This is a genomic window from Dendronalium phyllosphericum CENA369 (genome assembly GCF_016056275.1).
Lineage (GTDB): Bacteria > Cyanobacteriota > Cyanobacteriia > Cyanobacteriales > Nostocaceae > Dendronalium > Dendronalium phyllosphericum.
This window is the reverse complement of the sequence record NZ_JAECZA010000015.1, coordinates 1-57671: the sequence shown is the minus strand read 5'-3', so window position 1 is coordinate 57671 and position 57671 is coordinate 1. Positions and strand designations below refer to the sequence as shown.

At 39.1% G+C, this 57671-nt stretch carries 56 protein-coding genes and 1 tRNA gene; 22 read left to right on the top strand and 35 right to left on the bottom strand.

Annotation, left to right across the window (positions count from 1 at the left end; genetic code table 11):
* Positions 1-158: 158 nt before the first annotated feature.
* Positions 159-560, bottom strand: a complete 402-nt coding sequence (locus I8752_RS06375) for a transposase (protein WP_225895476.1) — start codon at positions 558-560, stop codon at positions 159-161.
* Between the two features lie 38 nt (positions 561-598).
* Here I8752_RS06375 and I8752_RS06370 point away from each other — a divergent pair, with 38 nt between their 5' ends.
* On the top strand, positions 599-1222 hold the full coding sequence (locus I8752_RS06370; RefSeq protein ID WP_214431466.1) for a DUF2817 domain-containing protein: 624 nt from the start codon (positions 599-601) through the stop codon (positions 1220-1222).
* Between the two features lie 275 nt (positions 1223-1497).
* Entirely contained in the window at positions 1498-2346 is an 849-nt protein-coding gene (gene modD, locus I8752_RS06365) for a ModD protein (protein WP_214431465.1), read from the top strand.
* Between the two features lie 108 nt (positions 2347-2454).
* On the opposite strand, the gene I8752_RS06360 is transcribed toward modD, so the two are convergent.
* The 6 genes from I8752_RS06360 to nifN all read right to left on the bottom strand — a co-directional run bounded on the left by I8752_RS06360 (position 2455) and on the right by nifN (position 9418).
* A complete protein-coding gene (locus I8752_RS06360) occupies positions 2455-3132 on the bottom strand; it encodes a hypothetical protein (RefSeq protein WP_214431464.1) in 678 nt (225 codons plus the stop codon).
* Between the two features lie 284 nt (positions 3133-3416).
* A complete protein-coding gene (locus I8752_RS06355; RefSeq protein ID WP_214431463.1) occupies positions 3417-4079 on the bottom strand; it encodes a DUF642 domain-containing protein in 663 nt (220 codons plus the stop codon).
* Positions 4080-4346: 267 nt separating this feature from the next.
* Positions 4347-4973 (bottom strand): DUF642 domain-containing protein, encoded by a 627-nt coding sequence (locus tag I8752_RS06350; protein WP_214431462.1) that lies wholly within the window; start codon positions 4971-4973, stop codon positions 4347-4349.
* A 47-nt stretch (positions 4974-5020) separates the two neighbouring features.
* On the bottom strand, positions 5021-5860 hold the full coding sequence (modA, locus tag I8752_RS06345; protein WP_214431461.1) for a molybdate ABC transporter substrate-binding protein: 840 nt from the start codon (positions 5858-5860) through the stop codon (positions 5021-5023).
* Between the two features lie 954 nt (positions 5861-6814).
* Entirely contained in the window at positions 6815-7723 is a 909-nt protein-coding gene (locus I8752_RS06340) for a type I restriction endonuclease (RefSeq protein ID WP_214431460.1), read from the bottom strand.
* A gap of 384 nt (positions 7724-8107) precedes the next feature.
* Positions 8108-9418, bottom strand: coding sequence for a nitrogenase iron-molybdenum cofactor biosynthesis protein NifN (gene nifN / locus I8752_RS06335; protein ID WP_214431459.1), 1311 nt, complete (start codon positions 9416-9418; stop codon positions 8108-8110).
* 430 nt (positions 9419-9848) lie between these two features.
* Here nifN and I8752_RS06330 point away from each other — a divergent pair, with 430 nt between their 5' ends.
* Positions 9849-11891, top strand: a complete 2043-nt coding sequence (locus tag I8752_RS06330; RefSeq protein ID WP_214431458.1) for an elongation factor G — start codon at positions 9849-9851, stop codon at positions 11889-11891.
* A gap of 56 nt (positions 11892-11947) precedes the next feature.
* Here I8752_RS06330 and I8752_RS06325 read toward each other — a convergent pair whose 3' ends face one another.
* From I8752_RS06325 to I8752_RS06315, 3 genes are all read right to left on the bottom strand, one after another.
* The gene (locus I8752_RS06325) at positions 11948-12424 is read right to left on the bottom strand and encodes a hypothetical protein (protein WP_214431457.1); all 477 of its coding nucleotides are present in this window, start codon (positions 12422-12424) and stop codon (positions 11948-11950) included.
* A gap of 142 nt (positions 12425-12566) precedes the next feature.
* Positions 12567-13238 (bottom strand): rhomboid family intramembrane serine protease, encoded by a 672-nt coding sequence (locus I8752_RS06320; RefSeq protein ID WP_214431456.1) that lies wholly within the window; start codon positions 13236-13238, stop codon positions 12567-12569.
* Between the two features lie 127 nt (positions 13239-13365).
* A complete protein-coding gene (locus I8752_RS06315) occupies positions 13366-14085 on the bottom strand; it encodes a rhomboid family intramembrane serine protease (protein WP_214431455.1) in 720 nt (239 codons plus the stop codon).
* Between the two features lie 207 nt (positions 14086-14292).
* Here I8752_RS06315 and I8752_RS06310 point away from each other — a divergent pair, with 207 nt between their 5' ends.
* The gene (locus tag I8752_RS06310; protein WP_225895474.1) at positions 14293-14928 is read left to right on the top strand and encodes an acyl carrier protein phosphodiesterase; all 636 of its coding nucleotides are present in this window, start codon (positions 14293-14295) and stop codon (positions 14926-14928) included.
* 158 nt (positions 14929-15086) lie between these two features.
* On the opposite strand, the gene I8752_RS06305 is transcribed toward I8752_RS06310, so the two are convergent.
* The 3 genes from I8752_RS06305 to I8752_RS06295 form a co-directional block, all read right to left on the bottom strand.
* Complete coding sequence (locus I8752_RS06305) at positions 15087-15878, bottom strand: glucose 1-dehydrogenase (RefSeq protein WP_214431453.1); 792 nt, start codon at positions 15876-15878, stop codon at positions 15087-15089.
* A 146-nt stretch (positions 15879-16024) separates the two neighbouring features.
* Positions 16025-16360, bottom strand: a complete 336-nt coding sequence (locus tag I8752_RS06300; RefSeq protein WP_225895473.1) for a group I intron-associated PD-(D/E)XK endonuclease — start codon at positions 16358-16360, stop codon at positions 16025-16027.
* 38 nt (positions 16361-16398) lie between these two features.
* A tRNA-Arg gene (locus I8752_RS06295) sits at positions 16399-16471 on the bottom strand.
* A 345-nt stretch (positions 16472-16816) separates the two neighbouring features.
* Here I8752_RS06295 and I8752_RS06290 point away from each other — a divergent pair.
* Genes I8752_RS06290 through I8752_RS06275 form a run of 4 tightly spaced genes read left to right on the top strand, consistent with a single transcriptional unit; the run spans position 16817 to position 19496 of the window.
* Complete coding sequence (locus I8752_RS06290; protein ID WP_214431451.1) at positions 16817-17479, top strand: Npun_F0813 family protein; 663 nt, start codon at positions 16817-16819, stop codon at positions 17477-17479.
* The gene (locus I8752_RS06285; protein WP_214431450.1) at positions 17470-17622 is read left to right on the top strand and encodes a hypothetical protein; all 153 of its coding nucleotides are present in this window, start codon (positions 17470-17472) and stop codon (positions 17620-17622) included. Before I8752_RS06290 ends, I8752_RS06285 begins: the two co-directional genes overlap by 10 nt.
* A complete protein-coding gene (locus I8752_RS06280) occupies positions 17619-18470 on the top strand; it encodes a hypothetical protein (RefSeq protein WP_214431449.1) in 852 nt (283 codons plus the stop codon). The genes I8752_RS06285 and I8752_RS06280 overlap by 4 nt, the downstream gene beginning before the upstream one ends.
* A gap of 21 nt (positions 18471-18491) precedes the next feature.
* Positions 18492-19496, top strand: coding sequence for a transposase (locus tag I8752_RS06275; RefSeq protein WP_214431448.1), 1005 nt, complete (start codon positions 18492-18494; stop codon positions 19494-19496).
* Positions 19497-19586: 90 nt separating this feature from the next.
* Here the strand turns inward: I8752_RS06275 and I8752_RS06270 are convergent, their stop codons facing one another.
* The gene (locus tag I8752_RS06270; RefSeq protein WP_214431447.1) at positions 19587-20528 is read right to left on the bottom strand and encodes an ADP-ribosylglycohydrolase family protein; all 942 of its coding nucleotides are present in this window, start codon (positions 20526-20528) and stop codon (positions 19587-19589) included.
* A 72-nt stretch (positions 20529-20600) separates the two neighbouring features.
* On the bottom strand, positions 20601-21542 hold the full coding sequence (locus I8752_RS06265) for an ADP-ribosylglycohydrolase family protein (protein WP_214431446.1): 942 nt from the start codon (positions 21540-21542) through the stop codon (positions 20601-20603).
* 431 nt (positions 21543-21973) lie between these two features.
* Between I8752_RS06265 and I8752_RS06260 the strand changes: the two genes are divergently transcribed.
* From I8752_RS06260 to I8752_RS06245, 4 genes are all read left to right on the top strand, one after another.
* Positions 21974-22510: a porin family protein gene (locus tag I8752_RS06260; protein ID WP_214431445.1), complete on the top strand. Its 537-nt coding sequence runs from the start codon at positions 21974-21976 to the stop codon at positions 22508-22510.
* 264 nt (positions 22511-22774) lie between these two features.
* On the top strand, positions 22775-24745 hold the full coding sequence (gene sir / locus I8752_RS06255; protein WP_214431444.1) for a sulfite reductase, ferredoxin dependent: 1971 nt from the start codon (positions 22775-22777) through the stop codon (positions 24743-24745).
* Positions 24746-24836: 91 nt separating this feature from the next.
* Positions 24837-25544, top strand: coding sequence for a 16S rRNA (uracil(1498)-N(3))-methyltransferase (locus tag I8752_RS06250; RefSeq protein ID WP_214431443.1), 708 nt, complete (start codon positions 24837-24839; stop codon positions 25542-25544).
* A gap of 64 nt (positions 25545-25608) precedes the next feature.
* Entirely contained in the window at positions 25609-26691 is a 1083-nt protein-coding gene (locus I8752_RS06245; protein ID WP_214431442.1) for a tetratricopeptide repeat protein, read from the top strand.
* A gap of 85 nt (positions 26692-26776) precedes the next feature.
* Here I8752_RS06245 and crtR read toward each other — a convergent pair whose 3' ends face one another.
* Positions 26777-27667: a beta-carotene hydroxylase gene (crtR, locus tag I8752_RS06240; protein ID WP_214431441.1), complete on the bottom strand. Its 891-nt coding sequence runs from the start codon at positions 27665-27667 to the stop codon at positions 26777-26779.
* A 505-nt stretch (positions 27668-28172) separates the two neighbouring features.
* Between crtR and pyk the strand changes: the two genes are divergently transcribed.
* Complete coding sequence (gene pyk / locus I8752_RS06235; RefSeq protein ID WP_214431440.1) at positions 28173-29939, top strand: pyruvate kinase; 1767 nt, start codon at positions 28173-28175, stop codon at positions 29937-29939.
* Positions 29940-30220: 281 nt separating this feature from the next.
* Here pyk and I8752_RS06230 read toward each other — a convergent pair whose 3' ends face one another.
* From I8752_RS06230 to I8752_RS06170, 13 genes are all read right to left on the bottom strand, one after another.
* Positions 30221-30808, bottom strand: coding sequence for a Uma2 family endonuclease (locus I8752_RS06230; protein WP_214431439.1), 588 nt, complete (start codon positions 30806-30808; stop codon positions 30221-30223).
* Positions 30809-30853: 45 nt separating this feature from the next.
* Positions 30854-31930 (bottom strand): glycosyltransferase family 4 protein, encoded by a 1077-nt coding sequence (locus I8752_RS06225; protein WP_214431438.1) that lies wholly within the window; start codon positions 31928-31930, stop codon positions 30854-30856.
* Between the two features lie 15 nt (positions 31931-31945).
* Complete coding sequence (locus I8752_RS06220) at positions 31946-33094, bottom strand: glycosyltransferase family 4 protein (RefSeq protein WP_318780819.1); 1149 nt, start codon at positions 33092-33094, stop codon at positions 31946-31948.
* Between the two features lie 20 nt (positions 33095-33114).
* On the bottom strand, positions 33115-34086 hold the full coding sequence (locus I8752_RS06215; RefSeq protein WP_214431436.1) for a GDP-mannose 4,6-dehydratase: 972 nt from the start codon (positions 34084-34086) through the stop codon (positions 33115-33117).
* A gap of 294 nt (positions 34087-34380) precedes the next feature.
* Positions 34381-35844 (bottom strand): glycosyltransferase family 4 protein, encoded by a 1464-nt coding sequence (locus I8752_RS06210; protein ID WP_214431435.1) that lies wholly within the window; start codon positions 35842-35844, stop codon positions 34381-34383.
* Positions 35841-36986, bottom strand: a complete 1146-nt coding sequence (locus I8752_RS06205) for a glycosyltransferase family 4 protein (protein WP_214431434.1) — start codon at positions 36984-36986, stop codon at positions 35841-35843. Before I8752_RS06205 ends, I8752_RS06210 begins: the two co-directional genes overlap by 4 nt.
* Positions 36987-37056: 70 nt before the next feature.
* The gene (locus I8752_RS06200) at positions 37057-38535 is read right to left on the bottom strand and encodes a class I SAM-dependent methyltransferase (protein ID WP_214431433.1); all 1479 of its coding nucleotides are present in this window, start codon (positions 38533-38535) and stop codon (positions 37057-37059) included.
* A gap of 161 nt (positions 38536-38696) precedes the next feature.
* Entirely contained in the window at positions 38697-39446 is a 750-nt protein-coding gene (locus I8752_RS06195; protein ID WP_214431432.1) for an ABC transporter ATP-binding protein, read from the bottom strand.
* Positions 39447-40253 carry an ABC transporter permease gene (locus I8752_RS06190; protein ID WP_214431431.1) on the bottom strand — a complete coding sequence of 269 codons (807 nt, stop codon included), beginning with the start codon at positions 40251-40253 and terminating at the stop codon, positions 39447-39449.
* Between the two features lie 363 nt (positions 40254-40616).
* On the bottom strand, positions 40617-42332 hold the full coding sequence (locus I8752_RS06185; RefSeq protein ID WP_214431430.1) for a hypothetical protein: 1716 nt from the start codon (positions 42330-42332) through the stop codon (positions 40617-40619).
* Positions 42333-42381: 49 nt separating this feature from the next.
* The gene (locus I8752_RS06180) at positions 42382-42750 is read right to left on the bottom strand and encodes an EamA family transporter (RefSeq protein ID WP_214431429.1); all 369 of its coding nucleotides are present in this window, start codon (positions 42748-42750) and stop codon (positions 42382-42384) included.
* Positions 42751-42878: 128 nt separating this feature from the next.
* The gene (locus tag I8752_RS06175; protein WP_214431428.1) at positions 42879-43622 is read right to left on the bottom strand and encodes a glycosyltransferase family 2 protein; all 744 of its coding nucleotides are present in this window, start codon (positions 43620-43622) and stop codon (positions 42879-42881) included.
* A 773-nt stretch (positions 43623-44395) separates the two neighbouring features.
* Entirely contained in the window at positions 44396-45193 is a 798-nt protein-coding gene (locus I8752_RS06170; protein WP_214431427.1) for a Uma2 family endonuclease, read from the bottom strand.
* On the opposite strand from I8752_RS06170, the gene I8752_RS06165 reads away from it, so the two are divergent.
* From I8752_RS06165 to I8752_RS06145, 5 genes are all read left to right on the top strand, one after another.
* Positions 45192-45374: a hypothetical protein gene (locus tag I8752_RS06165; protein ID WP_214431426.1), complete on the top strand. Its 183-nt coding sequence runs from the start codon at positions 45192-45194 to the stop codon at positions 45372-45374. The genes I8752_RS06170 and I8752_RS06165 overlap by 2 nt on opposite strands.
* A 207-nt stretch (positions 45375-45581) precedes the next feature.
* On the top strand, positions 45582-45776 hold the full coding sequence (gene petP, locus I8752_RS06160) for a cytochrome b6f subunit PetP (RefSeq protein ID WP_214431425.1): 195 nt from the start codon (positions 45582-45584) through the stop codon (positions 45774-45776).
* 83 nt (positions 45777-45859) lie between these two features.
* Positions 45860-46960 (top strand): Get3/ArsA fold putative tail anchor-mediating ATPase NosAFP, encoded by a 1101-nt coding sequence (locus tag I8752_RS06155; RefSeq protein WP_214431424.1) that lies wholly within the window; start codon positions 45860-45862, stop codon positions 46958-46960.
* A gap of 123 nt (positions 46961-47083) precedes the next feature.
* Positions 47084-48130: a chlorophyll synthase ChlG gene (gene chlG, locus I8752_RS06150; protein WP_214431467.1), complete on the top strand. Its 1047-nt coding sequence runs from the start codon at positions 47084-47086 to the stop codon at positions 48128-48130.
* 178 nt (positions 48131-48308) lie between these two features.
* Positions 48309-48596: a hypothetical protein gene (locus tag I8752_RS06145; protein ID WP_214431423.1), complete on the top strand. Its 288-nt coding sequence runs from the start codon at positions 48309-48311 to the stop codon at positions 48594-48596.
* A 46-nt stretch (positions 48597-48642) separates the two neighbouring features.
* Here the strand turns inward: I8752_RS06145 and I8752_RS06140 are convergent, their stop codons facing one another.
* The 6 genes from I8752_RS06140 to I8752_RS06115 form a co-directional block, all read right to left on the bottom strand.
* Positions 48643-49596, bottom strand: coding sequence for an MDR/zinc-dependent alcohol dehydrogenase-like family protein (locus tag I8752_RS06140; protein ID WP_214431422.1), 954 nt, complete (start codon positions 49594-49596; stop codon positions 48643-48645).
* A 74-nt stretch (positions 49597-49670) separates the two neighbouring features.
* Positions 49671-50222 (bottom strand): hypothetical protein, encoded by a 552-nt coding sequence (locus tag I8752_RS06135; RefSeq protein WP_214431421.1) that lies wholly within the window; start codon positions 50220-50222, stop codon positions 49671-49673.
* A gap of 284 nt (positions 50223-50506) precedes the next feature.
* The gene (locus I8752_RS06130; protein WP_214431420.1) at positions 50507-51313 is read right to left on the bottom strand and encodes an inositol monophosphatase family protein; all 807 of its coding nucleotides are present in this window, start codon (positions 51311-51313) and stop codon (positions 50507-50509) included.
* Between the two features lie 73 nt (positions 51314-51386).
* On the bottom strand, positions 51387-52817 hold the full coding sequence (locus I8752_RS06125; RefSeq protein ID WP_214431419.1) for a BCD family MFS transporter: 1431 nt from the start codon (positions 52815-52817) through the stop codon (positions 51387-51389).
* Positions 52818-52945: 128 nt separating this feature from the next.
* Positions 52946-53170, bottom strand: a complete 225-nt coding sequence (locus I8752_RS37195; RefSeq protein WP_225895471.1) for a pepsin/retropepsin-like aspartic protease family protein — start codon at positions 53168-53170, stop codon at positions 52946-52948.
* A 141-nt stretch (positions 53171-53311) separates the two neighbouring features.
* On the bottom strand, positions 53312-53584 hold the full coding sequence (locus tag I8752_RS06115) for a hypothetical protein (protein WP_214431418.1): 273 nt from the start codon (positions 53582-53584) through the stop codon (positions 53312-53314).
* Between the two features lie 331 nt (positions 53585-53915).
* Between I8752_RS06115 and I8752_RS06110 the strand changes: the two genes are divergently transcribed.
* The 4 genes from I8752_RS06110 to I8752_RS06095 all read left to right on the top strand — a co-directional run.
* Positions 53916-55205 (top strand): HEAT repeat domain-containing protein, encoded by a 1290-nt coding sequence (locus I8752_RS06110; protein ID WP_214431417.1) that lies wholly within the window; start codon positions 53916-53918, stop codon positions 55203-55205.
* Between the two features lie 292 nt (positions 55206-55497).
* The gene (locus I8752_RS06105) at positions 55498-56058 is read left to right on the top strand and encodes a hypothetical protein (protein ID WP_214431416.1); all 561 of its coding nucleotides are present in this window, start codon (positions 55498-55500) and stop codon (positions 56056-56058) included.
* A gap of 343 nt (positions 56059-56401) precedes the next feature.
* Positions 56402-57349, top strand: coding sequence for an aldo/keto reductase (locus I8752_RS06100; protein ID WP_214431415.1), 948 nt, complete (start codon positions 56402-56404; stop codon positions 57347-57349).
* A 139-nt stretch (positions 57350-57488) separates the two neighbouring features.
* A partial coding sequence (locus I8752_RS06095; RefSeq protein WP_214431414.1) for a hypothetical protein occupies positions 57489-57671 on the top strand: 183 nt, incomplete at its 3' end.

Sequence of the window (57671 nt, the reverse complement as noted above, 5' to 3'; positions counted from 1 at the left end):
ATGCTTTTGATTTCCTGGTTATTAGACATTTAACGCTGTAATTTGATTACATTATGATTGTCTAACTATTTAGAAAATTGTTTAATTTATTTTTACATGATGCCTTAGCTAAAAATGTCAAATTATTCTGACACTATGAATAACCAACTTCGGTTTTTTTACGCCGTTCTACTTAAATCGAGTTCAACTTGCCACCTTCGATAGTAAAGTCGGACGATTTTTAATGTGGGATAAGTTGCTTGATCTAATAGAGTAGTAATTAAACTGACTCTTTGAGTACGAAAACCAGGAATAACAATGTAGTAGTAAATTTCTCTAACAGTTATAGAAGGAGGTAAAGTGAAAAATTCATCCTGGCTCAATCCTTTGGGGCATCCTTTAGGTTTATGCCATGTAACAAGCTTGTCACAATCTCCTACAATTTTACCTTTTCGTATGGTTGTTTTTCGAGATTGATGTTTGCGAAATACAGCATCACAGTCAAGTTTTCTAATAGCAACCATATCGGCGTAAACACCAAAAGCTCTATCCCCTAAAAGTACATCATATTGCGATCGCATTTTTAGAATTAGTGCTGGTTACTAAACTGCGCTTCGTGATGGTTTCAATCGACAGTTCGTATATTCTCGGTATATTATTTGCCCTACTCGCGGCTATCTTTTACGCTCTAACTACACTCCTTGTCAAGTGTCTTGAGGGCGTGCGTCCTCACCTCATTGCCCTAATTCATTCTGCTTCTGGTCGAGGTGTCACGGGTATTGAAGAACTCAAAAGTGGTTCTTTACAAATTATCAAAACTCCATCAGAACCACTAGAAGCAAAGCGTTTTCCTGTAGCTTTGGCTTTCAATCTCATTCCCAGTATTGATGTGCTTCTTGATAACCACTTCACACTGGAGGAGCAAAAAATGCTTCAGGAGTTGCGGAAGATACTCAACCGTCCTGACCTGGATGTTTCTGCAACTTGTGTGAGAGTACCAGTTATTAATTGCCATTCAGAAGCTGGGATTACTTGCGAGTTTGGCACTTATAATATGCTTCGTGTTTTGGCTGCGTTACGCAACGAGAATCGACAGTATCACTATGCACAGAGAAACTTGTTTGCTCCCTCCAAGCAGCAGTTGCTAGGGGTGTTTTCACCCTCCTATTCAACATGGCGTAAGAAAGTTTTATTAAATGCAACAACAGTTGATAAACAAGCTTGTGTAATGTTAAATAATTAGAATGAACGATAAATACACCGCTGTTAGACTATAGCGAAAGGCACAAATTTAAAATTTCAGATAACCTCGGTTAAAATGGCAGCGAACAACATTTTGCATCGCTGTCAACAATTATGTATTATCAGATTTAGAGTAGCTTTATTTAATGTAGGTTTCCTTGATTTTGACCAATAGTAGTGTCTATTACAATCTCTGTAATTGAATAGTATTAATTTAAGTGTAAATCTCAGTTAAATTTTAAGTTTATATATTCATGCATTTGTTGCAAAATAAATATGAGTGTTTTCTTTTCAGATGAAGCGATCGCTAAGTTAATTCAGGAAGATGTTCCTTACCTAGATTTGACAACTTACGGACTTGGTATTGGCAAGCAACTTGGTAAAATCGAGTTTTCGACCCGTCATCCGATGACCATCTGCGCGACTGAAGAAGCAGCCAGAGTATTAAAATATTGTGGTGCCGAAGTTGATTATCAACTAGAAAGTGGTACAGTCTGCGAGGAAAAGCAATTAATTTTGCAAGCTAGTGGCACTGCAACTGCTTTGCACAGTGGCTGGAGAGTTGCATTAAATTTGATGGAATATGCCTCTGGCATTGCTTCGCGTACCAGAATATTAGTAGATACTGCTTCATCAGTGAATCAGTCTATTTCAATTGTGACTACTCGCAAGTGTTTTCCAGGTACTAGAGCGCTTTCCATCAAAGCAGTTCTAGCTGGCGGGGGCTTTTTTCATCGTTTAGGATTATCTGAAACAGTTCTGATATTTAACCAACACCTGATATTTTTAGGAGGTATAGTTGGACTAGTTGAGCGGATGAATGAACTGCGAAGACAGTTTCCAGAACAATCGATTTGCGTTGAAGTAGATTCACCAACAGATGCTTGGGTGGTTGCTGGTGCAGGTGTAGATTTAATTCAGTTTGATAAAATTCCGCTCTCAGAAATTAAGCCTTTGGTTTTGAAGTTGAAGCAGCAATATCCGAACTTAAAACTAGCAGCGGCTGGTGGTATTACTTCTGAAAATGTAAAAGATTACGCAAGCACTGGTATAGATATTTTAGTGACAAGTTCACCGTACTTTGGTAAACCGTGCGATATTGGAGTCAAAATGAAAATAGTATAGTAATGTATTTTTAATTGAGAATGTTTGTTGAAAATAAGACGTTACACTTATAACGAACAGAACCTCCTGTTTGTGCAACGTCTTTAATCAAAAAAGTAAGAAATGTTTTCAAAAATATCTTCGTTTTAAAGGAGAAGGGGGAGCAGATAATATGAGGATATTTGTTACATTACTAACGTAACGGCCTCCAGCTTTGTCACCTGGAACTACTAAACGAGCAAATCCCTCATCTGTTAAGGGCACAACTTGATTGCCACTACCCTTTTTTGCAAATGCAACTAGCACTGTTTTTCCTTCAAAATTAGGTTGAATTTCACCAATAGCCACGACTGCACCATAACAATCTGTAGCGTCAACTAGAACATATTGCCTCAGAAAAGAGTTTTTAGTATTCACCCCAGAATTTCCAGGTTTTAGACCACCTCCGGCTTTCGGATTATTAATCAATTCCCATAAAGAGATTCCATAGTATGTTTCTGTTCGTTCGCCTGAGCCGGTTTTAAACGTGACAGTAACTTCAGTAATTAATGCTGGATTTTCTTTTTTTAAAGTATCTCGTAAATTTTGTAGCTTTTGCAAGTTATAAGTAGTTGGATTATTGACTTCTCCATCTAAGTGAAAACTTTGCGAAGAACCTCCATTACACTTATTTTTATTCCAAATAGATGGTGTTTCTTCTCGATGCCAGGGAGGAACATTATTGCTTGAGTCAGCTAAAGTAGGCTGCCATAAAATCAGTATCGGTAGTATTAAAGATGCAATGGTTAACTTGCGGTTAAAACGCATAAAAAATTTCTCCGTTTACTATTGAATATTGAGAAAATTAAAAAGTTCGCTCAAAGCGGTTTTTTCATTTTTCGCTCAAGCCTCACCTGACCAGAGCAAACGCATTTAAAGTACAATAATCCTTTAATAGCAAGAATTGGAGCGTTTCATTAATTAGGTTATTTTTTGCTCGATATCCTGATATGGCAAGGATTTCAAGTTTTAACTGCGTTTGCCCCGGGCGCAATATTTAGAGAACAATATATAGTTCAAAGCTAAAAATATTTTTGAACCAAATTGTCGCCCTATTTATTTGCTTCAACACTACTAGTGAACCGCTTTTTCTTCATCCATAATCCCAGTAACCCAGCAATTACTGTTCCACTAGTAGTTAATGGTTCAGGTACAGCTTTGACACTAACATTATCTAAGTATAAGAATCCCTTTTTATCCCAATTCCCAAACTTTAACTCTGTGGACGATGCATCAGCCTTGAAATTGAACTTATATTGCGTGTATGGTTGAAAAAAAATGCCTTTTTGATCGAAAAGCTTTTTTCCACCTACAAATGTCTGAAATTGATTATCAAGGGGGAGTTCGTCGTCTATAGATGCTAAATAGTAACTAAGTTCGTATTCTACACCAGGTTTTGTAGAAAGCGTCTGTGATATATAGCTAAGGCCGATAAATCCACTAAGTGATAAGCCTTGATTACCACTTTGAGGAAAATTACTCATTCTTATGCCTGATATATCCATCGGATCGCCAGACTTAGTCCATCCTGTAACATTAGGATTTGTGGCGTTGGGATTGTTAGGATCTACGAGAGGGTCAAGTTCAAAGCTTCCGTTCTTAACTAGTTCTGCTGCTTGTGCTGTTGCATTATAAGTATTGGTAATTACAGCAGTGCTAATTAAGGTAGTAGTAACACTAAAAACAAAAATTGAGATTTTTTTATTTGATTTCATGAAAATTGACTCCAAATAATTCCAATTTACGACAATTAAAACAAGTTGATAGCTATATGCCTGCTCTAAGTAATGTCAGTAAAACTCAAATTTGACTCTAGTTTATAAGAGTTAGCTATTGATCTAGATAATGATTTATATACTCAAGATAATCTCTCTATAAACTCTGGAGTTTTTTTAGTCAGATGAATTTCAGTGACATCTTCGACACTATAGAGCTAGGCAGGTCTATGACTTAATAAGCCTGCCATAGTTTTATCCGTGATGTTAGTCTGTAGATTTGACACTTACATCATCTAAAAATAAAAACGCCTTACTGGTTTTGTAAGCAAACTCTATCTTTGTAGATGCTCCTTTCGCTTTGAAAGATACGGTGTATTTCGTATAGGGTTGAAAAGGAATATTCTTACTTGAAAAAAACTTCTTTCCATCCTTATCGTCATCCTCCTTTCGGTCGATAAGAACCTGAACTTTATTATTTACGTCAGGTGGCTCCTCTATGGATGCTAAATAGAAAGTAAGTATGTAGTTTTGGCCACGGACTGTAGGGATACTCTGTGATATTGAGCTAATACCTGAAAATCCACTCAGCGATAAACCCTGATTACCAGTGTTAGCAGAGTTACTGATTCTAATACCTGATGTGTTAACACCTGGTGTGTCCGTAGGATTATTAGGCTCAGATTTAGTCCATCCTGTAACATTAGGATTTGGAGTTGTTTGGCTGGGATCGTTAGGATCTGCGAGAGGGTCAACTTCAAAGCTTCCGTTCGTAATCAGTTCTGGCCCTTCTGCTTGTGCTACTGATTTATAAGCATTGGTAATCACAGCAGTACTAACTAAGGCTGTGGTTAAACTACAAACAATAATTGAGAGTTTTTTAGTGAGCTTCACGAGACATGACTCCAAATAGTTCAAAATTCACGACAACCTTTTGGTAATTAAGGCAAAATAAACCCATAAGTGTTTTTGAAGATATTTTGGGCAGTGCTACCACTTAAGTAGCTAGAAAAACTCTGTGCTGCTGTGCGAGTTGTACCTGTACTTCTGGTGAGTATACCCAGTGGATAGACAATAGCCTCGCTGTCTGTTGTCAGGGCAGTGTCTGCAATTCTTACCTTATTAGAAATAAGAGCATCAGTTCTGTAAACAAAACCTGCGTCAATAGTCTTATTGTTAAGAGTTTTGTTTTCAACAGCAGTTAAAACGGTACGCACATTGCTTCCAAGAACCAATTTGGAACTGACAGTGTTGAAAATACCTCGTGTTGTAAGAACTTGTTTGGCATAATCCCCTGCTGGTACAACTGGCGGAGTACCTGTATAGTCACCTATAGCAATGCCTCTAATATTGGCGTTGGTTAAACCATTGATGCTATTGAGAGCAGCACTACCGGGACTAGGAGATGTCGTAGGAGCGATTAAAACTAGACGATTTCTGACAACGTTTTTACGGCTACCTGAAACCAATTTACCCTCATTCTGCAAAACATCTATTTGGTCGTTGGCAGCAGAAATGAAAATATCTGCTGGAGCTCCACTTTCTATTTGGCTCAATAAAGTACCAGAAGCACCGAATGTATAACTAATGGTGATACCTGGGTTAGCATTTTGAAACTGAGTTTTAATGCTGTTTAGCGCATTCGTCAAGCTGACAGCCGCATACACGTTAACATTAGTTGCAGATGTGGCTGGTGATAAATTGACAAACTGCAAGCTTATTACCAGCATCATGCTGGTAACTGCCGTAGCAATCCAACCAAGAAGTCTTCTTCTGTTCATAATCAAAAAAAAGTGTTATTTGTGATGCGAACGTTCGCTCCCATCAAAATCTGTAAATAAATAGGCAATCAGAATTGCTCAAAGCTTTTATTCCCAATCAAAATTTATTCATTTTCAGATTTGATTATCTAGGAGATTCAAAAAATCCAAATAAGAGTCCCTTTGAGGTGCTTTTCAAGCGCTCTTTGCGCTTCCTTGGCGAGGCAGTCACTCATCTGGAACCACTGCTCGACTAGAGTCCAGATAGTATCTAACTACAAATAGACCATGTAGACAAAAGGTAGATATTTTCTTCTGATTCACTGCTTAACCTCACACGTCTAATGCAACATATCGAGAAAAACTTGGATTATCAGAGAACTAATAACCCTTGATTTTTAGCTACACTCATGTCCGACAAACACTTGTCTATAAGAACGATTTTGCTCGGAAATTTGTGGTGTAACGATATGATGCAAAAATATTACCAACCATCGGTGTTACTTACCAATAAGATTGGTAATAAAACCCTGACATTACAGAATAAATTAAGAGAAAAGCTAGAAAATTGCCTACTCAGGGTAAACTACAGAGAGTGCTTTCCTTGGTACGAGCTTGGATAAGCATCATCCTCTATTTGCTACACGGACAGATTTAGGGAATTGGAACGATCAAGCAAATAAACCACCTAACTGACGTAAACATCCGTCAGGTGGTAGATATCAATCATTGTTGATCTTAAAAAAACACCTTATGTATTATTACCAGATTTTCTGGCTATTACCAAATTTATTGGTAATAAAATTCTGACAAAGTTGGGTCAGTGTTCAGCATAGTTCTTGATAGCAGTCAATAATAGTAAATATCTAGTGCGATCGCCAGCAACAAGCAACCGCTTATTAGAATTTGGTACTGTACAAAAACCTTAGCGAAGCAATTTTTTACTGATGTTGGTTCCGTTTGATTCAAATACTATCAAGTGCGATCTTGCTCCAGGAAACGCCGTTTATCAAAAATGCCTTGAATTAGTACCTCTAGTTCAGTTGCACCCTTGGCAGTAAAATCTTCTCCCTCTGGGTGACGCTCGTTCCTTGCTAGCGCTGACGCTAACGGCAGTTTGCTTATACCGGGGAACCCTTTCGGCAGTTCCTCAACTGCCTCACCATCAATTGTGTGCCAAGGTAAAAATTCCTGCCAGTCTGAGGTTAATGTACCGACTCGTGCCCGATTTCCACAAGTAATAACCAGCAATGTATTGTAGTAAAACAGCTTCGGTATCTGTTGAAAGTAAGTCTGGATTCGCTCTTTACCTGCTTTGAACGTGGCTTGTCCATCATTTGGATTAATCGAGACAATAACTGCTAAAGGTAAACCGTTGATAAAAACAACTACATCAACACAGTGAGCATAATTTCCCTCAACTACAGTTAGGGGATGAATAACCAGCCAATCATTGTTTAGTAGATTAGACGTATCAGTGAGCCACACTTTGTCGCGAACTATTTCTTTGTTGTAAAGGTATTCAACTTCAATACCATCGCTCAAGAATTTGTGAAAGCGATAGTTATTTTCTAGCAAGTCGGAATTTTCTGGACAAGTAGCCAGATGGATAGCTTTTGCGATCGCTTGTTGCGGTTTTGTCGGGTTAATTTTTTGCAAAGCCTCATGGAGACGTTGATACAAAACCACATCACTATAACTACTGCGCCCTATCTGATGCTTACCTAAAGCAATGTCTGGCTCTAATAAAACTGTGTAGCCAAGAACCTCAAACCAAGTAAGTATTAATGGTGCAGTAGCAAATTGTCTGAGGTCAAAACGGCGAAGTTTTCTTGCAACACGACTAGCCCTCACAGTTATTTGTCCGATCTGTGCTGGATTCATGAGAGTAGAAGACTTAATTTTGAGTCAATGCAGAAGCTTGCGCCTAGCTTGCTGACATTGGTTGGTATATTCACATCTGGCGTATACGGCTTGATAGTAACTATCAAACCTAAAATTGCTCTAGAAAATTGTATCGCTAGATACATTTTACCAATAAGGTTGGTATTGAAGAGTTCAGCTATTCTGAATTCAGGAGTCAGAACAAGAAAGTGGGGGATTGAGACCCGCCACTAATTGAAGACCGCGCTCATCAAGGATTTAGCGATGACCTTAAACCCACTTATTTTTCAGAAAAATAGTGCTGAATGCTGTTTCTTCAGTGCACGTTTTGTAGCGAGGTTTAAATCCCTATTACAAAACTTAAATTACGAATTACGAATTGTTTTAATGCTTGACTTTTGTTTCTGCCTGTAAAAACAGGTTGCCAATATCAAACAAAAGCTGCATAGTGCCTCGATAGCCAACTTTGGTAAATTGATTGGCATCTAAACGGTCAAAAATGGGAATCCCTTGACGGTAGAGAAGAATTTCTAAACGTTGAGCGATCGCAACTGCGTGAGAATTAGTAATGAGCAAATCAGATCCAACTGCAACTTGTTCAAAGTCTTCTAAATCACCAATGGTGACACTAGGAATCGGTAGTTTTTCCAGCACAGGAGAGCGCGTTGTCGTGACTGCGGCATGAATTTGAACGCCGAGAGATTGCAAGAAATAAACCGTTGACCACAGTAAATCAGGTTCGAGCGCTAAAGCAACTCGCTTACACCCAAAGTAAAAGTGATTCTCTAACATCACATGTTGCAACTGACGACGTTGATAGCGATATTTCTCTGGTACGCCAACACCACTGATATCCACCAACGCTTGTAGAAATCTATCTACTGCTGCTAGTCCCGTTAGTTCACCAAACACCTCGTAAGGAATGTTGAATCTCTTTTCTAAAATTTGTGCGCTACCTCGCATACTTTCACCTAATGCCAAAGTGAACGCAGAACTACCAATTGAGCGTAACTGTGACAAAGTCGTACCATTAGCTGTAATGGCACTACAAGAATCTTCTATATGACCATTTAGAACGCCAGAAAGGTCAGGCACAACAATAGGTTCAAGTCCAAAAGAGGTGACAATCTCTTTAATTTCCTGTACATCGCCAGGAGTGAAAGCAGAACTCGCCAAAATTGTGATTTGTGTGGGGCAGGCGTTTTGCTTTGAGCATTTTTGAGGAATTTCCTTAACTATACTCTCGACCGCACCAGCAAAGCCATCCTGTAATGTACCTTTAAAATCTGGTGTAGAAACAAGCACAATTGGTAAATAATCTAGTTCTGGGTGACGGTGGCGAATTTCTTTGACAAAGCGTTCCATATCATCGCCTCTGGTTTCTACAAGTCCGGTAGTACAAAGACCGATAATTTCCGGTTTCGATGTCTGCACCAAAGTCAGGATTGCTTGTTCAACTCTCTCTTCACCACCCAAAATGGTTGCAACTTCTGTCATCGCTGTAGTAGAAAGGGGAATCGTTTGACCAAAATGCTGCACTAATACCGCTTTAGTTAAGGCAGTACAACCTTGAGAACCATGTAATAAAGGCATCATTCCCTTCACCCCCAAAAAGGCTAAAACTGCACCCACAGTTTGACTTTGCTTAAGGGGATTAACTGCAACTGATGTACTCGTAACGCTAATAATTGCCATTAGATGTCCTCCTCTGAACAAGATGAGGGGGATGAGGGGGATGAGGAGGATGAGGAAGTAGAGGAGGCTGGGGGAGAGAGGAGATTACTTACTACTAATAGTAAAGTTACAATTCCTGCGATGCGATATTTATATAATGATAATCCCATTGATTGTTTAACTTGCAATAGTTTAAGTTAGGTTTAGTTTATACAAAGTTTCTCGATCGAGAAGGTGTTTACAAAATTTATTATGTTCTGAGTTAAAGTTTGTAACACTTAACTTTTCTTAAGCTAAATCTTACGAGAAACTACAATTTTTTTTGCTTGGAATTAAACAGAGGATAATAACAAATTAAAGAAGGGATAACCTTTCTTGCTCAGAAGAATTTATCGATGCTTGCAAACACAGAATCGTGCGGGTAAGAGTGACTTACCGCAAAGGAGGTTTTATGAACGAAAAAGTAAAATCGGGTTCGCGGAATGTTGCAATTGTTGGCCCTTATTTAAGTGGAAAAACTACATTACTAGAAAGCTTGTTATCTGTCACAGGGGCGATTTCCCGTAAAGGCAGTGTTAAGGATGGTAACACAGTGGGAGATAGCGCCGCGGAATCGCGCGATCGCCACATGAGTGTAGAAGTCAGCACGGCTAACACTGAGTATGAAGGAACTCGTTTCACTTTTATTGATTGTCCGGGTTCGGTGGAATTTGCCCAAGAAACATACAATGCTTTAATGGGAGTTGATGCGGCAGTTGTAGTTTGCGAACCCATACGCGATCGCGTCCTCACCTTAGCTCCTCTATTTAAATTCTTAGACGATTGGGAAATTCCCCACCTCGTCTTTGTTAACAAAATGGATCGGGCAAATATTAACGTTCTAGAAACATTACATGCCTTAAAAGCAGTTTCTAGTCGGCCTCTGGTAGCGCACCAATATCCCATCATGCAAGGGGAACAACTCACCGGTTTTATCGATATGGTGAGCGAACAGGCATATCAATATCATCCAGGCGCACCAGCTGACCCCATACCCTTCCCCGAAAATTTAAAACAAGAAGAACATACAGCACGGGCTGAAATGCTTGAAGCCCTGGCAAATTTTGACGACCATTTACTCGAAGAACTTTTAGAAGATATAGAACCACCCCAAGAAGAAATCCTTAAAGACTTAAAAATGGAATTAGGGGCAGATTTAGTAGTGCCCGTCTTCTTTGGTGTAGCAGAACAAGATTATGGTGTTAGACCTTTGTTAGAAGCTTTGCTAAGGGAAGCACCCGAACCAGAAACCACAGCAGAACGTCGCTTAAAAAATTCAAAAGATAGTATACCCTTAGCTCAAGTACTAAAAACTTATTACACTCCTCAAGGTGGCAAACTTTCCCTAGTGCGTGTTTGGCAGGGTAAATTAACCGATGGTATCGTCCTGAATGGCATTCGTGCTGGCGGAATTTATCGCCTTATGGGACAGCAACAGCATTCAGTGAATGAAGCTGGCGCTGGTGAAATTGTCGCTTTGAGCCGTTTAGAGGGTATCAAGACAGGAGATATACTCTCGACACAGTCAGCGGTGGAATTACCCAAAGCAGAACAGTTAGAACCAGTGTATGCTCTGGCCATCACACCAGAAAAGCGCAACGATGAAGTGAAACTCAGTAGCGCTATTACCAAGCTATTGGAAGAAGACCCATCGCTAGCTTGGGAACAGCATGGCGACACCCACGAAGTTATCCTCTGGGGTCAAGGCGAAATTCATTTGCAAGTCGCCCTAGACAGACTGCGTCGCAAGTATAACTTGCCGATGACAACCCACTTACCACAAGTGCCTTACAAAGAAACCATTCGCAAACCTGTAGCGTCAGTTCATGGGCGTTACAAGCATCAAAGCGGCGGTCACGGACAATTTGGCGATGTTTTCCTAGATATCAAACCTCTACCGCGCGGCGAAGGTTTTAACTTCAAAGAAACCATTGTTGGCGGTGTCGTTCCCAGACAGTACATTCCTGGGGTAGAAATGGGCGTGCGGGAGTTTCTCGCACACGGGCCTTTAGGCTTCCCTGTGGTGGATGTAGCGGTAACACTCACTAATGGTTCTTATCACACCGTTGATAGTTCCGAACAAGCCTTTAAACAAGCTGCACGACTGGCTATGCAAACGGGCATACCTCAAGCACAACCTACCCTCCTAGAACCGATTGTGCGCGTGCAAGTGACAACTCCGAGCGAATTTACTTCTAAGGCGCTGCAACTGCTAAGTGGCAGACGAGGACAAATTTTAGGCTATGAGGGCAGAAACGATTGGCAAGGCTGGGATAATATAGCTGCATACTTGCCGCAAGCAGAGATGCAAAACTTTATTGTAGAGTTGCGATCGCTCACTTTAGGCGTTGGTTCTTTCCACTGGGTGTATGACCATTTACAGGAAGTTCCGGAAAAACTCGCCGAACGCGTTATAGCTGGTAATGGCAACGGTGGTAACGGCAACGGCAAGTAATTTTTTTGAATTTCTCTAAAATCAAAGCCCTGCATTTAAAGGTGCAGGGCTATTTGTTAGTGAATATTTAATACACTTTGAACATGCTGTTGAAATGCTAATCCTTCTTTCCCCCAACGTTCTTGGAATGCTTGTATATTTTTCAATCTTATTGCTTTTCCATTTGGAGGGAAAGTAATAGTGCAATCAAATACTTCGTCATTTTTTGGAGGATGATCCCAATCATTCGTCATCCAAACCACTTGAACAAGACGATAAATATTAAATTCATCTTCAGCATTATTGTCAGTATAAAGTTGATTGTTCAGCATTTTTACAATGTGCGTTACGTTGCCATGCTGTCTTAAAATTATCAGTTCGTTTTCTTGTGGTTCACCTGCGTTTTTTACATCTTTATTTTCTAAATTTCTCCAGTGTAAAGCGAAAATCCTTAACTCTGGATATATAGTAGGAATGCTGTCATCAGGATAAGCCCAAGGTTCGCCATCTAAAGGTCTTACATTTTTAGCCCAAATTAATGCATTAAAATCCATAACTATATTCTCAATTTTGTTCTAATAGAGAAGCTATAGTCATAGTTTTCCCTGAAATATCAGTTAAATAATTAGTCGCACAAATTAAATTGCAACATCTCAAATCGTGCCACACCAGTAGGCTAACGCACTACCAGATATTTTAGTCGCGCCTAAACAACCCAAATAAAGGAGCGAGAATCATCCCAAAAACAAAACCGCCAATGTGTGCCCAGTAAGCTACTCCGCCTGTTTCTACACTCATATTAGCGGCTGCTTGCAAGCTGGCTAGACCGGATATAACATTCTGAATAAAGAAAATTCCGATCATTAACATTGCGGGAACGCTGATTGTAGTGACAAAAAAACCTAAAAAAATTAAAGTTGTAATTCTTGCATGAGGAAAGCGAATGATGTATGCGCCCAAAACTCCAGAAATCGCGCCACTCGCACCTAAAGAAGGAATTTCTGAATTCATGCCAATAAACCACTGACACAAAGCAGCTAAAGCACCACACGCCAAATAAAAAATTAAATATTTTAAATGTCCTAAGCGTTCTTCAATATTGTTGCCAAAGACCCAGAGAAATATCATATTTGATATCAAGTGCCACCAACCACCATGTAAAAATTGTGATGTAAATAATGTTGTCCACTCCCCGGCTAAGTTGGTGGTTAACTCTTCCGGTACTACTGCATAAAGGTGCAAAAATTCCTGTAATTGTCTATTGGACAGAGTGACTTCATGAAGAAAAACTATAATATTCATTCCAATCAACCCGTAAGTGATATACGGGGTGATTCGCGTCGGGTTTTCGTCGTAGAGGGGAAACACAGGTATTTTTTGCTAATTATTCATTAATTGCAATATAACTTGTGTGGCTGGCAGCTAAAAATTTTTAGCTCAATTCACTTTTGAAATTAACCAGCCAGCAAGCAAGTTCCCCCAATCCCGTAAAGAATTATTGATACCAGGATTCTTCTGGAGATTTGTCGCTAAACAAACCTAACAACGGCCCAAGAATCGCTCCAAAGAGAAAGCCGCCTGCATGTGCCCAGTAAGCGATACCACCGCTTTCCATACCGATATTAGTAGGTGTTTCTAGACTAGCAACTCCATAAAAAGCCTGCTGGAGAAACCAAAATCCTAAAAAGAAATATGCGGGGACGCGGAAAGTCGGGAAAAAGATCCCCAAAGGTACTACACCAATAATTTCGGCTAGGGGAAAACGGAGAATGTATGCTCCCATAACACCAGCGATCGCACCACTCGCCCCTAAAGAAGGAATGTTAGAATCTTGAGCGAAGTACCATTGAGTTAAAGATGCTAAAATCCCGCAACCCAAATAGAAAAACAAATATTTGAAATGGCCTAACTTATCTTCAACGTTGTTGCCAAAAATCCAGAGAAACAACATGTTACCAGCTAGGTGCAATAAACCCCCATGCAAAAATTGGGAGCTAATTAAGGTCGCCCACTCTGGTACTGGCTGATGCAAAGAGACACCACCAAAGCTGAGGCTAAGTTCTCGCGGAACTACAGCTGCAAGATGTAAAAACCCATTTAATGCCTGTGGGGGAAGACTTGCTTCATAAATAAACGCTAGAACATTAACAGCAATCAGCCCATAAGTCACATAAGGCGTGATTGTTATGGGATTATTATCTTTAATTGGAACCACGGGCGTTTTTCCTGATTTTTAAGACACTAGCCTCACAATACTGAATTATTTGAGTATTATCTTCTACCTCGTGGATGGACTAGTTTTAGACTAGCTTTAGATTTAAGATTGACTGCTAATTCATCTTGGGGAAGATGAAGCGATCGCTTTGGGTGCAGCTTTTTGATTACTGTGGTCTGATTTCAGTAAAATAGTGCTTGCACTGCTTTGGCTAAGTTTGTCAAGCAGTTAAATAAATCCATTGCACCAATGAACTGGCTAGCTCATTTATTTTTATCTGAACCTAATGTTGAGAGTAGGTTAGGCAATCTCTTAGCTGACATTGTTAAGGGGTCAGCTCGCCAGACATTAAATTCTCATCTCCAGCGAGGAATTGAATGTCATCAAGTAATCGATAAGTTTACAGATACTCACATAGTTGTGCAGCGCAGCAAAGAGCGCATTGATTTAAACTACAGGCGATTTTCTGGAGTGCTTGTAGATGTTTTTTACGACCACTTCCTGGCAAAAAATTGGTCTGATTATTCTCATGTGACTCTTGATGAATTTACAGCAGAGATTTACGAGTCGTTTCAAGCTTATCAAGGTGAGATACCTGCGATCGTCAGTGAAGTAATTAATCGCGTGGCAACTGAAGATTGGTTGGGTTCTTATCGCAATGTGGTAGGTGTAGAAAACACCTTGGAAAGGATATCAAAGCGGCTGTCGAGAAAGTTGAACAGGTCTTTTATATTAACTAACGCTGTTAGCGAACTTATAACTCACTATGATGCGTTTGAGTATGACTTTCAAGAGTTCTTTCCAGAATTATTTTTTCACGTGCAGAATTGGTATATTATCTAGTTAATCTTCCTTCTTTTAACCTTAGATTTATATGCTGTAAGTAAGCTTGTTTGCGTTTACTCCTATACGAGCAATATGTGAGTTTACGAACCCATCGGAGTTTACATAAAATAGAACACGAATTCTATTGTTATAGGGATATATATCCCCATTTAAAACTAATTTTGAATAGTTAAACCACCATCTAAAACTAATGAATGCCCAATAACAAATTTAGCTGAATCTGAACATAGCCATAATACTGCCTGAGCAATCTCTTCTGGTGTACCTAATCGTTTTATAGGATATTGATTGCCATAATTCTTGATTGTTTCCTCACTTAAAGCTGACATTACCATAGGAGTTATAATAGTTCCTGGGCAAACAGCATTAATTCTAATACCATCCTTAGCATATTGTACAGCTAAAGATTTAGTAAGTCCTAATACTGCATGTTTGCTAGTACAATAAAAATGAATATTATGTTGCGGTTTATTTTCTTGTTCATTATTACTTAAATTAGCAGCAATTAATCCTCTAATAGAAGCATTATTTACAATTGCACCACCACCATTTTTACGCATTTCTGGAATTTGATATTTCATACATAGCCAAACTCCCTTCAAATTAGTATTAATAACTTGATTCCAATTCTCTTCAGATTCATCTATATTGACTTTGAGAATTCCAGGAGTTCCAGCATTATTAAAAGCATAATCTAAACGACCAAATGTTTTAACTGTTTGGCTTATTAAATTTTTAACTTCTGTTTCTTGAGTAATATCTGTAGGGATAAAAATACTTGAACTACCTGCTTTTTCAATTAAATCAACAGTCTCTTCACCTTCTTGAATTCTTCTGCCAGCGATCGCTACTTTTGCCCCTGACTCAGCAAAAGCTAATGCTGTAGCTTTGCCAATACCAGAATTACCTCCTGTAATCAGAACAACTTTATCAGTAAATTGCTTCATAATTGAATAGTTTTACCCTTATTCAGAATTTAGTCGAATTATGTGTAAGCACATAAAGCGGAATTTTGTTAACAAAGTTATAGGGATTTTAGCCCCCATAATTCGCGTATAAGCTGACATTTCTAGTGTCAATCCTCTTAAGCTTATCAATAAATTGAGGAGATTGAAACTTCGACATCAGGTAGATAAACAGCATCAAATTCAAAATCGTTTACTTTGTATTTTTTCTCATTAATACTATTTTTATCCACGCAAATAGTCTGATTGACTACTCTGTTATCTCCCGCATATTTAGCTTGTATTTTGTAAAATTTATCATCTTTATATACAACAAAATCGAAAGATAAATGCTCACAAATGACTGGTGTGAGAATCAAATAACCTTTAAAAGTAAGATCGGCGATCGCTTTTATTGCAGCAATATCACCCTTATTCTTTGTATGATGCAACACTAACGAACCCTCAACCAGAGATAATTGCATCCACTTTACAACACTTAAGGGTTCGTCTTGAGTTAAAACGAGCGCGGCAGGACTCGAACCTGCGACCAACGGATTAGAAATCCGTGGCTCTATCCACTGAGCTACGCGCCCAAGTTAAAACGGTGGCTCACAAAGGAGTCAACGGTACAATTATACCGTTTTCCCCTACCAAGAAGCAAACGAAAATTGCAGATTCCTCAAAAGCAAGGCTAAGATTCAAGTCGCTAGTTAGTTAGCGTAGGCTAAAAACGAAGTAAATGGGCTATTCATCAGCTATATTATTTAGCCAATGGGTGGTTATTTGCGTGTTGTGGCTTACTATAGGGTAGCGATATAGAGCGATCGCACAGCTTACTCTCATGACACGCTAGGTAATCGCACTCTTGGCGATACAGCCAAATCAGATTATAGATCGCATATCAAGAAAGCCCCTGTGAGGAGTTATTTGCTAGTGCCATGTTTATTCTCAAACGGCAGGATGTTGAAATATCGAGTATTCAGCACCCAAAACGGGATCAGCAAGTGCCGATCCTCCATTATCAGGGGCAAACCTTTCGTTTGATTAGCGTCTTCAAAGCTGGTCAAGAGGAAGAAGCTAGAGGTTTGTGGAGAGAGTTAACTGACAACCGAGGTAAAGCCTGTGTCTTGCTGGAGGAGCCAGACCGCTTTAGTGTTTGGGGTAAAGTCCGCTTAGACCAGCTAGGTAGTGACACAGGCGGTCATGGCAAAAATGGTATTTACGTCCAAGCCTGTCTTTTGCTGCTGCAAGCGATTTACATGGATATTGAAGAGTTTTTGGGTACTCGGCAAGCGTCATTATTTCAGAAAGATATTGCAGAAATATTACGGCAACAGAAATTTCCGGAAGCATCGACTCCAGAAGCAGTCAAAAACTTGGTGACGACTATAAACCCCTTAGATGCAGCCAAACTTCCTCCTTGGCAAGAAAACCATGTAGTGAGTCTCTTGCAAGAACTGCATAAACTAGGGAAAACATATTTTGGTAATGTTAACTTTGCCCATAAAGTTACTGATAGATTACAAGATATGGCAGAAGGAGAGCGATCGCTGTTTATCTCTTGGCTAAATCAATCTTCACTGAGTAAACTGTGGCAATAGCAGGGAAAGTGTTGGAAAAAGTGCGGCTATTGATAGTTGCTTTTGACGTTAAATTGTGCATTGCTGGACAAATAGACCCCTTACCACACAGTCCTGTACCTGAAAAAACCGCCAGAGTGCATTTACACAGTCAAATCCTATGAGTAGCTCATCCAACAGTTCATACCGTTCTAAATCTCTATTTACAAATCAGAACATCATACTGGCTAGCATTGGCTGGGGCGTGCTGGCCCTGTTATACTTTTTGTTATTTAGTGCCAAAGTTCCAGGGGCAGATGGCATCGAAAGCCGTGCCGAGTGGTATGTAATTGGTACAAATATTTTTGAAGCGTTAGCTTACCTGGGTGCTGGTATTTTATGCTTGAGGAACTGGCGTAGCCCACAAATTGTCAGTAGCAGGAATGTTTGGCTTGCAATTGCCGTAGGTATGCTGTCTTATTTCCTGGGAGGGATATTTTTCGGCTATACGGAAATAGTTCTAAAAGAAGAACCTGATGTGTCTATCGGCGATGTATTTTTTGTACTGACTTATTTATCTCTTGGCACAGGCATGATTTTAGCAGTCACTTCCAGACGAATCAATTTAGAAAAATGGCAATGGCTAATTGTGTTGGCAATTGGACTGTTCGGCAGTTTATTGGCATGGTGGATTTCCATGCAACAGGCAAGACCCACAGAATTATTAGTCGCTATTTTAAATTGGTTTTACGTAGTTAGCGATGTATTTCTGTTGATTATTGCTACCACACTACTGCTAGCCTTTTGGGGAGGACGAGTTGCTCAGTCTTGGCGAATGATTGCAGCGGCCGCGTTTTCGCTCTACATTGCAGATATGTGGTTTAAATATGCCCAAGGGCCTAATTATCAAAGTGGAGAAATACTAGAAGTGTTTTGGGTATTTAGTGGAGTGTTATTTGCTATGGGCGCTGTCCTAGAACATGATGCATCATTAAGCCGAACTCGGCGGGAGCGCGGACGAAAACGAGCATAAAAAAGTTTTTTGGTATCTACCGTGAGAAAACTAACAGATTCTGACAAGCAAGAAATTCTTAAGTTATATCGAGAGACTGCTGAAACGACCTCAACTTTGGCAGAACGCTACGATGTGAGTAACTCGACGATTAGCCGCCTGCTCAAAAGTACTTTACCAGAAGACGAGTACGAATACCTCGTTTCTTTAAAACGTGCTGCTAGAACTCCTGAAGGCAGAGCACAGGTAAGCTACGAGCAGTTACCTTTACTGAGTCAGCTAGAGCCAAGCCCAGAACTTCCCAGCAACGAAAGCCCCCGCTTGAAGTTGCCAGTGAAGCAGCAAGAACCAATAGTAGAGATACAAACCCAACAAGAAGAGGCTGAGGAAGATTTAACATCTGCTAATAGACGGGTGAAACGGCGTTCTTCAGCGACGGAAAAACCAAAGCTAAAATCGCCAAAACAACTAGAACTCGTAGAAGAAAAGCCGCCGGAAATAGTTAGCATTCCCAGCCCAATTTTGGAGGACGAACGTCCAGAGGCAACTGTAGTTGCCCAAATGCTAGTAGGTGAAGACCTGCTAGACGAGTCAGAAGATTTGGACGATTTAGAAGAGGACGATTTAGAAGAGGACGATTTAGACGAAGACTATGATGATGAGGAAGAAGACGACGACTATTTAGATGAGCCAAGACCTTTAGTAACAAGACGCAGACTAGGTGAAATACCAGTACAAGTCTTGCCATTGTCAGCAGCCTCTTTGCCCAAGACTTGCTATTTGGTCATTGACCGCGCCTCGGAATTAATTACCCGACCACTCAGGGATTTTGGGGACTTAGGGCAAATTCCTAACCTCGAAACCCAGCAAAGAACTTTGCCGGTGTTTGATAACCATCGAGTAGCAAAGCGCTTTTCTACCAAACGCGATCGCGTAATTAAAGTCCCCGATAGTAAAATGCTGCATAAGGCTCGTACTCATTTGCAAGCCAAAGGCATTACACGGCTGTTGATTGATGGTCAAGTCTACTCCCTGTCTACAGTCTAAGATTGGGGATTGGGTATTGGGTACTAGGGATTGGGTATTAGGAAGAAAAATTAATTTAGTTCGCTAAATTTTTTCCTAGTCCTCAGTCCCTTAACTGTAAACAGCAGCCGCAAAACTGGTTGCTAGCTTAACGATGTTATCTTTACAGGCAATTTGGTCAATCCATGCTTGGGGAATATTTTCTACGCCGTAGTAAATTCCGGCTAAACCACCAGTCACAGCTGCGGTAGTATCTGTATCTCCACCTAAATTTACAGCTTTCAGTACTGCCTCAGAGTAGGATGAGCTATTTAGCAAACACCACAAAGATGCCTCTAGGGTATCAATTACATAGCCGCCAGAATTAATCTCTTCAACTGACAGGTTGGCAATTTCACCACTGAATACTCTATCGAAATGGGGCTTTTCTAAAAGATATTCATCAGCAGAATAAAGGGATTGAATTTTATTTAAACCTTCCAGATAAGCTGCTTGGGGATTAGCTCCTTTTAGCAGTTCCTCAGCAATACTAATATAAATGCCACAGGCCATTTGGGAGCGGAGATGAGCGTGGGTAATGCAAGAAACTTGATGCACCCGCAAAATCAATTCGCTAAAAGTTAAGCTTTTGTGACAGTAAGCCATTGGCAAAATTCTCATCAAAGAACCATTACCATTACTGTTTTCACCAGTTCCTCCTGCTTTTAAGGGTGGAATTCCTTGTTTCCAATTCACAATTGCCAAAAATGTGGTGTTACCGATGTCAAATACTTCGCCTTGAGGTGTCCAGTAACCGTCGTTGTACCAGCGCCAAAAGGAACGAGCTATGGCATCTAGTGAAAATCCCTCACAAAGGCTGTCTACTAGGCAAAAAGTTAGCGAACTGTCATCCGACCAAGTGCCAGCAGGAACATCCCAAGTTCCGTAACCTAGCATCGATGTGACTGGAGATTTAACTCGTTCGGCGCGGCTAGTAAACTCCACTGGCACACCCAACGCATCACCGACACATAAACCCATCAACCCAGACAACGCCTTGGCAGTGGTTAGCATTGTTCAATCAGTATGTAATTCTATAAGTAATTTTACTGTTGAAAAGCCACTATTAACCACTGAGTATCATCATTAGCTGTATACTGCGGCTGCAAAACGTTTTGCTAAGTTAATAATGTCCTGCTTGCGGGCAATTTGATTCATCCATTGTTGGGGAATACCTTCTACACCATAGTAAATTCCAGCTAACCCACCTGTGACGGCGGCGGTGGTATCTGTATGTCCACCTAAATTTATAGCTTTCAGCACCGCTTCGCTGTAAGAGGAGCTATTTAATAAACACCACAAAGATGCTTCTAGGGTATCAATTACATAGCCCTCAGAATTAATCTCTGCAACTGGCAGCTTGGCAATTTCACCGCTGAATACTCTCGTAAAATGCGGCATTTCGTCAACGAAGTTAGGGACTGAATAAATTTTCTGGCTATTTTTTAACCCTTGTAAATAAGCTTCTTGAGGGTTAAACCCTTCTAGCAGGGCAATTGCAATACTAATATAAATGCCACAGGCCATTTGCGATCGCGCGTGAGCATGGGTAATGGCAGAAACATCATGCACCCGCGAAATTAATTCACTAAAAGTTAAGCTTTTATGACAGTAAGCCATCGGCAAAATTCTCATCAAAGAACCATTGCCATTGCTCATTTCACTAGTTCCCCCTGCTTCTAAAGGTGGAACTCCTTGGTTGAGACGCATAATCACTGCATAAGTACTCTTACCTATGCCAAATATCTCTCCACGTGGAGTCCAGTAACCTGTCTTGTACCAACGCCAAAAGGAATTAGCTATTGCATCCAAGCAATAGCCTCTACAAAGACTTTGTACCAAGCAGAAAGTTAGCGAACTGTCATCTGACCAAGTTCCCGGCGGTTGATTCCATGTGCCATAACCTAGCATCGTTGTCACTGGAGATTTAACTCGTTCAGCACGGCTAGTAAACTCTACTGGCACACCCAACGCATCACCGACACATAAACCCATCAAACCAGACAACGTTTTTGTAGCGGTTAGCATTATTCATTCTCCATGAAAATTGCTAAAACTTAACTTTATATATTTCTTCTGGAGTTTGTTGCTATATCTGCTACACCCTAATCAATTTTGGATTTAGATTAAAATTACTGACTGTAAGACTATTCAAAAAACTCTATCTATTTACTTATCCTAATTAGGTATAAATTTGGAGTTTATCTGTTTTAAAGCAATCGAGTTGTAATTAAAAGATTATGCCAGTTAAAAAAGTGGCTATGTTAAGTTAAATATTCTAAATAGCAAGATATAAGCACTGAATAAAATTCGATTGAGTTGAGAAATAGCTGCGATCGCTATATTTTTTGGCATCAATAACAACAAATATTTAATAGCTTTCAAAAATTATTTGGAACATTTTTATACGTTTTCCGACTTGTAATGTAAAGGTAAAACCTACAATTTTTTGACAAATCATGAAAAATTTACTGAAGTCTTTGGTGACAATCTCTGCATTGTCTTCATGTATAATTGCGCCTTTTTTTCTCAGTGCTGGTCAAGCTTCTGCTGAAACAAAAAAGGGTACTGATGCTAGTTATATTGGTGCTGGTGTTGCAGCTGGCGTTACCAATGGCGGACAAAATAATGATGCTGCAAACTTGGGTGGTAATCTCACAGGTCGGGTAAAATTAGGAAATACACCATTTTCGGCACGCGGCAATGTTCTTTGGAATGACCAGACGAGTGCTATCATCCCAGAAGTTTCCGTAGATGTGCCAATTGCGAATAAAACTAACGCCTTTGTAACTGGTGGTTACTCTTTTCTAGATAAAGATGGTTCACCCAGTCCTCTGGGCAACAGAGATGCTGTAGTAGTGGGTGCTGGTGTGGAATCAGAAGTTGCTAAAAACTTCCTCGTCTACACAAATGCCAAAGTCGGACTTCGTGCTTACCAAAATAGCCCTGCTTCTGCTATCAGCATCAATGGCGGTCTAGGTTATCGCTTTAAGTAATAGGCTAAGAGTCAGAATTTAGTAACCTACTAACTTCTGACCTTTACTAAGTTCTAAATTACTCTATACTAATTACTCAGCACTCAGCACTCTTTACTCTAAAAGGCTGGTTTTGTTAAATGTTAGATCGTGGACAAAGCCAGCTTTTTGCCATGTTAAAATTAAATTATTTCCCATATTTCCGACCGGATTACCGGGAATCAATCAGCCGAAAGGGTGCTTCGGCGGTTACCGATGCCTTATTGAGAATAGTATACAACTCTAATGGTTAAATCTGCTCCTCCTCCAATCGCCAGCCGTAAGCCTTCCAAAGTCGAAGGACTCAAAGAAAATAGTAATTTTTTACGCGAACCTGTAGCAACACAAATTCTTGAGAATACTACTCACTTTAGCGAAGATGCGGTACAGATTCTCAAGTTTCATGGCTCCTACCAGCAAGATAACCGCGACAATCGCGTTAAGGGGCAGGAGAAAGATTACCAATTCATGCTGCGGACAAAAAATCCTGGTGGCTTTGTACCGCCACAACTGTACTTAGCCTTAGACAAGCTGGCTGATGAATATGGCAACCACACATTACGAGCAACCACTCGGCAAGGTTTTCAACTGCACGGGATTTTAAAGAAAAATCTCAAAACAGCAGTTGCCACCATTGTTAAAAATTTAGGTTCTACCTTGGGTGCTTGCGGCGATATCAACCGCAACGTCATGGCTCCACCAGTTCCCTTTAAAAATCGCTCAGATTACCAATATGCCTGGGAATATGCCCAGAATATCGCCGATTTGCTGTCACCGCAAACAGGCGCTTATTACGAAATTTGGCTGGACGGAGAAAAAGCCATTAGTGCTGAAGAAAACCCAGAGGTGAAGGCAGCAAGACAGCGTAACGGTAATGGCACAATTATCCATGACACTGAAGAACCGCTTTATGGCACTTACTATATGCCGCGCAAGTTCAAAATTTGCGTGACAGTGCCAGGGGATAATTCGGTTGATTTGTATTCCCAAGACCTGACTTTGGTAGTAATTACCAACAATCAAGGGGAACTGGAAGGATTTAACATCTTTGCTGGTGGCGGTTTAGGCAGAACGCATAACAAAGAAGAAACCTTTGCTAGACTGGCAGATCCAATTTGCTATGTGGCTAAAGAAGATGTTTACGACTTAGTGAAAGCAATTGTTGCTACTCAGAGAGATTATGGCGATCGCACCGACCGCCGTCATGCCAGATTAAAATACTTAATCAACGATTGGGGTGTTGATAAGTTCCGCGCCAAAGTCGAAGAATATTTTGGCAAACCAGTTGCACCCTTCCAACCATTACCAGAGTTTAAATATCAAGATTTCTTGGGCTGGCAGGAACAAGGCGATGGCAAACTGTTTTTGGGTATTTCTGTTGATAATGGTCGAGTCAAGGATGAAGGCTCATTTCAACTGAAAACCGCCTTACGAGAAATTGTCGAGCAATTCAATTTACCGATTCGCCTCACACCCAACCACAACGTCATTTTTTACGACATCGAACCAGACAACAAACAAGTCATTCAAGAGATTCTTGAACAGCGTGGTGTCGTCTCTGACCCTGACAAAATCGAACCTTTAGTGCGGTATGCAATGGCTTGCCCAGCTTTGCCGACTTGCGGCTTGGCAATTACCGAATCTGAACGGGCAATACCGGGAATTTTAGAACGAATTCGCACTCTATTAGATAAACTTGGTTTACAAAACGAGCATTTTGTGGTAAGAATGACAGGCTGCCCCAATGGCTGCGCTCGTCCCTACATGGCAGAATTAGGCTTTGTGGGTAGTGCTCCTGAATCTTATCAAGTTTGGCTGGGAGGTTCGCCCGATCAGACACGGTTAGCGCAACCTTACATAGAGCGGCTGCACCATAACGATATAGAAAGCTTCCTAGAGCCGATTTTTGTCTACTTTAAGAATTCGAGAAAATCCGGGGAAACCTTTGGGGATTTTTGCGATCGCGTTAGTTTTGATGCCATCCGTGAATTTGCTGCTCAGTACAAGCCGGAAACTACCGCAGCTGCGGAAGATAGTCAGGCGGCTCAGGTGACGGCTTTAGTAGCTAAGATAATTACTGCACCTAGTAGAGGGCGGCATCGCATCAGCCTTCATGATGATGTTTACAACAAATTGAAAGATACTGCTGCTAGCCAAGGTAAAACTATGACTGAATTAGCAAACGCAGCGCTCAAAATTTACCTAGAAATGGATTAATCTGCTAAGGCTAATTTTGAATTTAAAAGAGTCAGGAGTCAAAATTTATCAGACTCCTGACTTTTTCTATTTATTTTAATTACGAATTAGTATGCCTCAACTACAACGAATTGCGATCGCCCCCTCCCAATTTCAACAAGGGCAAATTTCGCTGACAAAAGAGCAACAACATTACTTAGGGCGAGTGTTACGTTTGCGTGAAGGCGATCGCTTTATTGCGATGGACGGTAGAGGAAAATGGTGGTTAGCACAGTTAGCAGCAGAGCAAGCGGAGGTTTTGGAACCATTAGCAGTAGCAACTGAGCTACCTGTATCAATTACGCTGATGGTGGCATTGCCCAAAGGCAACGGATTTGATGAAGTCGTGCGCTGCTGTACGGAATTAGGTGTAGCTTGTATTGCGCCAGTATTGAGCGATCGCACCTTATTAAATCCCAGTCCTCAAAAGCTCGAACGTTGGCGACGCATTGCCGCAGAAGCCGCGGAGCAATCAGAACGGTCTTTTGTACCAACAATTTTAGAACCTGTGGCTTTTAATTCTGCTGTGACTGCTGACGCGACAACTCAGCGTTATATTTGTGAGGCTCGTGGTGAGTATCCCCATTTAAAACATCTGATTAATTCTGTTTCTACAGAGATTATTGTTGCTACTGGCCCGGAGGGGGGATGGACAGAAAAAGAAATTGAGAATGCGATCGCGGCTGGATTTCAACCAGTTTCTCTAGGTCGTCGGATCTTGCGCGCAGTTACAGCACCAGTAGTAGCATTAACCTTAATTTCCGCAAGTTGTGAAGTATAAATGATGTATATCTCACGCAAAGATGCAAGATGAGATATTTCACAAACTGCATTGAAAGTAAGCGATGATCGAACAAGTTGCCACTGCCTTTGAGCGTAAAGACTATTACACAGCTGCTAAATTACTCAAACAGCTGCTAAATGAATCGCCAGACCATCCCTGGGTGCAATTTTATCTAGCAAGACTGCACGAAGTCTCCCAAAAGCACCAGGACGCTGAAAAAATATATCGGCAACTGCTGCAAAGCACAACTAATGCCAAGATATTGACGCAAGCTCGTCAAGGATTGCAACGGTTGCAAGAAATTGAGCAAGAAGAAAGACAAAGAGCGATCGTTAAAGCAACAGCTGAACCCAGTAATACTGAAGTTGGGGTACTAGTCTTAGAACCTCTAAATAACGAACTCAAAGCCGTAGCCACACCAAAATTTGCTCAGATTATGCAGATAGACCCTTATACTGCAAGATTAGTGCTACCAAGTCGTGGTTGGAGACTATACCGCACTGGCCAAATAGGAGAACTCAAATTTTTTGGGAAGCAGCTACAGAAAGCTGATATTCCTTGCTTCTGGACGACGATAACAAGCATTCAGCAAATTCAAGTTTTTCAAGTCCAACACTTCTCAGAATCTGACTCTCAAGCAACTGTTGTTTGTCGCAATGAAGCAAATCAACTTGGTTCCCTCACCTTTGAATGGTCAGAAGTCAAAGCACGAGTTTTAGGACTATTGCCAATTTTTGAAGAAGTTGTAGATGTTGATGCTCATCATCAACTAGAGCGCAAAACCAAAATTCAAGATTATATGCAATTTTATGATTTACACTTACCTAGCAGACGTTGTATTTTGCGAATTTATGACAATGGTTATGAATTCCAGCAAGGTCTAGAAATTACTCCTCAAGCTAGCCAAAATACAATCAGAATCAATTGGAATGGCTTACTAAGCTGGATTGACCAACAATTACCTCAAATTAAGCTGTGGTCTGATTTTACTCCTTTTGCAGAGACAGTATTAGATCAAACAGAAATGCTCGGTCGCATCGAGGCTCATATTCATCTGTTTCGTAGGGAACAGACGAATTGGGACCCGGCTTTTCATTTATATAGTGGACTGGTATTTGTGAATACTGCTAGAACAGCAGCTTAGTAGCAGATACAAACTTAAGCAACTTCTGGAGTGATAAATGAGAAATTTATCCAGTATGAATCGTACTTCCAAAAAATAAATTTAGTTATTCTTTGTGGGGATGAAACCTAATTCCTAAGAAAATATCGTAAACAAATTCAAAGAAGTCTTTTTTTTGTAATAATCCGGAAGTTTGATAGCATTCTTTTTCATCTAAAAGTGGCTTCATTACATAGTATGCAGGTTGGTAGTTATACCAAGGTATAGAAGGCCATAAATGATGAATTAAGTGATAATTTTGACCGAGAATCAAGATATTCAAAATTGGGTTGGGATAGACGCGGGCATTTTTCCAGCGATCGCGCTCTACAAAGGGACGATGTGGTAAATAATCAAAAAATAATCCCAGTGCTATCCCCACCAAAAACGCTGGGATAAACCAAAAATTCAGCAAGTAACCCAAAAAATGATATTGAACGGAGATATAAACAATTACACCCACAATCAAACGGCTGATAAACCATTCTAATAACTCATATTTCCGCCACAGTCGCCGCTGGAAGAAAAATACCTCATGGTATAAAAAGCGCACCGCAATCAACCACAGCGGCCCGCCTGTAGAGACATAATGATCTGGGTCGTCTTTGGGATCGTTCACATGGGCGTGATGCTGTAAATGCACGCGCGTAAACACTGGAAAAGCAAAAGCCAATATTAAAGCACTGCCGTGACCTAACATTGCATTCATCACTCGGTTGCGATGGGCAGCTTGGTGACAGGCATCATGAATCACTGTCCCAGAACAATGTAAGGCAATAGTGTTAATGCTAAAGCACAACCAGTGCGGCCATTGCCAAACCCAGTAACCAAAGTTAGATAAGATCAGCATGGTTACTGCTGTTAAAAACAGTAGCAATGTGGGATTAAAATCACCCGGAGGCGCTAAAAATTCTTTGGGCGGGACTTTCAGTGACTTCTGTGCCTCCAACGCGAGCATTCGTAACTCCTTCTTGAGCAAACATTACGAATATACGATAAATATTAGCATTTAATAAACTTATGTAAACTTTTGTAAAGCAAGATTTATCCACATCTTTACCTATCAGCAGATGAATAGCGCTATGATTCCAGACGAGACGAAAGTCTTTGCCGAGCAGTAGGGTGTGTCAACTAGTTACTAAATAGTTGATAGGAAAAAGTCTCTCTTGGGTAGGATGGAACCCAGATTGATGTACGATATCTACTCTATCCCAAAATCCCTAGAGAAAATGAGAGAGGGGAATCAACAATGTCACATTCAAAATTACTTTGACAAAGCTAATCTTTGTATTGCCTCTCTCAATACTTGAGTTACGGACATATTAGCGACTGAATATTAATAACTCCTAATTTACTATGAGTTTCTAGATATAACCCCACGCGCCTTTAGGCATAAAAGTTATGAAAATCCTGCTTCTGTTACTCAGCACTATTTCCCAGACAGTTCCCTAGAACCAGCCCCTATGCAATTAAGAGATTCTCTACGCAGAACAAAAATTGTTGCTACCATTGGCCCCGCTACTAGTAGCCCAGAAATGCTGAAGGCGATTATTGAAGCGGGTGCAACGACGCTACGGCTAAACTTCTCCCACGGAACTCATGCCGACCATCAGCGTAATATTCGCCTAATTCGCCAAACCGCCTTTGAACTAAATCAGCCAGTAGCAATTCTCCAAGACTTGCAAGGGCCAAAAATTCGTTTGGGGCGGTTTGAAAATGGTTCTATAGTTGTGGCTAAAGGCGATCGCTTCACCTTGACAAATCGCTCAGTAATCGGTACACAAGAAATTAGTTGCGTTACCTATGATTATTTAGCGGAAGAAGTACCCGTAGGTGCAAAAATCCTCCTCGATGACGGACGAGTAGAAATGTTGGTGGAGGAAATCAACCGCGACAAAGGTGACTTACATTGTCGCATCACTGTAGCTGGTAAACTATCTAACAACAAAGGTGTAAACTTTCCGGGAGTTTACTTATCGATTAAAGCCATGACCGACAAAGACCGCGAGGATCTGGTATTTGGTCTGGATCAAGGCGTAGACTGGGTAGCACTTTCTTTTGTTCGTAACCCCCAAGACATCATCGAAATCAAAGAGCTAATTTCCAGCACGGGCAAACAAGTACCAGTAGTTGCCAAAATTGAAAAGCATGAAGCGATCGAACAAATGGAGGCAGTTCTGGCTTTATGCGATGGCGTAATGGTTGCCAGAGGCGACTTAGGTGTGGAACTGCCAGCGGAGGATGTACCCGTACTGCAAAAGCGGCTGATTGCAACGGCTAATCGTTTGGGAATTCCCATCATCACAGCTACTCAGATGTTAGATAGTATGGTGAGCAATCCCCGCCCCACTCGTGCCGAAGTCTCGGATGTGGCAAACGCGATTTTGGATGGTACGGATGCAGTGATGCTCTCCAACGAAACTGCTGTTGGTAACTACCCAGTGGAAGCGGTGGCAACTATGGCGCGAATTGCCGAACGCATTGAGCAGGAAGAGGCGCACTCTACAGTCCGTCAGCTCAGAGATACGAGGCGTTCGATTCCCAATGCTATTAGTCAAGCTGTAAGTCAAATTGCCGAACAATTAGGAGCAGCGGCAATTATGACGCTGACGCAAACAGGGGCAACAGCTCGTAATGTCTCCAAATTCCGTCCCAGCACACCTATTTTGGCAGTTACACCCCACGTGAATGTAGCGCGGCAACTACAACTGGTGTGGGGAGTCAAACCGCTGTTAGTATTGGGGCTACCTTCTACAGGACAGACGTTTCAAGCTGCAATTAACGTGGCTCAGGAAAGGATGTTACTCAGTGAGGGCGATTTAGTGGTAATGACGGCTGGTACACTCCAAGGCGTTGCCGGCTCCACAGATTTGATTAAGGTTGAGGTGGTGACAGCAGTGCTAGGTCAAGGAATTGGACTAGGACAAGGTTCGGTAAGTGGTCGTGCTAGAGTCGCTCACACTGGACTGGAAGCAAGTAACTTTAATCCTGGAGATATTTTAGTTGCACCCCGCACTGGTGCTGATTTTGTGGAGGCAATTCGCAAAGCATCTGGGATTATTACAGAAGAAGAAAGTTTGACCAGCCATGCAGCGGTAATTGGTTTGCGTCTCGGCGTACCTGTGATTGTCGGCGTGAAGAAGGCAACGCAAGTAATTCGAGATGGAGCAATTTTAACGCTGGATTTGCAACGGGGTTTAGTTTACTCTGGGGCGGTGGGAACACCTTAGTATTCGACCACCCCAAAATTCTGGGTTAAGGCTGACACGGAGAGAAGTTGCGTGCGGAGAGAAGTGCAGTCTTGGGGAGACACTGCGTTGCCGAGGTTCCCTCGGTTGAAGCAAGTGTCGTCTTTGCCCAAGTGGAGCAACTTCGGAGGGTTCCCCCCGCCCTTGCAAACTTCGGGAGACGCGGGGATATGGGGACGCGGAGAATTTTTAACCTACCAAAGTTTCCTTGGCAGACCACTAGATAATTCGTAATTCGTAATTATGGATTATTGAAGAAATAACTACTCTGGTTGATTTTCAAATGTAACTCGTTCGTAAATCTGGCGGTGAGGAATTTGGCAGTTTGCAGAAACTAAAGTTAAAATTCCATCTTCATCGTCAGATTCTTTAAATAGCCAGTTACCTTCTGGAGTTTTGCTAAACTGCTCAATATGAATTTGATATTGATCGATTAATATATATTCTTGAAATTCGGGAAGAGAACGGTAATAAGTAAATTTATCACCTCTATCTCTACTACTAGTAGATTTAGAAAGTACCTCGAAAATAATACTGGGATTTAGCACTGTATCGGTGCGTCCTTCTTGGAAGATTGCTTGGTCTTTAATGATGAGAATATCTGGATATGTGTATTCGCGAAAACGAGGAATCCATAAACGTAAGTCACTAGTGTAAACGCGGTAATCTTGTTCTCTGAGTGCCAGACCCAAAGCAATTACTAGGTTGACAATAATTTGGTTATGATTAATCGAGCCTCCAGTTATAAGTACAATTTCCCCATCACGGTATTCGCTGCGGCACTCAGCAGTTTCTTCATGTGCAAAGTATTCCTCAATGGAGTATTGACGGGGCGGAGTTTGCACAACCATAAGATTAATTTTTGAAGTATTTGGCAAGCTAACTTTAGCCTAGCACTATAGATAACGTGATAAAACTTCCGCTGTAGCTTGTCCTGTTTTTTCCCAACTAAATTGATTTGCCCTAGCAATACCTTGGGTAGAAAGGCGCGATCGCAATCCAAAATCCTCAGCAATCATCTGCATCGCTGCTGTAATTTCTGCTGTGTTGTAGGGATCGATAAGAATGGCTACGTCGCCAGTAACTTCTGGTAAAGAGGAAAGGTTGGAGGTAATAACTGGTGTACCGCAAGCCATTGCTTCCAAGACAGGAAATCCAAAGCCTTCCCAGAGACTTGGGAAGACAAGAGCGATCGCACGATTAATTATCTTTGGCAATTCGCTGTAAGATACATAATTAAGAAATTTGACTCGATTAGTTATTCCCAGTTCCTCAACTTGCTTTTGTAAAACTGGAGTATAACGCGCATCGCTGGGGCCTGCTAACCACAGTTCATAATCGCTGTTTGGTAGTGCAGCAAAGGCGGCGATCGCTCGCTGGAGATTTTTGTAAGGGTCTTGGCGACCGATATAAAGAAAGTAGTTACCCTTAGGTAGATTGAGAAAGCGAAAGTGAGTGCGATCGTGAGCGAGGAGGATGGGGGTAATTTTGCTGGCTGGAATTTGATAAAAGTCGATAATGTCGTTAGCTGTCGCTTGAGAATTACAGATAATGTGTTGCGCTTGTCTCAGAACTTGGGGAATGTAGTAGCGGTGGTAGGGTGTCAACGGTGAAAAGCGTTTGGGAAAGCGCAGCGGTATTAAGTCGTGTGACATCACGACAAAACGACAGTTGGCGTACAGGGGTGCTTCTGGTAGGGGGGAAAATAAGAGGTGCGATCGTAACTTTTGATAAATTTGTGGCAGTTGAAATTGCGTCCAAACAAGCCGATTAAAATGTCCTTTTGTACCTTGAGCAGGAGTAAGATTATCTGGGACTGGATAGCAATTAAATTCGGGGTAGCTTTGGGCAGTTAATAAGGTAGGTTTGAGAAAATTTAAATAAGTAAAAATATTTTGGGCATAGTTACTTATGCCTGTTGGTTGATAAAAAACAATTGACAAATTAATAATTAATTTACTGAGAGCAGGCATTATTTACTATTTTCATTAAATAATGGTTTTATAAGCCTTTAATGTTTCTTTTGCTGTTTTTTCCCAGGAAAATAACTTTGCCCTTTCTTTTCCCTTACTAATTAATTCTTGTCGCAATTGAGAATCACTAATTATTTTCAAGATAGCTTCAGCTAATTGAATGTTATCATTAGGCTCAACTAGTATAGCTGCATCTCCTGCAACTTCTGGAATTGAAGAAGTGTCACTAGCAACGACTGGTGCGCCTAGCGTCATCGCTTCTAATATAGGCAAACCAAATCCTTCATAATAAGATGGATAAACAAAAACATCGGCTTTTGAGTAAAACAATGCTACTAATTCATTAGATAAGTAGTCTAAATGATGAATTTCATTTCTCCAAGGAGAAGTTTCTATACTTGCAAAGATTGGTTCGTAATTCCATCCTTTCTTACCAATTAGTATTAATTGATGATTGATTTTATGATGTTGTTTTAAAAAATTAAATGCTGTAATTATATTGTTGATATTTTTCCTTGGCTCTATTGTACTAACAAAGAGTAAATATGGTTTAGAAAAATCATAACTAACTTGCGTTTCTAAAGTTTGAATATCTTCATCAGATAAGTAATCGGGATAGTAGCGGCTAGCTAACGGAGTCACATAAATTTTTTCAGGGTCTACTTGTAAATACTCAATAATATCTTTTTTCGAGTTTTCAGAAATTGTTAAAACTAAGTCTGTCCATTGTAAACAACGCTTGACTTTTCTTGTATAAGTTTTAACAACCGAGTCTATGTGGTTAGGATATTTAATAAAAGTTAAATCATATATATTCATCACTTTTAAGCTTTGCTCGCAGGGATAAACTGAGTAATTTGTCCCATGTAATATATTTGGAAAACCAAAATATTTTTCAAAGTAAGATAAACTAGGCTTAAAAGAGATTGCTAATAATAAATCAGATATTCTCACGGGTAATGGAAGCAAGTATCTTTGAGAATACTGTTCAAGACAGTCAGGAAAACTTAAGTCGCCAACTAGCCAGTTATTAAGACGTGGTTGATAAACTACCCCTAATTGAAAGTCATTTTGCTCTTGTAGCGCCTGGAGTGAATGTATTAAATTAATAGTATAGAAGCCTACTCCACTTTGCTTTGGAGTTATCGGGGTTGCATCAACCACAATTTTTAGCATTAAAATTTTTAGATTACGCTATTGCTCAATTTTTTCAAGTCATAATCAACCATTAACTCAACCATCTGCTCAAAGGAATGCTGAGGCTGCCAACCAATATCAGTTTTAATTTTATCAATGCAACCAACTAACTGTACTGGTTCATCAGGTCGGTAAAATGCAGGGTCAACAGAGACATAATCTTGCCAATTAAGACTAACACAATTGAAAGCACATTCAACCAGTTCTTTGACGGAGTGAGTTTCACCACTAGCAATGATATAGTCGTTAGGTTGGTCTTGCTGTAACATTAACCACATGGCGTAAACTGCATCTTTGGCATAACACCAATCACGCCGCGCCTCTAGGTTCCCTAATTTTAGTTCGTTTGCCAAACCAAGTTTAATTTGAGCCGCTGCATGTGTGATTTTGCGAAATACAAACTCTATGCCACGTCGGGGTGATTCATGAGTATATGTGATACCGCAGCTGGTGTAAAGTTTATATTTTTGCCGATAATTGACACTCATCCAGTGAGCATAAGCTTTGGCAACACCGTAGGGGTTACGTGGACGGAAGGCTGTACGTTCAGTTTGTGGTGATTCGTCTGGTTGACCAAAGACTTCGCTACTAGACGCTTGGTAAAATTTAGCATCTGGTTTGCAGCGACGGATAGATTCTAAAAGCCGAGAGACACCCAAAGCTGTGTATTCAGCGGTCAGGGCTGGTTGGGTCCAGGATAGAGGAACATAGCTTTGGGAAGCGAGGTTATAGATTTCATCAGGTTGTGATTCTGCAATCACATCCATCAATGAAGATTGATCCAAAAGATCGCCTGCTACAATTTGAATGTCACCTGAAAGATGGGTAATACGTTCTAGGTTGCTAGTACTGGAACGACGGACTAGACCAAATACTTGGTAGCCTTTGACTAGTAAGAGTTCTGCAAGATAAGAACCGTCTTGTCCAGTTAATCCCGTGATTAATGCTTTTTTGCTCATTTGATTATGGTTGGTCTTCAAAAATACTTCGGACAGTTTTTTACAATTTTATTAAATCTTGCAGTACCAAGTTACAGCATAATTAATGAATTATCTAAATTCTCAACAGGCGATCGCTATTTAACTTTACCTAGAGTATTGCTTAATACGCTTGATTTAAAGTAACGCTTCATAATAATTAAATTCTCTACTAAAATTTTGATATTAACTATTTTTTAGTAGATTGCTTACTATTAGTAAATATATTGTTTAGTTTTTTTAAATTATATTAATTCTAAATCAAAATAATATTTATCAACGATTTATCCTATAAGTTTGTACAAGCTTATTTCCCAAGGTTTGTAAATATTTACCAAATATAGGTAAACCATACAAATAAGTTACTATTTTATCTATAAACTTGTATCTTGCACCTTTTAAATTAGTATTTATATTTAAATCGAAATAAGGGTATCTCAAAGTTTCACACACTGATAAAACATGCTCAAACGAGTAACCTTGGTTTATAGGAACCATTTCTATAGTTTTATTTAAAGCAGGTACAGTTACAGTATCTAAATCACATTTTTCTTTTATTGTTGCGATCGCATTACTCTTAATTATTTCTAATTTTAAGGAATTTTCCAAGCACCAAATAATCTTTTCATAAATTTCTTTTATATCTTTCCTATCCTTAATAAAAATTGCGTCATATTGATCTTGAAAAAGTTCGCAACTACCAGTTTTACTAGTAGCCATGACTATAACTCTTTTCAACATTGCTTCAATCAAAGCATATCCAAATGGTTCATCGTCACTTAGTAAGAATATAGCAAGATCGTAATAAGATATTTTTTCTAAAAGAGACTCTTTATTTAAAAATCCTTTTAAAACAAATATTTCCGATAAATTATCTTTAATAATTTGCTGTTCGAGAGAATCCATTAACTTTGTTTCACCCTTACCAAATAGTTCTATTGTAATTTTATCTTTGTAAGGGGATTTAGATATGAATTTAGCTAATTTATAAAGAAAGAAAATTCCTTTTTTTTCTGCTATCTGACCAAAATAGACTATTCTAAATATTTTCTTATTTCTTAATATTTCTTTTTTCTCAATATATGTAATTTTATCGTCTTCATAGGAATAGCTAGAATAATCTTTTTTGATAAATTTATTAAAATCAATCCAATTGTAAATAACTACATTGTTATAATATTTTCCTAACGAGCTATTTGATTCATATATTTTTTCAGAACATGAAATAGCCGTAATTTTTGTTTTTAAAAACTGCCATTTTCCTATCAAATTGACTAGTCTGCTATAGTCTTGTACAACTCCATCAATATGTTCCATCAAATGAATTACAGCCTTTGTTTTACAAGATATAACTGTATCGAAAATACCAATAGTGCCTATTCCTAATGGATTAAATATCCACACTAAATCAGGCTTTTCTAATTCTATTATTCTTTTTAATGCTATACAATTAGATTCAATGTATCCACCAAAAGCCATCACTTTATCATAAAAGTATATCGAGTTATTTTGCAAGTGATAGTCATATAAATCTTCATAATATCTAACTGGATTAAATATTCTTCTAACATCTATGTGCTTAGGTTCAGGATATCTGCATAGCTGGGCAGTATTCTCTGAAGTTGCAACAATAACGGAATGCCCTAAATCTTGATATTTTTCCGCTAATTCTAGGCAGCCTAGTTCATATCCACCTCTAACATGAGGAGGAAATATATTTGATATAAATAAAATTTTCATACTTTGCTACTAACCTTTTTTGACTCTAAAACTTGAGTAATTTTCTCTTCTACACGCAACCAGTAATTATCCCATAGGAATTGCTTTTCTACATTTTTTCTTGCTTTTGCTATTAAATTACTGTACTCTTGTTCGGTTAAACCAAGTACAAAGTCTAATCTCTTTCTTAAATATTTTGAATCTCTTTCTGGGTAAATAAAATCCTTTAATTCTATTACATCCATAACTTCTTTTAAGGCAGGTTGATCGGAAGTTATAGGTAAAGTATTATTTAATAAAGCTTCAATAATTACTAAACCCAAAAGTTCGCTATTTTCAAACTTTTGATTTTGATATGTTGTTGAAGCAGAATTAGCAATTAAAGCAATAGAACTAGCTATAAAGCTATCTCTTTCAGATGAGAGGACTTCACCAGATAAATAAACATTTTTACCTGCTGATTTTGTATTTAAATATTTTGTATAAGGATCATTTTCTCCGTAGGGCCCCACCAGCACTAAAGTTTGTTCTTTATTCAAAGCATCAATTGCTATTTCATAAGCTTTATGTGGTAAAATTCTACCTACAGAAACAAATTTATTTTTTTCAGCAAATTTTGTTGCAGATATTTTTTCTAATTGCTTCTTCCAAGCACCTGCATAAACATAGCTAATATTCTTAGCAACTTTTTTAAATCTATCAGCAGAATATTTAGAAATTTCTATAAAGAAATGATTTGGAAGGTTATTATATCTGATCCAAAAATCAATTCCATTTTCTTCAAAACCAAGATTAGTAAAAATAATTTTCTGTTCGCTATGAGTTAGCATTAATAAATCATAAACTGAGATACCAGCTAAATACTGATGAATACATATAACATCATAGTCAGGAATTTGAGCTAAAATTCCCCGAAAGCTTTCTTGTTTTTCATAAGATATATCACCACCAATTAATGTCCTCATATTAAATGCTCTATAAAATCTTCCTGTTGAACGGTCAGATACAAATTCTCTTTCACATGGTGATATTAAATCGCATTCTATTCCTGAAGCAGATATAGAAATAGCACAGTTTAAAGTATAATTTTCACCTCCTCCTGTTTTTTTAAGAGGTAATAAACTAAAAACCAGAGCTTTGGCATTCTTGATGTTTGTATTCATTTTTTTAGCAACCTAGGCTATAGTAAATATTCTATTTAGTTTTAGTAGTTTTCAAAATTTAACAAAAAGTCTAATTAACAACAAAAATGCTCTTGATTTTAATCCATTTCTGTCTAATTTTCCAAAATTTAGATGATTCCATAGCTAAGATTTCATTTTTTAATTCGTCAGTTTCTTGATTAATTTTTATAATTTCATTTTTTAATTTAATATTTTCACTTTGAATTTCAAGCATTTTATCTCCACTAGACTCCATACAAATTGTCCAATAAATATTATCTTCATAACCCATACCTTGAAACGGAGACAACTGTAGTTCATAAATAATTTTTGGTATGTCAAATTCAGAATTTTTATGCAGTAATACAACTGCATATTTTGCTAATTTAGTTTTCCATATTTCTAATATTTTATCCAAAGCATAATAATCAGGTAAATCTAGATAAAGAAGCCGAATTGGCAGAGATTGCCAAGATTGAGCAGCCTGTTCAATTTGACTTATCCAATCGCTTTCAGAGAGGTTGATTTCTTTAAATTGTCCATTGTCAACGAATCTTATAGAATCTGTAAAAATAGCTCTACTTTGACTAGTGTTTTGTGCAATTGTTAATGCTGTAAGAGCAAGACTGCGATTATAAATATAAAAGTTACGAATTAATTCACACTCTGAAGTGGATAAAAATTTTGTCTGATTGTCCGAATCAATTAGCTTGTCATTACTATGATTGATTGAAGGTTTAGTTAGTATAGATTTATTAGTATAGAAATTATGCAATGCTATTTCACGCTCCGCACGCTGATTCCATAAAGCAGTATAATTTGATTCATTTTTTAAACATTCTTGGAGATGATTCAAGTGTCCTATTACTCCAAGATCTTTTTTAATAGCTGCAAGTATACCATCAATGATTGTGATATCAGAAAAAGCCTCATGGGTGATAACTGACTCAACAAAACGTATAATACCTGGAAGGTGGATAGGATCGTCAACATCATCAATCAGTAAGATACCACCAACTACTAGTTTTTCAATCCATTGCTCATAATCTGCTAGAAGACCTTCAAAAGAATGGTCTCCATCCAAAAAAAGTACTCGTATAGGTAATGCAGGCCAAATTCGTGCTGCTTGAAAACTATCGGTTATAAAACTAGTAACCTTGGTGCTAACATTAGCTGTATTTAAGTTATTTTCAAATTCCTTCAATGTAAATGAGGGGGGAATTGCAGGAAACCAAGGAGGAGCTCCGGTATGTGGGTCAATCGCAACAACACCTTCACGGTTTCCATCTTTGACACCTCTAGCAAAACATACAGTTGAACGTCCCTTAAAACTACCAATTTCTACTACAGTTCCTACTTGAGCTCCCCACCGACCAAGAGCATATTGAAGTAAACACTCTTTGTCAGTACCCCAGCCAAATATATTTTCTGTTTTTATTAATTTTAGTAAAGCATCTCCTTCTGGAACAGAATAGGCCATTTCAATGAGATTTGTAAAATAATCACTTCTTGTTAAATTATCTTGTAGTTTAATTCTGGAAATAGTCATGATACTTTCCCCTTTTTTAGGAGATTATACTATTTTTTATACTCGTAAATACTAATTAGATAAATTTAAATCTATCTAATTAGTATTTTAGATAATAAACATTAATAAATTGTTTATTTAGATAAAGTTAACTAATAACCAATTTGCCGCAAGTTAGTGTCTTAAAAATTTTTAGGTGCATTTACCGTTTTTAAATAAAATTTTACAACTTCATCTGCACCACCAGTACATTTAATTTTCCCTTTATCTAACCATATAGCTTGATTACAAGTTTGTTCTATAAAGTTCAAATCATGAGACACAACTAAAATTGTAGTATTTTGATTCCAAAATTTTTCTATTCGCTGTCGGCTCTTATTTTTAAAACTTTCATCACCTACTGATAAGACCTCATCTAAAACTAGAATATCTGGCTGAATATCTGTTGCGATCGCAAATCCCAAACGTGCTACCATACCTGAAGACAAAGCTTTGACTGGCATAAGTGCATAATCTTCTAACTCTGCAAATTCTAAAATTGAATTAACTCTCTTTGTCATTTCTATTCTAGAAAAACCCAGTAGTACACCATAAAGCATAATATTATCGACAACGGAAATTTCTGGATCGAAACCTGCTCCTAACTCAATCAAGGGTGCAATTTTTCCGCTAACTCGCACCAAACCATTAGTTGGTTTAAGAATACCACAAATGACTTTTAGTACAGTTGATTTTCCTGAACCATTTGCTCCAATAATTCCTATCTTTTCGCCAGAATTTACAATTAAATCAATATTATCTAATATTAATTTTTTAACTGGTTTACGATATTTACCTTCCAAAATCGATAAAAAAGTTTTCTTGAGGTCATAAGAAAACTCTTCTTGTGTTCGCCGCCAAAGAGAAACTTTATCTAGACGAATTACTTCCATTTATAGCAAATCCATAAATTGATGTCGCCACAACTGAAAAAAAACCCAACCAAGCGAGAAAATAATAATACCACTGAGTAATGCACCTAAAATTAAACTCAAATCTGGTAAAGCACCTGATAAGGATATCTGACGAAGGCTTTCAATGATTGGCGATAAAGGATTCAATCTTAATATAGGTTTGACTTGTGTTGGAACAATAGCTGCTGGATAAAAGACAGGACTAGTAATCCACAAGACAAATACAACTAATTCATAGAAGTAAGGTAAATCTCTGAAAAACACATATAAAGTGCTTACTAGAAATCCAACTCCAATGGAAACTAAAACCAAGGCCAAAGTTGGAAAAAACAGCGCTAGCACATTCACTAGACTTCTAGAGTTGACCAAAGTCATTATCGCTATTAAAGGAAACACTCCAACAGCAAACTGAAATACATTTGCAGCAACCATTGATACTGGAAAAATACTTACAGGGAGCTGGATCTTGTTTAACAAAGGCCCATTTGACACCACACTACTCAAAGCCTGAGACGTAGACGCTGAGAAAAAATTGATTACTACTAACGCTGTAAATGATGCCAAAACATAGTTGAGTATTGAGTTACCATAATATGACGCAAACGTCGTCCCAAAAATTGCAGAGTACAATCCCGTCATAATCATTGGGTTCAATAGCGACCAATAAACCCCTAAGAACGAACCTCGATAGCGCACTTTAAGATTACGCGATACCAAGACATGTAGTAATTCCGAGTAGCGTCGCGCTTGCAAACTAGTTAAATTATCTTTGAACCAAAGCATCATTACAACAACCACCAAACACCACAAGCAAGTTATTTGGCATTCTATACTATCAGAGTACTTTTGTGTGAATTAGCTTATCATCAAAACTTTATTCTAAAAAGCATTGCTAATTTGAGCGATTGTTAACTTGTATGGATCAAGTCTTCAGAACATCTTAAGTCTATTAGGAGTAATTAATTTATCTATATACTTCCTAAAACTTCCTCTTGCAAAAAAGCATTTTATGTATCATATAATACTTTAATTTTAAATATAATATTCAGATTTTATGTGAAGCTATATTAAGAAGTTTATTTATAGTTTAAGTGAAGCTAAATGTTGGGTTCGCTCCATTTAACAATTTTTACTATAGTTACGAGTATTTTATTTCTGATTTAAAGGTAATCGAACCTTGAAAGCATTAAATCTTCCAGAATAGCTAGTAGTTTTTGCTAACAAATACTCTGAACTAAGATTAAAAGGATTTTCCAGTTCTTGCCGAGATACTAAACAGATGCGATTATTGTATTTACCATTTTTACCTAACCATTCAGAAATTTCACTAGCAGTCTTACTTTTAGCAGAATCTCCATAAAGACGTGGGGCATTGCCTGAATAACCATTTATTACTGGTATGTTAGTTTCTATGCCAGCCCACATAGCAGATAAATTAGTAACATTGGAAGATATTTTAGGATCTAATGAAGGATCTAAAAAGACATATGCAGCTTGACAACCTGTATTTATTAATTCCTTTATGTCATTAATTTCTTGAGCGTACAAAGATTTATCATAACCACTTAGCCCAATAATTGGTTGTTCAATAAGACACAAAAGAAAAAATACACTTAAAGTGATTGAGCGTATTTTTTTTGTGACAATAGGAGATTTAAGGAGACAGTCAAGACATACGCAGCCTGCAACTATAATATAAAAATAAGCGGTAGTAGATATTCTAGTAATAGCTCTAATTATGGAAGCACCGGGTACAGTATGATAAATAATTCCCCAAAGTGAAAATTCTGAAAATAAGCGTGTTGATAGAAGAAAAATGGTTAAAAATACAAGTAAACAAACCTTTAATAATTGTAATTTTTCATCATCTAGAAACTTTTTATTGAAAGCTAAAGTATACAAGCATATAATTATGAATAAAAACAATATTAAACCTGGAAACATATTAGGTTCAATCACCGTTTGTGAATCTTTAGAAGCCCAAGAAAGTAAAGGATACCAAAAATTTCCTTGTGGAACAGACAACCAAGAAGTTATTTTAGGTATTCCTGGATATACTTCTTGCCATGTGCGACCACCAAATTCTTTTTTAGCATTTAGATAAGGTAGAAAAGTTATGTATGTTAAAGTCAGCCAAAAAAGAGTAATAGCAATAAAATTTTTATAATTATGACGACAGTATCTAATAAATTTTTTAAATGCATTCCGATTTAATATGTATCCAATAAGAAAGAATATAACTAAACTAAATACTAAAAACCAACCTAGATAGATTCCTGCAAGTAATTGCAGATAACTGAATAAGAGTATCAAATTAAATCGCTGCTTACTTGGTACATTCAAGAAACTCCATGCGTTTAAAAATGCGAGTGGAGTAAAAAACTGTGGTAAAAGTTGTTGGTGGAAAATCTGATATACTCTAAGCAAACCAAAAGCAAAAATAAAAGCTCCTAAAATAGTAACGGTATGACTCACTTTGTAAGAACGCAGTAAAAATGAAAAACTTACATAACAAAGTATGCATACACTAATCATCCATAATTGAAATGATATATCAGATGAAAAGAAAAATCTAAATATTGCATAAGTAGGTGCAGAACCAAACAAATTATCAGAAAAAGCAAGAACATTTTTGACAGGATAAAAAAACGGTGGAGACCATAAATCTCCGATATATTTGTTATAAGTTATAACTTTAAAAAAATGCTCTAAAAAGTAATGATTTAGCCTCGTATCTCCAGGATCGGTTTGTATGTAAGCAAAGCCACTTAGGAGAGTAGGATAAAATATTATAAAAATTCCTATAATGCAAACTAAAACATACAATAAACATACATATATTTTATTTACATATGTGTAATTCATATTAAATGTTCCTGTAATAATTTAAATTATGATACATGAACTCATTGTTTTACTTTTGCAAAACTACTAAAATGACTCCACACACGATAAAAGTTAAACCTACAATACGTGTTAAAGGAATAGTTTCTCTGAAAATAAAGTAACCTAGCAAGACGGAAAAAACATAAACTAGTGAGACAGATGGGCCAGCTATACTCAAGTTGACTCTGGTTAACAAAAGAATATAAGCTAAAGCACCTAAAGCATAACAAGATAGCCCTATTAAGAGTTCAGATATTGTAATAATGCTGAAAATATGGCTAGCAAGATTTCCTACATGGACTCTGCCTAACTTTAGTGCCCCTATTTTTAAGAAAAACTGCCCAGCCACGCTTGCTACCACAGACATCAGTAGCAACATAAATTCTTGTAGTGTCATTTTAATTTTCTCATACTTATTTATCTGTTTATCATCGAACTATATAATTATTAAAAATTAAGTTTTTTTCATGTTTTTTAGTTTAAGAACATGAGACAAACAAGCCTGTAATCTACTAATTTAATGAATTATTTAGATTGCACTTTATCTTTGATAAAATAATGTGATTTTTCTTTTTTGTAACTTCCAAATACATTGTATTTAATAATACAAAATATAGCTCTAATACCATCTTTCCAACCTATTTTTTTCCCTTCTTTATATGTACGACCGTAATAAGATATACCAACTTCATAGATACGACATTGGGTTTTAGCAATTTTAGCTGTTATTTCAGGTTCAAATCCAAATCGATTTTCTTCTATATTGATATTTTGAATTATTTCTCGTCGGAAAGCTTTATAACATGTTTCCATATCTGTAAGATTAATATTAGTAAACATGTTAGACAACGTTGTTAAAAAACTATTACCTAATCTATGCCAGTAATACACAACCCTATGAGGTCTACCACTTTGAAAACGAGAGCCAAAAACCACATCAGCTTTATCATCAATAATTGGCTTCACCATTAAGGGATATTCTTGAGGATCGTATTCTAAATCTGCATCCTGAACAATTACAATATCACCAGTCGCCGCTGCAAAACCAGTGCGTAGTGCTGCGCCTTTCCCAAGATTACGTTTGTGATAAATAACTTTATCTGCTTCTGTTTCTAATCCAGAGTATAGTTTTTCTCTTGTACCATCTATTGAACAATCGTCAACAATAATAATTTCCAAATTTTTGATAGGAGATGCTTTAACTGCATGTAAAACTTGTTCAATTGTTCCAAGCTCGTTATAGCATGGAATAATTACAGATAGTTTCATATAATAAATTAGACCTTCTTCAAAAAAGTACAAAAATTATTCATCAAAAATGAAAAATCACATACTATCTCTAAAGCAACAGAGGTTTTTGGAATACACTCTTTTACTCTCCGTAATCTTAAATACCTGAAAATTAGTTCGTTCATTTTACAGTTGTTAATTTTAATTTTTACAGTAAATATTTGTTTATTTCAAATGACATTAATTTATATGTATAAAAACTGTGTATATCCGTCATATTTAACGGATTTCAGAAAAACCAATAATCTCTTAATAAACCTCAATATTGCATAAAAAATACTACCATACTAAAAAATACAGCAATTCCCAATAACATTATGTTTTTAACTAAGCAAAATAGTCTTTAAGGAAATGTTTTATCCTCAAAAACTACTACGCAACACAGGCAAGTTATTCAAGCATTTTATACCATGAGAGTGTGCTTTGTAGCACTAATTTTTGCTAAAAGTTTATTTTTTCAACTTTACTGTTACTTATAAAAATTATTAATACCTAATTTTCGGCTCGTTAGCATATTTACGTTCGCAAGACCAGTTAATTTATCAATTAGTTTCTTTGGCTCTTAATGACAAATTAGTTAATTCTGGTTAACGCACTAAAGTTGTTAAGTCATACACAATATTCAGTCTAGTATCGCTATGGATAATTCGTAATTACATTTTTGCAAAGGTTTCTGACATTTCAAATATTAGTTTATTTACGCCATCCTGTACTGGCGATCGCTTGCCTTAAAGACACCTGCACATTATTAACTAACTCAAACTATCTGGATCGATTCCCTGAGAACGTAAATACTCTGCCAATCGTTCGGCACGTTGGCGTTCTTGTTCAGCGCGTTGGCGTTCTTGTTCAGCGCGTTGGCGTTCTTGTTCGGCGCGTTGGCGTTCTTGTTCCGCCTTTTCTGCCAACGTCAACACCCAGCCTGTCGTATTGTACCAACGCAACCATAAACCCGTTGTCTTTTGATAAGTCCCTTGCCACAACCCCAATCCTAGTTCTAACTCTTGCAACCAAAATCGGTTTTCTGGTAAAGGAATTGCTTCGTAGCGAGTACCATTAAGTCGAAATGCACGCAAGTAATTTTCGTAGCGGTCATAAACAATGTAATAAGGAATACGCAAAATCTGTTCGTACACCTCCCACTTAGTTGGGGGTTTGTTTACTTCTCTTAGTGTTTGCCCTAAATCTTCTTGTTCTGTACCCGGTGAAAGTAATTCTACTACTAAAAACGGATCGACCCCTTCTTGCCAGATGACGTAACTTAAACGTAAGTCTTGCTGTCGATCGGCATTAGGTATTCCTAAAACCATGTACCAGTCTGGGCGCTTGTACCATAAAGTATGACGGGGATCGTAGTAAAGGTTTAAGTCGCTAGCAACTAAAATTTCCTCAGATGAATAGTTAGGAGGCTGACAAGTCTCACTAAGCAAATCTGCCTGAATGCAATGAAATTCGTCTGGCAAGCCTGATTCTCCCACTAATTCACTGGGTAAATCATACATTGTAGGCATGGTTTCTTGGGGCGGGCGGGGTGGATCGGGTTGATACATGATAGTTACCTTAACAATATTACAAAGTGAGTTTTCGCTGAACTCAAACTATCTGGATCGATTCCTCGCGATATCTAACGATAAACCACTACTGTGCGAGAAGGACTTTGTCGAACGCCTCTACGCAAATGTTCTGCAAAAATTTGCGATCGCTGCTGTTTTTGTTCTAACTGTAATTTGACCTCAAATGCCTGTTGCTGTGCAGCAATAGCTGTTTCCTCTAGTGTTATTAATTTAATTTTAGGCTGTTAAGTTCAGTTGTCAGTTACAAGCCAATAGGCAAAACCTTAAGCCTTCCCTTCATCATCTCTCTCCACTGAATCTATTACAGATGAGGCACGGATTCAGCTACACTGAGACTTGGTTTATTGCAGCATTGTGAATAGGCATGGAAATCGGACAAAAAGTTAAAGTGTTTCGTCTGCGCGATCGCGTATCTCCCCCTATCGTTAAAAAATTAGGACAAGTTGGCATCATCCTGGGCTACAAAGTCACTGATGGTGGTGGTATCGGTGTAGTGGTACAGTTTGATGACAATACTTCTACGTGGTTTTTTGAAGATGAAATCAAACCGGTGCAGTAGAGATAACTCCAGGTGGAAGCTAAGAGTATTTGCTTGGTGCTAAGTTGGAGTTGAAAAGACAGGCGGTAATTGGAAATCAAGTAATGTCCCTGATATTGACATTTTTGGGCAAAAGCGGCATAAATCGTACCAAAATAGCGATCGCTGCCGCCAAGCTACTAGCAAGCCAAGGCAAGCGCGTACTTCTAGCAGGACTGGCAGAACCAGCGCTACCCATTCTGCTAGATCGAACCCTTACTCCCGACCCTCAAGAAATTGCTCCTAAATTGCAAGTTGTGCAGTTTCAAGCATCTGTGCTATTAGAGCGCAATTGGGAAGAAGTGAAAAAACTTGAAGCACAATACCTCCGTACACCCATATTCAAAGAAGTTTATGGTCAAGAACTGGTAGTGCTACCGGGGATGGATCACGCCCTAGCCCTGAATGCGATCCGTGAATATGATGCTAGCGGCAAATATGACGCGATCGTTTATGATGGCACGGGTGATGCTTCTAGCCTGCGGATGTTAGGTCTACCAGAATCTCTCAGTTGGTATGTCCGGAGATTTCGGCAGTTGTTTGTCAACTCCGATCTGGGGAAGACAATTACTGAATCGCCTTTGATTCAGCCGTTAATTAGCAGCTTTTTTAATGTCAACTGGACAGCAGATAATTTTGCTCAACCCACCAACCAAGTTAACAATTTTTTAGACAAAGGGAAAGCTGCTCTTGCTGACCCCAATCGCATTGCTGCATTCTTGGTAAGTACAGCAGACCCAATTGAAGTGGCAAGTAGTCGTTATTTGTGGGGCAGTGCCCAGCAAATCGGTCTCACTGTAGGTGGAGCAATTATTGTATCAGATAATACAAATACTCAGCTAGCTGCTGAATTTACACCTTTAAGCGTTAGTGTCGTTCCTGACTATAAAACAGGTGATTGGCAACCGATAATAGACGCTCTACCCAACTTTGCAGAACAAGCGACACAAGCTCCCAAACCAATTGAAATTGACAGTCACAACCGTCAAGTACGCTTGTTTTTACCTGGATTTGATAAAAAACAAGTAAAACTGACTCAGTACGGGCCAGAAGTCACTGTCGAAGCAGGAGACCAGCGGCGTAATATCTCCCTCCCCCCAGCGCTGACTGGCAGATCGATTACCGGAGCGAAGTTTCAAAATAATTATTTGATAATTTCGTTTTAATTTAGTAAAGGGGACTGGGGACTAGGAACTGGGTAATAGGTAATGGGGAAGAAAAATACAGTTGACCAATTACCGATCGCCCAATCCCCAATACCCAATCCCCAGTACCCAATCCTAAGTCTTATGTCCGAATCAACTCCCATTACTCCAAATTCCAATCCAGGTGAGGCACTAGACTCAGTAGCTGTTAATTCTAGCGAGGAAATAACAGCAGTTGGCGATCGCAGTGCCAAAACTAGGCAACTACTGGGTATGAAAGGTGCAGCCCCAGGGGAAACATCCATTTGGAAAATTCGCTTGCAGTTGATGAAGCCCATCACTTGGATTCCCTTGATTTGGGGCGTAGTCTGTGGTGCAGCTTCCTCCGGTAACTATACCTGGACGTTGGAAAATGTGTTAAAAGCAGCAGCTTGTATGTTGTTGTCAGGGCCTCTACTGGCAGGTTATACCCAAACCCTGAATGATTTCTACGATCGCGAAATCGATGCCATCAATGAACCCTACCGCCCCATTCCCTCCGGTGCAATTTCCGTACCCCAGGTAATTACGCAAATATTAGTATTATTTCTATCTGGTACTGCTTTGGCATTTGTTCTGGATGTCTGGGCAGGGCATGAATTTCCCAACGTTACAGTTCTGGCTTTGTTTGGTTCTTTCATCGCCTACATTTACTCTGCACCACCTCTGAAACTGAAGCAAAATGGTTGGCTAGGAAACTATGCTTTAGGAGCAAGTTACATCGCCTTACCTTGGTGGGCAGGTCATGCTTTATTTGGCGACCTCAACTGGAAAATTATGGTTCTCACTTTAATTTACAGTTTGGCTGGATTGGGGATTGCGATTGTGAATGATTTCAAAAGTGTAGAAGGCGATCGCCAGTTAGGATTACAATCGCTACCTGTAATGTTTGGTGTCACCAAAGCCGCATGGATTTGTGTTTTGATGATTGATTTATTTCAAGGATTTATCGCTGCTTATCTCGTCACTATCCATGAGAATTTGTACGCAGCAATCCTGGTACTGTTAATCATCCCGCAAATTACCTTCCAAGATATGTATTTTTTGCGCGATCCTCTAAAGAATGACGTTAAATACCAAGCTAGTGCCCAACCTTTTCTTGTCTTGGGAATGCTTGTTGCTGGTTTAGCTTTAGGACATGCTGGCGTTTGACACAAAATAGCAAAGTGCTGAGTGCTGAGTGCTGAGTGTGGTTTTCTGCTCTACTCTTTTGCCCCCTGCTCTTGTTCCTCTCAGCCACTAGTGAATTGATACCTCTATGGTCAGACGTTAGGAGTGAGGAGTTAGGAGTTAATATACTTCTAACTCTTAACTTCGATCGGGGCTTACCGTGTTGGAACTGATATCTTTTCTCATCAATCGAATTCAACCTTTTTTAGTGCCAATTTGCTTTATTGGCGCTTGGGTTGTCACTACTCTCTTTGTTTGGAGTCTATGGGTGGCGGCACGAGATAGTGTGAGTGCGGCGAAACAAATGCATCAAATTCCTTGCACTGGTTGCCAATTTTTTACAGCAGACCACCGTCTTAAATGCACTGTACACCCCTCTACTGCCAACACAGAAGCAGCAATTCATTGTATCGATTATCAAGCAAAAACAAATCCCATGCTCTATTAGGGAAACAAAAAAGCAGCGTCAGCTAAAATCAACTGACAACTGACAACTAACTAATCTCTAGTAAGACTTTTAGAACGCCTCGACGTTGAGCTAATTCAAAAGCCAAAAGTCCTTCACTCAAAGGGTAGCGGCCATGAATAAGGGGTTGTACATCCACTTGTCCTGTGGCTAGTAATTGCAGCGCTGCCGGAAAGGGGCCGCAGCGAGAGCCAATTAGAGTAATTTCGTCAACAACTAAAGAAGAAGCATCTATATTGAGATTGCCAGCATAGGTACTTTTAAGCACTAAAGTACCACGAGGACGCAAAGCACGACGAGCGATCGCAAATCCTTCTGCGTTGCCAGTACACTCTACTGAAATATCAAAAGCCCTATCTTTAACAGCCTCAGCTAGATCGGTTTTAATGCCCCGCGCTTCTAGGTTAGCTAGTTTTTCTCGATGTCGTCCGACAACCAATAGTTCGCACCCAATTAAAGCTAGCGTCTGCGCTACCAGTTGCCCTAGCTTTCCATCTCCCACCACTAATACTCGGTCATTTGCACTCAAAGCTACCTGTTGCTGAATCTCTAGTGCTGCTGCTAATGGTTCTGTAAAAGTTGCTACCTCTGATGGAACATTATCGGGTACGGGATGCAGATTCTCTACTGGCAAACAAAGATACTCAGCAAAAGCTCCGTGGCGGTTGACAATGCCTAAGACTGTACGATTTTCACAATGAGTTGGTTGACCAGTGCGACAAAACCGACAATGCCCACAAACAGCATTGATTTCGCCAACTACGCGCTGATTTACTAAGTGTTCCGGCCCTTGTTCGACAATACCGACAAATTCGTGACCTAAAATACCAGTATAGGGATAGTAGCCTCTTTTGAGTTCCAAGTCAGTATTACAGATACCCGCATATAACACACGCACGAGGGCTTCTTCTGATGGCGGTTCAGGGATAGCAATATTCGTGCGTAGTTGCAACTGATTATTTTCGAGCCAAAGTCCTTTCATACCAATTTTTGGATTTGAGACTGGAAATTAAAAGTATATACCACCACTCAGTATCCGGTAATCAGCACTTAGGACTAGTTTTGAGGCTTTACCTCGATTTTACTTAACCAAATTACTAAGTCTTCTGAATGAATCTCTATTTCACTTCCTAAAGTTTTGATATATAGAAGCCCATCACTAATAATTAAATCTCTGATGGGATACCATGAATCTCGATTTTGGATCAAAAGATCCAGTGGGATACCACCTCTTAAAGCATTTTTGCGATATTTCCACCAAGCACGCCAGAGCATCACAGATTTAGTACAGTTCATCTGATAACCTTTTGGCACTTTGCAGCGTTGATACTGATAAAAACCACGATTATCTATTTCTCCTTTGAGGAGATAACAGTATTCTGCCAAAGCTTGATTTATTAATTCCCAATGGGATGACTTAGCCTGAATTGAAAACTCAGGTAAAGTATTGTTGAGTTGTGCTGTAGCAATTAAACCTTCAGACTTGGCTGTTAGTTGGTTACTTTTGTATACAGTTTGCGCTGTTAAAGCAGAGTTTGACAACAAAATATCTTTTTTTTGGGTAGATTTGTCTACAAACTCCCGAATCAAATCTAGATTAGACAACATAAGATTTTTTACGTACAGCTACTGAATTGCGATCTAAACCACAATGTTATGTAATTTAGTAGCTACACTAGTTTTTCACCTCGGTCAGGATGAGCGCAAGCTGATTCATATTAAAAACATCGTCGGTTCAGTTTTCGTTAAATTTACGTAAGTTAAATGAATCTCTCCTAATCATTCTCAGTGTCGGAGAGAAGCTGAAAGATTTTTTATTGGCGAACGACGAAAAATCAGGCTTTTAAAGCCTCTTGACACTGCTTAATAAATTTGTTGAGAAAGCGACCTCTTCAAATCTTCAAATCTTTGAGAAACGGTTCAAATGTTGACAGCAATTCTGGACGGCTGACGACAAGGGTGGGGAAGGAGCGATCGCTATAATCTTGCCCTGATACCAAAGGAAACGGCTCAGATTTCAGTGATGACCAAACACCGCCAGCAGCTTGAACAATCACCCAAGCCCCTGCCAAGTCCCAAACTTTTGGTGTCGCTTCAATACCACCTAATGTTGCCCCAGTCGCAACTGTCAGGAAGTTATAGCTAGCTACACCTAACATCCGAATTTTGCAAGGAAAGCCTTTTTGGATGACAGCAGTACTCCGAGAACAAAGGTTGAAAAAGTGGTTGTTGCTGGGAGCATCAGTGCTGGTGTGGATGGGGTGGTGATTAAGAAATGCCCCAGATGGTGTTGCTAAACCAGATGTACCCGTCCAGAAGCCGTGAAAAGTTTGATTTAGTGGTGGCACATGAACGTAACCAAAAATAGGCGTACCTTGATAAAGTAAGCCCAAAGAAATCGACCAGATGGGAATACCCCGTGTAAAGTTGGTTGTGCCATCCAAGGGGTCAATTACCCAACACCACTCCGTACCGGGAAATGACTTATCGCTTTCTTCGCTCAAAATTCCGTAGCCAGAGAAATTAGAAGCGATCGCATCCCGAATTTCCCGATCTGCCCATTTATCTGCCTGCGTCACCAAACTACCATCAGCTTTTTGCAAAGCCTGTACTTGCCCAAAGTCCTGCATTAGTTGCATTCCCACTCTGGTAGTGGTAGTTTGGGCAAAATCGAGAATTGTTGTCCAAAAATCGTTCATTGATTAATTCTCGCGCAAGGGCGTTCCTGAGCCAAGATAGGTAAATCCGGGTTTTGGCTTTGCAGCTTTCACTTTAGTCTAGATCGCTTTCCAAAACAGAGGCGATCGCTTGTTTGGCACTCGTTTGAAATTCTGTCACGTTGACTCGATTTAGGAACCAAATCGATAGCACCATTCCCACGGCTTCTAGGGCAAATACCAACCCATAAGCTAGTTCCAGGCTGGGTAGTATCCTGCGGCCAATATCCAAAACAGTACCGCCTACCACTACTGCCACTCCCCTAGAGATCGCCTGCGCTAGTCCCCATGCCCCAATAAAAGTACCTGCGGCTTCCGCGGCTGTCAGATCCAGCATTAAGCTAATTGCTGCTGTAGTTAAGAAACCAGTAGCTAAACCGAATAAGACCAAAGCTAGCTTGAGAAAAGCTGGATTTGCTGTAAATCCCGAAATACCCAGCAATGCCGCACACAATGCTACCAACATACAGCCTATGCGAGCGCTTTTGCGCTTACCCAAACGCGGCACAATCAAAAAGCCAGCCACGGCATAAGCAATCAGCAGACCGATACCGTAGTAAACATTCAACTTGGTGCTTTCCGCCAAAGGCATTTTAAATACTTGACCTGCATAAGGTTCCAAAACTGGATCTTGCATAAATAAACAGAGTGTCATCACCACTAAAAAGGTGAAAAACAAACCTGTTTGTGGACTTGCGGTCAAGATTTTCCAAGCAGCCCCTAGGGTAATGCTGTCTTCTCGGTTTACCAGTGTGGAACGGCTGGAGTAAAGGGAGTACTTTTTCTCAACACCAAATGTTGCCACAATTGCCAGCACAAATACAATGGCTGGGACAACGATAAATAGCTTGTTAACTGCTGCCTGCAAGGTGGCTGTAGTTGCTTCTGGTGTTAATTGCTTGAGCAAGCTGGCACTAATAATCGCTCCGACAATAATCCCTACCATCAGCATTGACCAAACCACACCCACTACTTTGGAACGGTTGTCTTCTTCGGATATATCTACCAATAAAGCAGCAAAGGCAGTACCGCTAGCACAAATTCCTAAACCATATACAGCAAAAACTAAAGACAAAAGCGCTGTCCAGCCGATGGTTTGAGTTGTCCATACCCAGCCACTAGCACTACTTGCAGCACTCAACTGCCACATTACTTGTATAGCTAGAAATGCTGCGATCGCAAATACTGCCGCCCCTACCCAAACATAAGCTGTGCGGTGGTATCCCCATAAGGGCTTGGCATCGGAGATTTGACCGAACCAGACGCGAGAAGGAGCAACAAATAAGGGCAATGCTAGCACCAGTGCTACCAATGTTGCCGGAATTGCTATTTCTTGAATCATGACTCTGTTGAGTACTCCCAGAGTCAAGATAGACATCATGCTGAGTCCCATTTGAAATAAGCCGAGTCGGAACATGGTCAGCAAATTGACCCTGGGAATACCAAGGGATTTTGTTTCACGATCGAACACTTCACCGCTTGCCATAGCTAGTTTTTCGTATGATTTATCAAAAATAATCTCTCTTTAATTAAAGATAAACTGTTTGATATTCCAAAAAACCTAGTCATTTCAAGTGATGAATTGTTGGATTTGGCGGTAGAGATGCTTTCAGACTATAGAATTTCATCCACCAGAACCGTATCACCCTCATAAAAATCTATACTGAGATGGTAATCTTCCAGCAAAGCAGTTCCGATAAGTGGACGGCGACCCATTGCTAGTACTGCAATATTACGCTCCACACCATTCCATACAATTGTTGCTAAATAAACATCTGTTTCCACATTGGAATTGTTAGCAAGATTTGCGTTGATATTTATTGAGGTAAGGCAAGCCAAGCTCAGTAATGAGAGAAAGCGGCAAGGTTAAGAATCCCTCAAATCCTGTATCGATAACACATTCGATTTCTACATCTGAACTTTCTGGTGGAAGAATAATCAAACTCATTCTTGCTTGCAGTCCAACTACAGTCCCGTGTATCACTGTGCCGCCCTGAGCAACGTACCACCAACTGCATAAACTGCATCAAAACCAATTCTTTCTCCCCAAAGTGCTGCATCGGGTTGCTTGGCTCGTAGTCGAAGACTCGTTTCGACTAAATCATCACCGATTTCGTAATCTCCCGTTTCAACATTAATCGAGATAATTTTGCCAATGTTTTCTCCCGTCTCAACTTCAGCGCGGATTCTTTTTTCGTAAAGTTCTTTTCCACGCCGGGCGATTTCTTGGCTACTAAGTGTAGGGTGGGACATAAATAAATCCCCTGTTTAAGCTGCTAGATTCTTCACTTCATTGTAGAGCAGAAGCTAAAGAGGTTAGAGAGCAATGCTTGATTCTGTAGTAAGTATGAGAGCGATCGCCTCAAATTAGCAAATTGTAAAAAACTTGAACAAAGACTCAAGTAAGAAAATTCAGCCCTTCGTTTCTTACTTGAGTTGCTATAAACAAGCTATGGCAATGATTTTTCAAGCCAATGCTGTGCATCTCTATTGTACGGTCGCGGCGGCGATCGCAATAAAGAAAGTTAAATTAATATTGTCCATTAACGATAGTAAGTATTTTATTACAATATAGTTTATATAAATGTCAAATCTAACAGAAGCTTTAAATATAATTTTAAACTGGTTACAACAAAAGCAGTGGTGTCGCTTTAAGGAGGCTGAAAAGTCAGCTTCTTTATTACAGCCAGGTTTATCTCGTGATGAAATTGATTCTTTTATTGGAGATTCAAATCTTCAATTACCACAAGAAGTATATGAAATTTACCAGTGGCGAAATGGTGACATGATCTCTGAATGGGATTATGTGGGATTGTTTGATATCTACCATAATTCTGATGGCTTTGCTCCTTGGGGTTTCATCCCCTTTCAAGGTTTGATTAATAAATATATAAGTAAAAGTAATCGGTATACACGCATGGAGCCAGAAATATTTAAGCGAATTTCTACTTTTCCCTGTATTTCTGATTTTCAAAATCCTGCTGCTTTAGAAATATTTTATAGTTATTATGATGGCTGTTTAACTGGTTATGTATATAAAGATGAAAACTATAAATATTATCCAGTTGTTTTTAGAGATTATAAGGGAGGATGTGATACCGTTTTAAGACTTTACTCTAGCCTCACTAATATGATGATGACTCTAGCTGAGAGTTACGAAACAGCCTATTACATAGGAGAAAATGGATATCTTAGAAAAGATACAAATAAAATTTTGGGAATTTGGCGAAAATATAATTCTGAGCAATTAGTAACAGGTGTATTGGCTAAAGTAGAGCAGTTAGAACCAGTTTTACCACAACTAGAAATGGGGTTTGATTTAATAAAAGAAGTTGGAGATACTTTAAATTTTACTCGTGATAAAAGGTTAATAGCACCATTAATTCGAGTTTTAAGAAGGCCACCTACTAATACACAATTTGATGAAAATTTAGATTATTTTCGGCAGATGTCATCATTATACTTGGGTTGGCTAGGTGGCATAGATGCTGTAGAGTCTCTGATTGATGCTTTAAGGGATGGATATTGGCTAACTCGATATTGGGCAACAATAACGTTAGGCAAAATTACAGATTTAAGAGCCGTATCTCCTTTAAATAAAATTTTGATACAGGACAGTCATGAAATGGTTCGGCAAGCAGCTAATGAAGCACTTGCTAAAATAACTAATCCTAATTCTATAATTGATACGACTTATAGCAATCCAGCAGTTGCTAATTTAGAAGCCTCAGCTGCTCTATACGGAATGACTTTATCAGATATACTCAACCCTAATATTGAAAATTTGAGAGAAAAATTAAACAACTACTCTACAATTGATGAAGATAAAAATTTAAGTTCAAGCGATGATAATCCTAATAATATTCCTTTTTAAAATTTAGAATTCAAAATAATATTAATATTGTTAACTAAAAATGAGAGGAAAAGCATAAAAACTGCTTAATTACTGATTTTCGTCCCTTTCGGCTCAATATCGGTTAACCCCTAAAAACCGACATTGGGCTGGGCGATCGCCACCAGTGCTGAGTAACTTCCTTCCCAAGTCGAACTAACTTCATCAACCTGGATAAGTGATTCTTGTAACATATTCAACTATAATAGTTAACTGGCAAGCATCTCTTGGGTACTCTAAAAGCATAGTCAAATTAGTTTGATTGGGAAAAAAAGTGATAAACACTGATTTTGAAATCTCAGGATGGATAGCAATTGCTCAACTGGTAATTATTGTGATTTTTGGTTTCTTATTCTCCATAATTGCTAAATTAAGATATCGAAATTCTTTAGCATCCCTCCAGATTTTTAAACCAAGTGATTACACTTCATATTTTGTGGATGATCCTCAAATTATGTTTCAAACAGTACCAAAATGGTATTACTTTGTTGCTGTTAGATATCAACCGGACGGTCAAGTTGCCAATGAGACTTTCTACTCAATAGTTGGTGACGTAACAGTTATAAATTACTCTGATGGCAGATGGTCTGGTACGGAGTCTAATCTTTATTCAAATCTACTCCTGGTTGCACTACCATTCATCGGTTTTGTTTTAATCTTGTTAACTCAATCTGTTTCAGCTTCAGTAATTGCAGAGCAAAGTGATACAAGTCATGAGTTGATAAAGTATGGAACGATATTGTTCACCTCAGTTTTTCTTTCAGCACCAATCAACATGATTTTTTATTTTCTAAATCATTTTAAGCGACCATTACAACAATCTAATCGTGGATAGGAAAGAGTTAGGACGACTTTGTAAGTTCAAAAATTTTTGAGAAAGTTAATAAATAAAATTTCTCTAAGTCAATACTGGGTGGTAGAGGTAACTTGCTTTGGCAAGATACTTTTTTACACTGCCAGCTCCAACCTCGCAAGGAAGTTGCGCCGCATTGGCGACTGAAAACCCTCATGGTAAAGTAATTTTCACTTTGACACCACAAGCGTTTCTTATTTGTGACTTATTAGAACTCTCAAAAATGACGCGTCAAATCCTTAATATCCAATGTCCTATTCGCAGTCTTGTTTGTAACGCTACACTAGAAAAGTAAAGAAATGTAAATATAATAAATTTTGCAACCGTGGAAACCATCACATTGGGGCAAAATGGCCCAACTGTAACACCCCTTTGCATAGGCACTTGGGCTTGGGGTGATAAACTATTTTGGAGTTATGGCGATCGCTACGGCGAAGAACAGGTACAAGAAGCCTTTACAGCAGCTTTAGAGACTGGTGTCACCTTCTTTGATACTGCGGAAATTTACGGACTAGGGCTGTCAGAGCAATTATTAGGGCAATTCATCCAAAAAGCACAAAAACCCGTGCAAATTGCCACAAAATTCGGCCCTTTACCGTGGCGATTTACAGGTCAATCTGTCTCTGATGCTTTAACAGATAGCCTTAAACGCTTACAATTAGAGCGAGTAGAACTGTATCAAGTACATTGGCCCTTTGCCTTTTTTTTGAGCCAAGAAACGCTGATGAATACTTTAGCAGACGAGGTAAAGCGGGGCAGAATTGGCGCAGTCGGTGTAAGTAATTACTCAGCAGATCAAATGCGAGAAGCGCACCAGATATTAGCAGCCCGTGGAGTACCTTTAGCGGTGAACCAAGTACGCTACTCTTTGCTAAGTCGCCAAATCGAAAGCAACGGTATTTTTCAAACTGCCCGTGAATTAGGTGTAACAATTTTGGCATACAGTCCCTTAGCTCAAGGATTGCTCACAGGCAAATACACCCCCGAACTTGCCGAAACACCTACGGGTGCGAGAAGGATAGACCCACGATTTAATAAAGAAGGATTGCAAAAAATAGCACCAGTAATAGATTTACTAACCAGTTTAGGAAAAAAATACGATCGCACTCCTGCCCAAGTAGCCCTTAACTGGTTAATTGCTCAAGGAAATGTGATTCCCATCGCTGGAGTAAAAACAGCCCAACAAGTACGACAAAATGCAGGCGCTTTAGGTTGGAAATTGAATGACGATGAAATTAGCGAGTTAGAAAAAGCTAGCCGCCCGTGGCTATAGTATTCTCAATCACTCAAATACAGGGGGCCACAGTTCTGATACTGTGAGTTCCCGTGCGATTCGTTGTAAGTGAATCCCGGTATCCAGTCCGTAAATAAACTTACCAACTCTTACGAGTTGAACTCTCAACCAGATGTAGGTGAAAGTCCTACCCGCCAGGTTCAGGCGTGACTCCTTACCTGCCCACACCGAGCAAGCTCGATTCTTGCAGAGTGAAGCTGGGAACAGGACGCAATCAGACAATCGCTATGGATTGACACTGGCGTTAATAGGGAGCTTCCACGGTGAAACAGAGCCTAGAAAAGTAACCCACACTCAAGCG

Bases quoted from the DNA above. Each gene is read 5' to 3' on its own strand.
- I8752_RS06375 (WP_225895476.1), bottom strand. From the start codon at position 560: ATGCGATCGCAATATGATGTACTTTTAGGGGATAGAGCTTTTGGTGTT.
- I8752_RS06370 (WP_214431466.1), top strand. From the start codon at position 599: ATGGTTTCAATCGACAGTTCGTATATTCTCGGTATATTATTTGCCCTA.
- modD (WP_214431465.1), top strand. From the start codon at position 1,498: ATGAGTGTTTTCTTTTCAGATGAAGCGATCGCTAAGTTAATTCAGGAA.
- I8752_RS06360 (WP_214431464.1), bottom strand. From the start codon at position 3,132: ATGCGTTTTAACCGCAAGTTAACCATTGCATCTTTAATACTACCGATA.
- I8752_RS06355 (WP_214431463.1), bottom strand. From the start codon at position 4,079: ATGAAATCAAATAAAAAAATCTCAATTTTTGTTTTTAGTGTTACTACT.
- modA (WP_214431461.1), bottom strand. From the start codon at position 5,860: ATGAACAGAAGAAGACTTCTTGGTTGGATTGCTACGGCAGTTACCAGC.
- I8752_RS06340 (WP_214431460.1), bottom strand. From the start codon at position 7,723: ATGAATCCAGCACAGATCGGACAAATAACTGTGAGGGCTAGTCGTGTT.
- nifN (WP_214431459.1), bottom strand. From the start codon at position 9,418: ATGGCAATTATTAGCGTTACGAGTACATCAGTTGCAGTTAATCCCCTT.
- I8752_RS06330 (WP_214431458.1), top strand. From the start codon at position 9,849: ATGAACGAAAAAGTAAAATCGGGTTCGCGGAATGTTGCAATTGTTGGC.
- I8752_RS06325 (WP_214431457.1), bottom strand. From the start codon at position 12,424: ATGGATTTTAATGCATTAATTTGGGCTAAAAATGTAAGACCTTTAGAT.
- I8752_RS06305 (WP_214431453.1), bottom strand. From the start codon at position 15,878: ATGAAGCAATTTACTGATAAAGTTGTTCTGATTACAGGAGGTAATTCT.
- I8752_RS06300 (WP_225895473.1), bottom strand. From the start codon at position 16,360: ATGCAATTATCTCTGGTTGAGGGTTCGTTAGTGTTGCATCATACAAAG.
- I8752_RS06290 (WP_214431451.1), top strand. From the start codon at position 16,817: ATGTTTATTCTCAAACGGCAGGATGTTGAAATATCGAGTATTCAGCAC.
- I8752_RS06280 (WP_214431449.1), top strand. From the start codon at position 17,619: ATGAGTAGCTCATCCAACAGTTCATACCGTTCTAAATCTCTATTTACA.
- I8752_RS06270 (WP_214431447.1), bottom strand. From the start codon at position 20,528: ATGCTAACCACTGCCAAGGCGTTGTCTGGGTTGATGGGTTTATGTGTC.
- I8752_RS06265 (WP_214431446.1), bottom strand. From the start codon at position 21,542: ATGCTAACCGCTACAAAAACGTTGTCTGGTTTGATGGGTTTATGTGTC.
- I8752_RS06260 (WP_214431445.1), top strand. From the start codon at position 21,974: ATGAAAAATTTACTGAAGTCTTTGGTGACAATCTCTGCATTGTCTTCA.
- sir (WP_214431444.1), top strand. From the start codon at position 22,775: ATGGTTAAATCTGCTCCTCCTCCAATCGCCAGCCGTAAGCCTTCCAAA.
- I8752_RS06250 (WP_214431443.1), top strand. From the start codon at position 24,837: ATGCCTCAACTACAACGAATTGCGATCGCCCCCTCCCAATTTCAACAA.
- I8752_RS06245 (WP_214431442.1), top strand. From the start codon at position 25,609: ATGATCGAACAAGTTGCCACTGCCTTTGAGCGTAAAGACTATTACACA.
- crtR (WP_214431441.1), bottom strand. From the start codon at position 27,667: ATGCTCGCGTTGGAGGCACAGAAGTCACTGAAAGTCCCGCCCAAAGAA.
- pyk (WP_214431440.1), top strand. From the start codon at position 28,173: ATGCAATTAAGAGATTCTCTACGCAGAACAAAAATTGTTGCTACCATT.
- I8752_RS06230 (WP_214431439.1), bottom strand. From the start codon at position 30,808: ATGGTTGTGCAAACTCCGCCCCGTCAATACTCCATTGAGGAATACTTT.
- I8752_RS06225 (WP_214431438.1), bottom strand. From the start codon at position 31,930: ATGCCTGCTCTCAGTAAATTAATTATTAATTTGTCAATTGTTTTTTAT.
- I8752_RS06215 (WP_214431436.1), bottom strand. From the start codon at position 34,086: ATGAGCAAAAAAGCATTAATCACGGGATTAACTGGACAAGACGGTTCT.
- I8752_RS06210 (WP_214431435.1), bottom strand. From the start codon at position 35,844: ATGAAAATTTTATTTATATCAAATATATTTCCTCCTCATGTTAGAGGT.
- I8752_RS06205 (WP_214431434.1), bottom strand. From the start codon at position 36,986: ATGAATACAAACATCAAGAATGCCAAAGCTCTGGTTTTTAGTTTATTA.
- I8752_RS06200 (WP_214431433.1), bottom strand. From the start codon at position 38,535: ATGACTATTTCCAGAATTAAACTACAAGATAATTTAACAAGAAGTGAT.
- I8752_RS06195 (WP_214431432.1), bottom strand. From the start codon at position 39,446: ATGGAAGTAATTCGTCTAGATAAAGTTTCTCTTTGGCGGCGAACACAA.
- I8752_RS06190 (WP_214431431.1), bottom strand. From the start codon at position 40,253: ATGATGCTTTGGTTCAAAGATAATTTAACTAGTTTGCAAGCGCGACGC.
- I8752_RS06185 (WP_214431430.1), bottom strand. From the start codon at position 42,332: ATGAATTACACATATGTAAATAAAATATATGTATGTTTATTGTATGTT.
- I8752_RS06180 (WP_214431429.1), bottom strand. From the start codon at position 42,750: ATGACACTACAAGAATTTATGTTGCTACTGATGTCTGTGGTAGCAAGC.
- I8752_RS06175 (WP_214431428.1), bottom strand. From the start codon at position 43,622: ATGAAACTATCTGTAATTATTCCATGCTATAACGAGCTTGGAACAATT.
- I8752_RS06165 (WP_214431426.1), top strand. From the start codon at position 45,192: ATGATAGTTACCTTAACAATATTACAAAGTGAGTTTTCGCTGAACTCA.
- I8752_RS06170 (WP_214431427.1), bottom strand. From the start codon at position 45,193: ATGTATCAACCCGATCCACCCCGCCCGCCCCAAGAAACCATGCCTACA.
- petP (WP_214431425.1), top strand. From the start codon at position 45,582: ATGGAAATCGGACAAAAAGTTAAAGTGTTTCGTCTGCGCGATCGCGTA.
- I8752_RS06155 (WP_214431424.1), top strand. From the start codon at position 45,860: ATGTCCCTGATATTGACATTTTTGGGCAAAAGCGGCATAAATCGTACC.
- chlG (WP_214431467.1), top strand. From the start codon at position 47,084: ATGTCCGAATCAACTCCCATTACTCCAAATTCCAATCCAGGTGAGGCA.
- I8752_RS06140 (WP_214431422.1), bottom strand. From the start codon at position 49,596: ATGAAAGGACTTTGGCTCGAAAATAATCAGTTGCAACTACGCACGAAT.
- I8752_RS06135 (WP_214431421.1), bottom strand. From the start codon at position 50,222: ATGTTGTCTAATCTAGATTTGATTCGGGAGTTTGTAGACAAATCTACC.
- I8752_RS06130 (WP_214431420.1), bottom strand. From the start codon at position 51,313: ATGAACGATTTTTGGACAACAATTCTCGATTTTGCCCAAACTACCACT.
- I8752_RS06125 (WP_214431419.1), bottom strand. From the start codon at position 52,817: ATGGCAAGCGGTGAAGTGTTCGATCGTGAAACAAAATCCCTTGGTATT.
- I8752_RS06115 (WP_214431418.1), bottom strand. From the start codon at position 53,584: ATGTCCCACCCTACACTTAGTAGCCAAGAAATCGCCCGGCGTGGAAAA.
- I8752_RS06110 (WP_214431417.1), top strand. From the start codon at position 53,916: ATGTCAAATCTAACAGAAGCTTTAAATATAATTTTAAACTGGTTACAA.